This is a genomic window from Pseudomonas sp. TKO26 (assembly GCF_003225665.1).
Classification (GTDB): domain Bacteria; phylum Pseudomonadota; class Gammaproteobacteria; order Pseudomonadales; family Pseudomonadaceae; genus Aquipseudomonas; species Aquipseudomonas saponiphila.
Map to the genome: position 1 here is coordinate 221,679 of NZ_QKLN01000001.1, position 55,646 is coordinate 277,324.

At 60.9% G+C, this 55,646-nt stretch carries 58 protein-coding genes and 1 tRNA gene (2 of these 59 cut by a window edge); 42 read left to right on the forward strand and 17 right to left on the reverse strand.

What is annotated here, in order from left to right:
• From DNK59_RS01130 to gcvA, 3 genes are all read right to left on the reverse strand, one after another.
• Nucleotides 1-1,436, reverse strand: partial view of an alkaline phosphatase D family protein gene (locus DNK59_RS01130; protein ID WP_110722239.1) — the 5' portion only. The gene continues 493 nt to the left of window position 1, outside the view; only the first 1,436 of its 1,929 coding nucleotides appear in the window; it begins with the start codon at nucleotides 1,434-1,436; the stop codon falls past the left edge of the window.
• Nucleotides 1,437-1,539: 103 nt separating this feature from the next.
• A complete protein-coding gene (locus DNK59_RS01135; protein WP_110722021.1) occupies nucleotides 1,540-2,148 on the reverse strand; it encodes a LysE family translocator in 609 nt (202 codons plus the stop codon).
• A gap of 87 nt (nucleotides 2,149-2,235) precedes the next feature.
• Nucleotides 2,236-3,183 (reverse strand): transcriptional regulator GcvA, encoded by a 948-nt coding sequence (gene gcvA / locus DNK59_RS01140; RefSeq protein WP_110722022.1) that lies wholly within the window; start codon nucleotides 3,181-3,183, stop codon nucleotides 2,236-2,238.
• A 538-nt stretch (nucleotides 3,184-3,721) separates the two neighbouring features.
• Between gcvA and DNK59_RS01145 the strand changes: the two genes are divergently transcribed.
• The gene (locus DNK59_RS01145) at nucleotides 3,722-4,000 is read left to right on the forward strand and encodes a DUF3077 domain-containing protein (RefSeq protein ID WP_110722023.1); all 279 of its coding nucleotides are present in this window, start codon (nucleotides 3,722-3,724) and stop codon (nucleotides 3,998-4,000) included.
• Nucleotides 4,001-4,171: 171 nt separating this feature from the next.
• Here the strand turns inward: DNK59_RS01145 and DNK59_RS01150 are convergent, their stop codons facing one another.
• Nucleotides 4,172-4,444 (reverse strand): hypothetical protein, encoded by a 273-nt coding sequence (locus DNK59_RS01150; RefSeq protein WP_177431191.1) that lies wholly within the window; start codon nucleotides 4,442-4,444, stop codon nucleotides 4,172-4,174.
• Between the two features lie 224 nt (nucleotides 4,445-4,668).
• On the opposite strand from DNK59_RS01150, the gene DNK59_RS01155 reads away from it, so the two are divergent.
• The gene (locus DNK59_RS01155) at nucleotides 4,669-5,379 is read left to right on the forward strand and encodes a response regulator (RefSeq protein ID WP_110722024.1); all 711 of its coding nucleotides are present in this window, start codon (nucleotides 4,669-4,671) and stop codon (nucleotides 5,377-5,379) included.
• On the forward strand, nucleotides 5,376-6,716 hold the full coding sequence (locus DNK59_RS01160; RefSeq protein WP_092310691.1) for an ATP-binding protein: 1,341 nt from the start codon (nucleotides 5,376-5,378) through the stop codon (nucleotides 6,714-6,716). The genes DNK59_RS01155 and DNK59_RS01160 overlap by 4 nt, the downstream gene beginning before the upstream one ends.
• Before the next feature lie 85 nt (nucleotides 6,717-6,801).
• Here DNK59_RS01160 and DNK59_RS01165 read toward each other — a convergent pair whose 3' ends face one another.
• Entirely contained in the window at nucleotides 6,802-7,530 is a 729-nt protein-coding gene (locus tag DNK59_RS01165) for a hypothetical protein (protein WP_110722025.1), read from the reverse strand.
• A gap of 49 nt (nucleotides 7,531-7,579) precedes the next feature.
• Entirely contained in the window at nucleotides 7,580-8,422 is an 843-nt protein-coding gene (locus tag DNK59_RS01170) for an AraC family transcriptional regulator (protein ID WP_110722026.1), read from the reverse strand.
• Nucleotides 8,423-8,502: 80 nt separating this feature from the next.
• On the opposite strand from DNK59_RS01170, the gene DNK59_RS01175 reads away from it, so the two are divergent.
• Nucleotides 8,503-9,129, forward strand: a complete 627-nt coding sequence (locus tag DNK59_RS01175; protein ID WP_110722027.1) for a glutathione S-transferase family protein — start codon at nucleotides 8,503-8,505, stop codon at nucleotides 9,127-9,129.
• A 49-nt stretch (nucleotides 9,130-9,178) separates the two neighbouring features.
• Nucleotides 9,179-10,078 (forward strand): DMT family transporter, encoded by a 900-nt coding sequence (locus DNK59_RS01180; protein WP_110722028.1) that lies wholly within the window; start codon nucleotides 9,179-9,181, stop codon nucleotides 10,076-10,078.
• Between the two features lie 96 nt (nucleotides 10,079-10,174).
• Here DNK59_RS01180 and ppk2 read toward each other — a convergent pair whose 3' ends face one another.
• A complete protein-coding gene (ppk2, locus tag DNK59_RS01185) occupies nucleotides 10,175-11,071 on the reverse strand; it encodes a polyphosphate kinase 2 (protein ID WP_167365684.1) in 897 nt (298 codons plus the stop codon).
• A gap of 311 nt (nucleotides 11,072-11,382) precedes the next feature.
• Between ppk2 and DNK59_RS01190 the strand changes: the two genes are divergently transcribed.
• Together DNK59_RS01190 and DNK59_RS01195 are read left to right on the forward strand one after the other, a co-directional pair.
• The gene (locus DNK59_RS01190) at nucleotides 11,383-11,571 is read left to right on the forward strand and encodes a hypothetical protein (protein WP_256596279.1); all 189 of its coding nucleotides are present in this window, start codon (nucleotides 11,383-11,385) and stop codon (nucleotides 11,569-11,571) included.
• Between the two features lie 130 nt (nucleotides 11,572-11,701).
• Entirely contained in the window at nucleotides 11,702-12,670 is a 969-nt protein-coding gene (locus tag DNK59_RS01195) for an NAD-dependent epimerase/dehydratase family protein (protein WP_110722029.1), read from the forward strand.
• 270 nt (nucleotides 12,671-12,940) lie between these two features.
• Here the strand turns inward: DNK59_RS01195 and DNK59_RS01200 are convergent, their stop codons facing one another.
• On the reverse strand, nucleotides 12,941-13,114 hold the full coding sequence (locus DNK59_RS01200; protein WP_158288736.1) for a hypothetical protein: 174 nt from the start codon (nucleotides 13,112-13,114) through the stop codon (nucleotides 12,941-12,943).
• A 16-nt stretch (nucleotides 13,115-13,130) separates the two neighbouring features.
• On the opposite strand from DNK59_RS01200, the gene DNK59_RS01205 reads away from it, so the two are divergent.
• On the forward strand, nucleotides 13,131-13,436 hold the full coding sequence (locus DNK59_RS01205; protein ID WP_256596285.1) for a helix-turn-helix transcriptional regulator: 306 nt from the start codon (nucleotides 13,131-13,133) through the stop codon (nucleotides 13,434-13,436).
• On the opposite strand, the gene DNK59_RS01210 is transcribed toward DNK59_RS01205, so the two are convergent.
• Entirely contained in the window at nucleotides 13,366-14,313 is a 948-nt protein-coding gene (locus DNK59_RS01210; protein WP_110722032.1) for a LysR family transcriptional regulator, read from the reverse strand. The two genes, DNK59_RS01205 and DNK59_RS01210, sit on opposite strands and share 71 nt — an antisense overlap.
• A gap of 112 nt (nucleotides 14,314-14,425) precedes the next feature.
• Between DNK59_RS01210 and DNK59_RS01215 the strand changes: the two genes are divergently transcribed.
• Nucleotides 14,426-15,166, forward strand: coding sequence for an SDR family oxidoreductase (locus DNK59_RS01215; protein ID WP_092310725.1), 741 nt, complete (start codon nucleotides 14,426-14,428; stop codon nucleotides 15,164-15,166).
• A gap of 328 nt (nucleotides 15,167-15,494) precedes the next feature.
• Here the strand turns inward: DNK59_RS01215 and DNK59_RS01220 are convergent.
• A tRNA-Leu gene (locus tag DNK59_RS01220) sits at nucleotides 15,495-15,579 on the reverse strand.
• Nucleotides 15,580-15,687: 108 nt separating this feature from the next.
• On the opposite strand from DNK59_RS01220, the gene queA reads away from it, so the two are divergent.
• The 6 genes from queA to DNK59_RS01250 all read left to right on the forward strand — a co-directional run bounded on the left by queA (nucleotide 15,688) and on the right by DNK59_RS01250 (nucleotide 21,800).
• Entirely contained in the window at nucleotides 15,688-16,752 is a 1,065-nt protein-coding gene (gene queA / locus DNK59_RS01225) for a tRNA preQ1(34) S-adenosylmethionine ribosyltransferase-isomerase QueA (protein WP_060840889.1), read from the forward strand.
• Between the two features lie 14 nt (nucleotides 16,753-16,766).
• The gene (gene tgt, locus DNK59_RS01230) at nucleotides 16,767-17,882 is read left to right on the forward strand and encodes a tRNA guanosine(34) transglycosylase Tgt (RefSeq protein WP_162470478.1); all 1,116 of its coding nucleotides are present in this window, start codon (nucleotides 16,767-16,769) and stop codon (nucleotides 17,880-17,882) included.
• 47 nt (nucleotides 17,883-17,929) lie between these two features.
• Complete coding sequence (gene yajC, locus DNK59_RS01235) at nucleotides 17,930-18,268, forward strand: preprotein translocase subunit YajC (protein WP_060840888.1); 339 nt, start codon at nucleotides 17,930-17,932, stop codon at nucleotides 18,266-18,268.
• Nucleotides 18,269-18,330: 62 nt separating this feature from the next.
• Entirely contained in the window at nucleotides 18,331-20,199 is a 1,869-nt protein-coding gene (gene secD / locus DNK59_RS01240; protein ID WP_092310756.1) for a protein translocase subunit SecD, read from the forward strand.
• A gap of 9 nt (nucleotides 20,200-20,208) precedes the next feature.
• Nucleotides 20,209-21,123, forward strand: coding sequence for a protein translocase subunit SecF (secF, locus tag DNK59_RS01245; RefSeq protein WP_110722033.1), 915 nt, complete (start codon nucleotides 20,209-20,211; stop codon nucleotides 21,121-21,123).
• Nucleotides 21,124-21,245: 122 nt separating this feature from the next.
• Nucleotides 21,246-21,800 carry a glycine zipper 2TM domain-containing protein gene (locus DNK59_RS01250; RefSeq protein ID WP_092310759.1) on the forward strand — a complete coding sequence of 185 codons (555 nt, stop codon included), beginning with the start codon at nucleotides 21,246-21,248 and terminating at the stop codon, nucleotides 21,798-21,800.
• 132 nt (nucleotides 21,801-21,932) lie between these two features.
• Here the strand turns inward: DNK59_RS01250 and suhB are convergent, their stop codons facing one another.
• Nucleotides 21,933-22,748 carry an inositol-phosphate phosphatase gene (gene suhB, locus DNK59_RS01255; RefSeq protein ID WP_011063220.1) on the reverse strand — a complete coding sequence of 272 codons (816 nt, stop codon included), beginning with the start codon at nucleotides 22,746-22,748 and terminating at the stop codon, nucleotides 21,933-21,935.
• 246 nt (nucleotides 22,749-22,994) lie between these two features.
• Between suhB and trmJ the strand changes: the two genes are divergently transcribed.
• The 22 genes from trmJ (at nucleotide 22,995) to DNK59_RS01365 (ending at nucleotide 42,337) form a co-directional block, all read left to right on the forward strand.
• A complete protein-coding gene (gene trmJ, locus DNK59_RS01260) occupies nucleotides 22,995-23,768 on the forward strand; it encodes a tRNA (cytosine(32)/uridine(32)-2'-O)-methyltransferase TrmJ (RefSeq protein WP_092310762.1) in 774 nt (257 codons plus the stop codon).
• Entirely contained in the window at nucleotides 23,768-24,544 is a 777-nt protein-coding gene (cysE, locus tag DNK59_RS01265) for a serine O-acetyltransferase (protein ID WP_110722034.1), read from the forward strand. Before trmJ ends, cysE begins: the two co-directional genes overlap by 1 nt.
• A 239-nt stretch (nucleotides 24,545-24,783) precedes the next feature.
• Nucleotides 24,784-25,275, forward strand: a complete 492-nt coding sequence (gene iscR, locus DNK59_RS01270; protein WP_011063217.1) for a Fe-S cluster assembly transcriptional regulator IscR — start codon at nucleotides 24,784-24,786, stop codon at nucleotides 25,273-25,275.
• A gap of 50 nt (nucleotides 25,276-25,325) precedes the next feature.
• Nucleotides 25,326-26,540, forward strand: a complete 1,215-nt coding sequence (locus DNK59_RS01275) for an IscS subfamily cysteine desulfurase (protein ID WP_060840883.1) — start codon at nucleotides 25,326-25,328, stop codon at nucleotides 26,538-26,540.
• A 94-nt stretch (nucleotides 26,541-26,634) separates the two neighbouring features.
• The gene (gene iscU, locus DNK59_RS01280; protein WP_003443374.1) at nucleotides 26,635-27,021 is read left to right on the forward strand and encodes a Fe-S cluster assembly scaffold IscU; all 387 of its coding nucleotides are present in this window, start codon (nucleotides 26,635-26,637) and stop codon (nucleotides 27,019-27,021) included.
• A gap of 42 nt (nucleotides 27,022-27,063) precedes the next feature.
• A complete protein-coding gene (gene iscA, locus DNK59_RS01285; RefSeq protein ID WP_007929524.1) occupies nucleotides 27,064-27,387 on the forward strand; it encodes an iron-sulfur cluster assembly protein IscA in 324 nt (107 codons plus the stop codon).
• Nucleotides 27,388-27,395: 8 nt separating this feature from the next.
• On the forward strand, nucleotides 27,396-27,917 hold the full coding sequence (gene hscB, locus DNK59_RS01290) for a co-chaperone HscB (protein ID WP_110722035.1): 522 nt from the start codon (nucleotides 27,396-27,398) through the stop codon (nucleotides 27,915-27,917).
• Nucleotides 27,918-27,968: 51 nt separating this feature from the next.
• Complete coding sequence (gene hscA, locus DNK59_RS01295; RefSeq protein WP_060844529.1) at nucleotides 27,969-29,831, forward strand: Fe-S protein assembly chaperone HscA; 1,863 nt, start codon at nucleotides 27,969-27,971, stop codon at nucleotides 29,829-29,831.
• Nucleotides 29,832-29,834: 3 nt separating this feature from the next.
• On the forward strand, nucleotides 29,835-30,176 hold the full coding sequence (fdx, locus tag DNK59_RS01300) for an ISC system 2Fe-2S type ferredoxin (protein WP_092310772.1): 342 nt from the start codon (nucleotides 29,835-29,837) through the stop codon (nucleotides 30,174-30,176).
• 14 nt (nucleotides 30,177-30,190) lie between these two features.
• Entirely contained in the window at nucleotides 30,191-30,391 is a 201-nt protein-coding gene (iscX, locus tag DNK59_RS01305) for a Fe-S cluster assembly protein IscX (protein ID WP_011063212.1), read from the forward strand.
• A gap of 94 nt (nucleotides 30,392-30,485) precedes the next feature.
• Nucleotides 30,486-30,911 carry a nucleoside-diphosphate kinase gene (gene ndk, locus DNK59_RS01310; protein WP_025129556.1) on the forward strand — a complete coding sequence of 142 codons (426 nt, stop codon included), beginning with the start codon at nucleotides 30,486-30,488 and terminating at the stop codon, nucleotides 30,909-30,911.
• A 28-nt stretch (nucleotides 30,912-30,939) separates the two neighbouring features.
• Nucleotides 30,940-32,088 carry a 23S rRNA (adenine(2503)-C(2))-methyltransferase RlmN gene (gene rlmN, locus DNK59_RS01315; RefSeq protein WP_060840879.1) on the forward strand — a complete coding sequence of 383 codons (1,149 nt, stop codon included), beginning with the start codon at nucleotides 30,940-30,942 and terminating at the stop codon, nucleotides 32,086-32,088.
• A 12-nt stretch (nucleotides 32,089-32,100) separates the two neighbouring features.
• Nucleotides 32,101-32,859: a type IV pilus biogenesis/stability protein PilW gene (pilW, locus tag DNK59_RS01320; protein ID WP_110722036.1), complete on the forward strand. Its 759-nt coding sequence runs from the start codon at nucleotides 32,101-32,103 to the stop codon at nucleotides 32,857-32,859.
• The gene (locus DNK59_RS01325; protein WP_110722037.1) at nucleotides 32,859-33,872 is read left to right on the forward strand and encodes a RodZ family helix-turn-helix domain-containing protein; all 1,014 of its coding nucleotides are present in this window, start codon (nucleotides 32,859-32,861) and stop codon (nucleotides 33,870-33,872) included. Before pilW ends, DNK59_RS01325 begins: the two co-directional genes overlap by 1 nt.
• Nucleotides 33,873-33,875: 3 nt before the next feature.
• Nucleotides 33,876-34,985, forward strand: coding sequence for a flavodoxin-dependent (E)-4-hydroxy-3-methylbut-2-enyl-diphosphate synthase (gene ispG, locus DNK59_RS01330; protein WP_016968333.1), 1,110 nt, complete (start codon nucleotides 33,876-33,878; stop codon nucleotides 34,983-34,985).
• Between the two features lie 23 nt (nucleotides 34,986-35,008).
• On the forward strand, nucleotides 35,009-36,298 hold the full coding sequence (gene hisS, locus DNK59_RS01335) for a histidine--tRNA ligase (protein ID WP_110722038.1): 1,290 nt from the start codon (nucleotides 35,009-35,011) through the stop codon (nucleotides 36,296-36,298).
• A gap of 40 nt (nucleotides 36,299-36,338) precedes the next feature.
• Nucleotides 36,339-36,980 (forward strand): tetratricopeptide repeat protein, encoded by a 642-nt coding sequence (locus DNK59_RS01340; protein WP_016968331.1) that lies wholly within the window; start codon nucleotides 36,339-36,341, stop codon nucleotides 36,978-36,980.
• Complete coding sequence (gene bamB, locus DNK59_RS01345) at nucleotides 36,973-38,124, forward strand: outer membrane protein assembly factor BamB (RefSeq protein WP_110722039.1); 1,152 nt, start codon at nucleotides 36,973-36,975, stop codon at nucleotides 38,122-38,124. The genes DNK59_RS01340 and bamB overlap by 8 nt, the downstream gene beginning before the upstream one ends.
• 141 nt (nucleotides 38,125-38,265) lie before the next feature.
• Complete coding sequence (gene der, locus DNK59_RS01350; protein WP_016968329.1) at nucleotides 38,266-39,738, forward strand: ribosome biogenesis GTPase Der; 1,473 nt, start codon at nucleotides 38,266-38,268, stop codon at nucleotides 39,736-39,738.
• 175 nt (nucleotides 39,739-39,913) lie between these two features.
• Nucleotides 39,914-41,062, forward strand: coding sequence for a pyridoxal phosphate-dependent aminotransferase (locus DNK59_RS01355; protein ID WP_110722040.1), 1,149 nt, complete (start codon nucleotides 39,914-39,916; stop codon nucleotides 41,060-41,062).
• Nucleotides 41,050-41,841, forward strand: a complete 792-nt coding sequence (locus tag DNK59_RS01360; protein ID WP_092317052.1) for an amidohydrolase — start codon at nucleotides 41,050-41,052, stop codon at nucleotides 41,839-41,841. The genes DNK59_RS01355 and DNK59_RS01360 overlap by 13 nt, the downstream gene beginning before the upstream one ends.
• 94 nt (nucleotides 41,842-41,935) lie before the next feature.
• A complete protein-coding gene (locus DNK59_RS01365; RefSeq protein WP_110722041.1) occupies nucleotides 41,936-42,337 on the forward strand; it encodes a hypothetical protein in 402 nt (133 codons plus the stop codon).
• Between the two features lie 94 nt (nucleotides 42,338-42,431).
• On the opposite strand, the gene leuA is transcribed toward DNK59_RS01365, so the two are convergent.
• From leuA to DNK59_RS01390, 4 genes are all read right to left on the reverse strand, one after another.
• Complete coding sequence (gene leuA, locus DNK59_RS01370) at nucleotides 42,432-44,111, reverse strand: 2-isopropylmalate synthase (RefSeq protein ID WP_110722042.1); 1,680 nt, start codon at nucleotides 44,109-44,111, stop codon at nucleotides 42,432-42,434.
• Nucleotides 44,112-44,467: 356 nt separating this feature from the next.
• A complete protein-coding gene (locus DNK59_RS01380; RefSeq protein WP_110722043.1) occupies nucleotides 44,468-45,289 on the reverse strand; it encodes a peptidoglycan DD-metalloendopeptidase family protein in 822 nt (273 codons plus the stop codon).
• Between the two features lie 3 nt (nucleotides 45,290-45,292).
• Nucleotides 45,293-46,672 carry an exodeoxyribonuclease VII large subunit gene (gene xseA / locus DNK59_RS01385; RefSeq protein WP_092310801.1) on the reverse strand — a complete coding sequence of 460 codons (1,380 nt, stop codon included), beginning with the start codon at nucleotides 46,670-46,672 and terminating at the stop codon, nucleotides 45,293-45,295.
• Nucleotides 46,669-47,616 carry a LysR family transcriptional regulator gene (locus DNK59_RS01390; protein WP_110722044.1) on the reverse strand — a complete coding sequence of 316 codons (948 nt, stop codon included), beginning with the start codon at nucleotides 47,614-47,616 and terminating at the stop codon, nucleotides 46,669-46,671. The genes xseA and DNK59_RS01390 overlap by 4 nt, the downstream gene beginning before the upstream one ends.
• 102 nt (nucleotides 47,617-47,718) lie before the next feature.
• Between DNK59_RS01390 and DNK59_RS01395 the strand changes: the two genes are divergently transcribed.
• From DNK59_RS01395 to guaA, 4 genes are all read left to right on the forward strand, one after another.
• Complete coding sequence (locus DNK59_RS01395) at nucleotides 47,719-48,489, forward strand: sulfite exporter TauE/SafE family protein (protein WP_110722045.1); 771 nt, start codon at nucleotides 47,719-47,721, stop codon at nucleotides 48,487-48,489.
• A 132-nt stretch (nucleotides 48,490-48,621) separates the two neighbouring features.
• The gene (locus DNK59_RS01400; RefSeq protein ID WP_092310809.1) at nucleotides 48,622-49,170 is read left to right on the forward strand and encodes a sugar ABC transporter ATPase; all 549 of its coding nucleotides are present in this window, start codon (nucleotides 48,622-48,624) and stop codon (nucleotides 49,168-49,170) included.
• 116 nt (nucleotides 49,171-49,286) lie between these two features.
• Nucleotides 49,287-50,756 carry an IMP dehydrogenase gene (gene guaB / locus DNK59_RS01405; protein ID WP_092310812.1) on the forward strand — a complete coding sequence of 490 codons (1,470 nt, stop codon included), beginning with the start codon at nucleotides 49,287-49,289 and terminating at the stop codon, nucleotides 50,754-50,756.
• A gap of 104 nt (nucleotides 50,757-50,860) precedes the next feature.
• Nucleotides 50,861-52,438 (forward strand): glutamine-hydrolyzing GMP synthase, encoded by a 1,578-nt coding sequence (gene guaA, locus DNK59_RS01410; RefSeq protein WP_092310815.1) that lies wholly within the window; start codon nucleotides 50,861-50,863, stop codon nucleotides 52,436-52,438.
• A 290-nt stretch (nucleotides 52,439-52,728) separates the two neighbouring features.
• On the opposite strand, the gene DNK59_RS01415 is transcribed toward guaA, so the two are convergent.
• Entirely contained in the window at nucleotides 52,729-53,442 is a 714-nt protein-coding gene (locus tag DNK59_RS01415; protein WP_110722046.1) for a YafY family protein, read from the reverse strand.
• A 260-nt stretch (nucleotides 53,443-53,702) separates the two neighbouring features.
• On the opposite strand from DNK59_RS01415, the gene DNK59_RS01420 reads away from it, so the two are divergent.
• On the forward strand, nucleotides 53,703-54,326 hold the full coding sequence (locus DNK59_RS01420; protein WP_110722047.1) for a glutathione S-transferase family protein: 624 nt from the start codon (nucleotides 53,703-53,705) through the stop codon (nucleotides 54,324-54,326).
• 323 nt (nucleotides 54,327-54,649) lie between these two features.
• Here the strand turns inward: DNK59_RS01420 and DNK59_RS01425 are convergent, their stop codons facing one another.
• Nucleotides 54,650-55,646, reverse strand: partial view of an autotransporter outer membrane beta-barrel domain-containing protein gene (locus DNK59_RS01425; protein WP_110722048.1) — the 3' portion only. Its footprint extends 1,301 nt past the window's final position; 997 of the gene's 2,298 nt are visible here — the last part of the coding sequence; the start codon falls outside the window, past its right edge — the gene reads right to left on this strand; it ends in the stop codon at nucleotides 54,650-54,652.

The window sequence follows — 55,646 nt, forward strand, 5'->3', positions numbered from 1 at the left end:
ACCGTCTCGATCAGCTTGACGCCGAAGATCGGCGCCGGTGAAACGATGATTGCCGAGGGGTGATCCAGCAGTTCCTGTTGCAGTTCGCACAGGGCCTCCCAGTCCAATAGGCCCGAAGGCTGGCCCAGGTTGGACTCGCTGCGCCAGCGTCGGGTGCGGGTGTCCAGCACCACCAGGGGCGGGGTGCTGGGCAAGACGTACTGCCACTGTTCAAAGCGCAGCAGCCGGTCGATCAGGGCGTCCTGGGCCCGAGGTTCCAGCAGCTGCTCCGGGCCTTGTGGCGTGGCGCTCAAGGCGCGCACCTGTTCCAGCAGTGGCACGAACGCATCCGGGTTGTTGCCCCAGCCCTGGCACAGCATGTATGCCAGCAGGGCGTTGCCGATGATGCGCTTGGAGAATGGATGGCCGTAGGCGGTTGCTTCCCACTGGGCGCTGAGGTTCCAGTCATCGGTGATGTCGTGGTCGTCGAAGATCATCAGGCACGACAGGTGGGCGAAGACCCGCGCGGCCCCCTTCAGGCCCTGGACAAAATCCTCGATGCGCTGCTGTTCCCGGTTGTAGCGCTGCTGTTGCTCCGGCGGCAGTCGTGGCGGCTTGGGCGCGATCAGGGTCCAGGGCAGTGGCGACCAGACCAGCAAGTACATGGCCAGCACCTCGGCGAAGGTCACCAGGTGGTTGTCGGCATTGCTGCTGGTGAAGATCGGTTTTTTCACTCCGCCGAAAAACCGTTCGCGCAGGGTTTCATTGCTCTTCAACGCTGGGAGCAGTTCGGCCCGTTGGTAGTAGCTGGCGCCATGGCGGTACAGCGCCTGACTGTCGGCCACCACCGCGCCGTCCAGTTGTTCATCGAACAGCCCGAGGCGCTCGATCAGTGCATGGATGGCCCGCAACATGGGCCCGGCCACATCGTCGGCGTAGATCTGGTCGCCACTCATCATCAGCAAGGCCGGGCGCTGTGCGGGCTCGGGTCGTTGCGCCAGCAGGCGATCGACACACAGCAGACCATCGCTGGACGGGTGATGGGGCTTGCGGCAGGAGCCGTGCAGCAGGTTGTCGATGCGGCTGTGGAGCACGAACTCCGCAGTCCTGGCGTCGCCATACAGCAGGTGCGGCGCCCAGTCGGCAATGGATCGGGCGCCGTCCTCGGCGTCGTTGATCAACAGGTCATAGGCAATCGCCACGTCCTCGGGCAGGGCGCTGTCCAGGGGCACATCGATCAGATGGATAAAGGCCTGGCGCCCGACGGGGATGACCTGGCATTGCTGCTGATTGAGGGCCAGCTCCAGGGCCGGTCCGCCCGTGGGCTGCAGGCGCAGGGTCAGCGGCAATGCCCTTGAACCCACCAGCCACAGCACCAGCCGCGTCGGCTCCAGGCGGCGCAGCAGCGGGCCGGCGAGAACAGGGGGCAGGGCAGGATTGGGCGCGGACGGGGACATGTGCAGCATGGGCTCTGGCGGTTGCAAAGGGGGCGAAATACTAGCGCAGCCGATGTCGAAGAAATGTCGGCTGCGGGCGCTGGAGCCAGGCTTTTGTATCCGATTATTTACTGGCGCTGGCCAGCATCACGCCGAATCCGAGAAAGGTCATCCCCGACAGCTTGCCGACGATCCGCGCGCCCCGGCGGCTCGACAGCCAGCCCCTGGCGCTGTTGGCCATCAGCGCATAGCCGCTGTGCAGCGCAATCACCAACAGGCTGTAGCTGGTCACCAGCGGCAAGAACTGGCTGTAGTAATTGCCGTGCGGCTGGATGAATTGGGGGAACACCGCGAGAAAGAAGAAACCGGCCTTGGGGTTGAGCAACTGGATCGACAGGGCTTCGACAAAGCGCCGTCCCGGTCTGGCCTCACTGTCTTTGAGGGTTGGAACAAAGCTTTGAGTGCGCCACATTTTTATCCCCAGATACAGCAGGTACAGGGCTCCGATGTACTTGAGCAAGGTAAAGGCGGTGGTCGAGGCCGCCAGCAGCAAACCGAGGCTGCTGGCGGAGATGCCCGCTACCACCAAGGCACCCAGAGCGATGCCGAAAATCCCCGGCAGCGCTCCGGCCCAACCGTGGCGCAGGGCGTTGGACAGGGTCAGTACCACCCCGGGGCCAGGGCTGAGGATGGTCAGGGTAGCCAGCAGTAAAAACAGTCCGTAACTCGCCATGGGGCACTCCGCAATTGGACATCGAGGAGCGCAGCGTGCGCTGCGGTTGGCGGCCTGACAAACGCTTTAATTGCACGGCGGCTGTGCCTAAATCAGACCCATGCCCGAGTGCGGCGCGCGGTGTGCCGGCAACGGCGCCAGGTTATCCACAGCGTCCTGGCGAATCTGCGCCAGCATCCACTCGATAAACACTTGGGCTTCGGGCGCGGCATCGGCGACGAGCGCGTAATAGTAGCGGGTCAGCGGCTGGCGCAACGCCGGCAAGGGGCAGACCAGCCGGCCGCTGGTCAGGTCCTTGGCCAGCAGTGACGCAGGACACAGCGCCAGCCCCAAACCGTCGACACAGGCCTGGAGCACGAAGTGCATATGGTCGAAATGCAGGGTCGGCGACTGGCGCAGCGGCTTCAAGGCGCAATGCTCCAGCCACTTTTGCCAGTCGTTGGCGCGGGTACGACTGACCAGCAGGGTATGGCGCTTCAGGTCCTTGGGGCTGTTGAGCGCCGTGGTCTGCAACAGTGAAGGCGCCGCCACCAGCACAACTTCATCCTCCAGTAAGCGTTGGGGTTGCAGCGCTGGCGCCCAGCCCGAACGCCCGCGGCGAATCACCAGATCGAAGGTTTCCCTGGCCGGATCGGGGAGCAGGGTGCTGGTCACCACCTCCGGCTGGATCTCTGGATACAGCGCCATGAACTGCGGCAAGCGCGGAATCAGCCAGCGCACCGCGAAGGACGGTCGCACGTTGATGATCACCTTGCGCAGGGCCGCGCCACGGCGCAGCGAGACAGCAGCGGTGGCGATCTGGGTCAGGGCCATGCTGACCTGTTCATAGAAGGCTTGCCCGGCAGGGGTGAGCACCGACTGGCGGATGCGCCGCTCGAACAGCAGCACACCCAGGTGCTCTTCCAGCAACTTGATATGGCGGCTCACCGCGCTGTGGCTCACGTGCAGTTCTTCAGCGGCGCGGCTGAAACTCTCATGGCGAGCGGCGGCGGCAAAGGCGCGGACGGCGTTCAGGGGCGGCAGGTCAGTGATCATGCGTCTAATTTAGTCACCTATGCGGCGCAATAAAAGCGTTTGTCAGTGCCACATCGTTAACGTCCATCGCGAGCAAGCTCGCTCCTACAGCAGTCACTGACATCCAGCATGGTTGGAGATAGTGATGGTCATAGCCTTGGCAAAGGCACCAGGCAATTCCCCAATAGAATCCACGAAACATCTCGCGCCAAAGCCTTGGTTGAACACTTCGGGTATCTCGCTAGGCTTGGACTGTCGCTGCCAATTCAGCGACCGGGCCTGGAAATCCGAGGAAACAATAGGCGCACAGGCGCCACCATGCATTAGACTGCTGGCGCTTTTTTGCACACGCATTTCTTTTCATGGCGGCTGTGCGCGGGAGGCCTTCGGGCCTGCCGGGTTTCCTATTGTCCCGGTTTCCAGCCTGCGCACAGCTGCCACCCTTTCGCCTGGAAACGAACGTGGCAGCACTTCAAATAGGAGTGAGTTCCATGGACGTTGCGACTCAGTATCTTCCCTCTATCACCCCTCGCACCCAGGCCCACGCCGGAGGTGCGCAATGACCATCAAGACCCTCGGCCATGTCACTTTCGCCGCCAGTGGTGAAGCCCAGCATCCGCTGTTTCGGGTCAACCCGGACGTGCCGCTGCGCGAAGCCCTGGAGCAGGTGTCGCAATTGCTGTTTCACGCCAAGCATCTGGCTCGGGACGCGGCATTGGAGCGGGATGACCGCTATGCCTGGGCCGCTCATTACTTCAGCGAGATGGGCAAGGCGATTGTCGATGATTTGTGTCTGGGAAGCTGGCCGGCTGCCGGGGAGGGGCTGCGCGCGGGTTGAAGTGACGCTATAGAGGTCTGTGCAGGCGCAGGGGAGCCTGGAGGTGAGTTGTTCCCCGCCTGTGATTCTGTAGGAGCGAGCTTGCTCGCGATGATGCTGAGAGCGCCGCCTTCATCCCGGCGAACCTGCGTCATCGTTGACGTCCATCGCGAGCAAGCTCGCTCCTACAGGTCAGGCCGAGGCTTTGTGTTCTTCGCCGCGTTCAATGCTTTGCGGCTGGCCTTGCTCGATCACCCAGCGCAATAGTTCGGTCACAGATACCCGATGCTTGCGCTCCACCCATTCCATGCCTGCGGGGCTGTAGTGCTCGCTGTAGCGGGTCAGGATCAAATGGTGCTGGTCGTCGGACAGGCGCAGGCTGACTTCGCGGCAATGCAGGCTGGCGTTGTCGAGCTTGGTCACCCGTTGCAGCAGCATCAGGGCGTGTTGTTCGCAGGTGGACATGGGCAGCTCCTTCGCGGCAAGAGGGGCTGGGGCCGGGGCGGGGTTGATCAGGCGCATGGTCGTAGTTCTCCAGCAAGGGGAAGCCGATGCTGGCAGGCAAACCTTGCGCAAAGATGTCTGCTTTATTGCGCGAGTGAAGGTTTGTTACTGCGTTGAAATATATGACGCCGGGCGGCGAATGGTTTTAGATAACGGCTCATTCCGACTTGAAGTGATGTCCGCCGGTGAGCCGTCTCTTGATCGTGGACGACGACATTGAAGTCCTCGCGCTGCTGAAGAAATTCTTTGTCCAACAGGGCTATCAGGTGGCCGTGGCCACCGATGGTGCATCGCTGTGGGCGGCCCTGGAGCGGGAGGTGCCGGACCTGATCATCCTCGACCTGATGCTCCCCGGCGACAACGGCCTGACCCTGTGCCAGCGCCTGCGCCAGTTGCATGCCACGCCAGTGATCATGCTCACCGCCATGGGCGAGTTGAGCGACCGGGTGGTGGGCCTGGAGATGGGCGCCGACGATTATTTGAGCAAGCCCTTCGATGCCCGTGAGCTGCTGGCCCGGGTGCGGGCGGTGCTGCGTCGGGCCGGGGAGAGCCGCCCGGTGAGTGGCGAGGTGCCGCGGCCGTTGATCAAGTTCGCCGACTGGCAGCTGGACCTGACCCGCCGCGAACTGCGTTCGCCGGACCAGGTGATGATTCCGTTGTCGGCGGGGGAGTTCGACCTGCTGCTGGTGTTTGTCGAGCATCCGCAGCGCATCCTCACTCGCGAGCAGTTGCTGGACCTGGCCCGAGGCCAGGCCCATGACGCCTTCGATCGCAGCATCGACGTCCGGGTCAGCCGTCTGCGGCGCAAGCTGGAGTTCGACCCCAAGCGCCCGGCGATGTTTCGTCCCGTGCGCACCGGCGGTTATCTGTCCCCCCCCAGCGTGACCCGCCAGTGAAGTTGATCAAGCCCCTGTGGCGCTATCGCCTGCGCGATACCGTGGCGCGCTGGATCGCCTTGACCATCATCATGGCCATGCTCACCGCCCTGGCCTTCAATGCGCTGTTCGTGCAACTGGCCGGGGTCTGGGCCTATCCACCGCTGGCGGAAACCGGATTGCTGGAAAAATCCGCGGCCATCGTGCGCATGATCGAAGCTTCGGAGCCCAGTCAGCGCCCGCGACTGGCGGAGGCGGTCAGCAGTGATCACCTGAGCATCGCCTGGCGGCCGACGCGTCAAGGATTTGCCCTGCCAGAGGTAGACGATCCGGAGTATCGGGTCGGCTCGGAAGGCATTCGCGCCATGCTGCAACCGCCCCAGCGACGTATCGAGGCTTACCAGCCCAGCGACTGGCCGGGCCCGGACGGGCGTTATGCGCTGCTGGTGCAGTTGACCGATCAAAGCTGGCTGATGTTTTCCTCGGCGTCGCGCAGTTGGGGGCTGGAGGAGGGCACCCGCAACCTGATCGTGATCGCCCTGGTGCTGATCTCCACGGGGTTGGTGGCGCTGATCGCCACTCGCCGCCTGGCCAAGCCGTTGCAGCAGTTCGCTCAGGGCGCGCGGCGCTTTGCCGTGGATTTTCGCGCGCCGCCCATCGATCCGGTGGGGCCTCACGAGATACGTCAGGCGATCCTCGCCTTCAACGCCATGCAGGCGCAGTTGCAGCACTTCATCAAGGACCGCACGCAGATGCTCGCGGCCATCTCCCATGATCTGCGCACGCCCCTGACTCGCATGCGCCTGCGTGGCGAGTTCATCGAGGATGAGGATCAGCAGCAACGGCTGTTCCGTGATGTCGACGAAATGCAGGCGATGATCAACTCGGCCCTGGAGTTCTTTCGCGACGATGCCAGGCTGGAGCAGGCCACCCAGTTCGATCTGGCGGAGTTGCTGCAGACCCTGGTGGACGACTATCGCGACCAGTCGATCCCAATCGCCTTCAGCGGGCCGTCGCGCCTGGTGTATTGCGGCCGGCCCCTGGGGCTCAAGCGGGTGATGACCAACCTGCTGGATAACGCGATCAAGTACGCAGGTGAGCCGGCCATTGTGCTGGAGCAGGGCGCCGATCATTTGCGGGTGCGGGTGCTGGATCGCGGCCCGGGAATCCCGCCTGAGGCACTGGAGCAGGTATTTGCGCCGTTCTACCGGCTGGAGAGCTCGCGCAACAAGAGTACCGGCGGCGTGGGCCTTGGGCTGTCGGCGGCGCGAGCCATCGTTCGCGAGCATGGCGGCGAGTTGCGTCTGTTCAACCGTGAGGGCGCTGGGTTGGAGGCGCGGGTGGAGTTGCCGCTGTAGCCGCTGCCTGCGACAAGGCCCAAGGCGCCTGCCGGGTCTCGTCCAGGCCGGTTGATTCCGGCCTGGAATGGATGCCGGCTGCCGATCAGGACCAGTCGAAGCTGAACAGCACCAGGCCTTCCACCGGTTCGTAGAGCATCACCACCCGGTCGGCGCCGCTGATGCCGTAATGGTAGGCGGGCACGCTGAGCACATGCTGAAAGCGCCGGCCCGCCGGGCTCAGGGGCCAGATATCGCAGTTGTCGTCGGACTCTTCGACGTCCATGGGGAACTCCACGGTTTCCACCCAGTTGCCGTAGCCCTCGGCTACACCGCCCATTTCCTCGATATAGGTCAGGCGCTGCCTGTCGTCCTTGGGCCAGGTCAGGTAGCCCAGTTCCTGATAGCGCTGGCGCGCGGTGAGGTAGGCGGCGTGCTGCTTGCGATAGTGATGTTGCAGGTTGGCGCGCTGGTTGCGCCGGGATTCGGGCAACTCGGCGTTGTCGCCGTGGAGGAAGAAATAGCGTGGGCTGCCGCACAGGCGATAGCGGCCGTTTTCGATCTTGAAGCCGATCCAGTTGGTTTTCAGTAGCTCGCTGCCGAACTCGTAATCGTCGGTCAACTCGCCCACCAGCCCCTCGTCGGGCTCGATAGGGCTCAGCAGATGCAGGCGGCCGGACCACTGGGGATTGATCAGGCTGGCATCGAAGGACAGCAGCGGTAGCAGGTGTTCGGCCAGCTCCTGCTGGTCGGCGACGAACAGTTCGCTGGCGTCCGGATAGGCGACGGCGCCGGCAGGCAGTTGAGTGAGTTCCGGGGTCTGGATGGTGGGCATGCAACGGGTCCTTGATGGGGCAAAGGTCAGGTGCGCGCGCTAGCGCGATTCAGGCGTGGCAATTGCGAAAGCTGCCGGGGGTGATGCCGACGACTTTTTTGAAAGCGCGGGTCATGTGGCTTTGATCGAAGAATCCACAGTGGAACGAGGCTTCGGTGATACTCGCGCCGCTGCGCAACAGGTGCTGGACCCGGGCGATGCGGCGTTGGATCTGGTAGCTGTGGGGCGAGATGCCCAGGCTGTTCTTGAACACCCGGATCATGTACAGCGGCTCCAGGTTCACCTGGGCCGCCAGTTCTTCCAGGCGGATACTCTGTTCGAAGTCGTCGTCCAGTCGCTGTCTGATGCGTTTCACTGCCTCGCGCTCCTGGCGATCAGTGGCTGGCTGGTGGACGCCGTTTCTCTGGAACAACTGCGCCAGCAGTTCCAGCAGAATACTTTCGCGCTCAAGGCTAGAGTCGGCGTGTTCGATCAGTAGATGCTGTTGCAGGAACCAGTGGGCGAAGGTCGGATCTTCGCTCAGCACTTCGCGAAACAGGTGGATGTGATCCGCAGGGAAGCGCTGGCCGAGAATGGCCCGGTTCAGCCACTGCGGGTCCAGGTACAGCATGCGATAGACCCAGCCCTGGTCGCAGGCCTGGACGCCGTCGTGGATTTCGCCGGGGCTGATGGTGACCACGCAGCCCTGGGTCGCCAGGTGGTGGCTGCCGCGATAGAAGAGTTTTTCCACGCCGCCGCTGATGACGCCTACGGCATAGCGGTCATGGCTGTGGCGGCCAAACGACTGCTTTCTGTAGCGGGCCGCCAGCAGCTCGCAGTCGCCTTCCGGGATGCGCCAGAAGCGGGAGAAATCCCCTGGCGGTGCTGGTGGGCGGTTCTGGTGGGCATCCATTCCATGTCCAGTTTTGTGCAATACGCAGAGATTGCCGGCCGATAAATTTAGCACTCCTTGAACCCTGCGAGCTAGACGCGATGAGTGTGATGAAACTGGTGATCGGCGACTACAAGAAGTCTTCCTGGTCGTTGCGGGCCTGGTTGGTCCTGGTCACTGCGGATGTGCCTTTTGAGGTCATCCAGATCAAGTTGGGGGAGCCGCAGACCGGCGAGCGAATCCTCGCCTATTCAGCGTCGGGCAAGGTGCCGGTGCTGCTGCAGGACGATCTGTCGATCAACGACAGCCTGGCGATCTGTGAATACGTTGCTGAACACTGGCCCCAGGCTCAGCTCTGGCCTGTGGATGCCGGGCTCAAGGCTCTGGCCCGCTCGGCCTGCGCCGAAATGCATGCCGGTTTCACTCAGTTGCGCACGCAACTGCCGTTCGGGGTCAACCGTGGCGAGCCCGCCCAGGTGTTGAGCCCGGCGACCGAGGCCGAGATCCAACGGGTGTTTGCAATCTGGCGCCAGTTGCTGGCCAGGAGCCAATCCGAGGCGTTTCTGTGTGGAACCTTTGGGGTGGTGGATGCCATGTTCGCGCCGGTGCTGTTGCGCTTGATGCGCTATGGCATCGCCATTCCCGGGGATCTGAAACCCTATGCCGATGCGGTGTTGCTGCACCCTCCGGTGTTGCTGTGGTTAAAACTGGCGATGCAGGAAATTTGAATGTCCGGCGCGCAAGGCAACAACAAGGTCAATCGCAGTGGGGGAATCCATGTCGAGCAATAGAGCGTTAGTGGAGCTGACCCTGGGAGGGCTGATGCTCAGCCTGTCGGCCCTGGCAGTGGCCTTTGCCCATATCGGCGCGGGTGGAGCGGGTTTCTATCGCATGCTGTTCGCCTCGCTCCTGTTCTTGCTGCTACTCAAGGCGCGCCGCATCCCGGTGTTGCTCAAGAGTGCCAAGGCCCGGCGGTATACGGCCCTGGCCGGGGTGTTCCTGGCCATCGACCTGGCGCTCTGGCATCAGAGCATCTACATCGTCGGCCCGGGGATCGGCTCGATTCTGACCAACTGCCAGGTGTTTTTCATGACCCTGCTGGGCCTTTATCTGCTCAAGGAAAAGCCTTCGCTCTATTTCCTGATCTCCATCAGCCTGGCGTTTGTCGGACTGTATCTGTTGCTGTTGCCGGAAATGAGCAGCGCCCTGGGCATCAAGGGCGTGGTGTATGGCGTGCTGTCGGGCCTGGCTTACGCCGTCTGTGTGTATTTCCTAAAGGTCAACACCCAGTTGCCTGACGGCGGTGGCGACAAGATCGCGCAGATGCTCAACCTGAGCCTGTGGGCCGCGCTGGTGTTGCTGGTGTATGCCCTGGCCATGGGGGAAAGCCTGGCCATCGTCGATGGGCAGACTTTAGTGATGCTGATCATCTACGGGGTGATGGTGCAGTTCGTGGGCTGGCTATTGGTCAACCGCTCCATCGGCGCCATCAGCCTGGGGTTGGCAGGGCTGATCCTGCTGCTGGAACCGGTGATTACCTACTTCGTCGACGTGGCGTTTCTCGGCAAGTCCAGCTCGGCGCTGCAGATCGCCGGGGCATTGCTGACGATCGTTGCCGTATACATCGGTTCGATCAAACCGCCGGTCAAGGTGACGCCGGGGACCGAGGCCGCTTGAGGCCTCGATCGGATGCAGCGTCGTGATTCAGCGTCGTGCTGGATTTTTACTGCGCCCAGACCCGCCTGTCTGTGCGCAGTTTTTTTTGCCGGTCATTCAGGCCGACAGGGCCTGGCGCGTAGCACCGGCATCCGCCGCGGCCTGGGCCTGGGTGCGTTCGTCCTCTTCCAGTACCCGCGAGGCCCGACCCACCAGCAACGGGTCGGGGGCGTGGGCGACTTTCAGGTTCTTGCCCGGGTAGTCCAGTTCATGCAGGAAATGGCGGATGCAGTTGATCCGCGCGCGTTTCTTGTCGTCTGACTTGATCACCGTCCAGGGGGCGTCGGCGGTGTCGGTGTGGAAGAACATCGCTTGCTTGGCGGCGGTGTATTCGTCCCACTTGTCCAGGGACTTGATGTCGATGGGCGAGAGCTTCCAGTGCTTGAGCGGGTCATCCCGGCGCGAGATGAAGCGGCGCAGTTGTTCTTCGCGGTTCACCGAGAACCAGAACTTGAACATCAGGATGCCGCTGTTGCACAGCATGCGTTCCAGCTCTGGAGTCTGGCGCATGAACTCCAGGTATTGCAGCGGCGAGCAGAACTCCATGACCCGTTCGACGCCGGCGCGGTTGTACCAGGAGCGGTCGAAGAAGACCATTTCCCCGGCGGTGGGCAAATGCTGGATATAGCGCTGGAAGTACCACTGGCCCTTTTCCTGTTCCGAGGGCTTTTCCAGGGCCACGATCCGCGCGCCACGGGGGTTGAGGTGTTCCATGAAGCGCTTGATGGTGCCGCCCTTGCCCGCCGCGTCGCGGCCTTCGAACAGCACGACGATGCGCTGCCCGGTTTCCTTGACCCAGCTCTGCACCTTGAGCAGTTCGATCTGCAGCTCGCTCTTGGCCTTCTCGTACTCGGCGCGGCGCATGCGGTTGCGATAGGGGTAGTTGCCCGGCAGTGCGGCGGACACGCTGTCTTCATTGGAGCCGCGTGGCGCGCTGGCCACTTGCAAGGCCATGGGCTTCTGGCTGATGGCGCCGATTTCGGCTTCAGAGGCCAGGCTTGCCACGCTTTTGCTGGCAACGCGTGGGCGCCGCGGGCGGGGTGTTGCGGCTTTGCGCGGGGCAGTGCTGGCGACCTTGGCAATTGGTTTGGGTGTTGGCAGGGGCAGGGCGCTGGATTCTTCACTCATTGGGGGGGCCTTGGGGTCGTGTACGAATGTTCATTGGTCAGTGTATGGAGGCCATCCCCACGCTCTTTGATTTCCATCAAGGTTGTGCGTGACACAAGCCTGTAGCGCAAGGCGCGCTACGGAAGCTGTTCCTGCTGATGCGCCGTACCAACCCGGCCTCGCCCTGTGATGGTGGCGGCGATATTGCCGCCTATATCAATGCCCGGGGCGATATCGAGGCCTGGTTCTGCATCGCGTTCTTCGCCCTGCCGCCGCGGGTTGGCTTCGACACCCAGGCCGATAGCGGGGAGGCGCCGGGCCCGCTACCCTGGCGGACGGGCGTTTGATAAACCTCTGGCGGGTGCTTCATACTTTCGACGCTGGCAATTTCTCATGGTGTCTGTCACTTGTGCCAAATCCACCGGGCAATCCGGCCAAGCAGTTTTCCGGTGTTCCAACACTTCGCAGAGACGGTACATGACATCCAGCTTTAATATATTGGTCACGGGCGCAACGGGTTTTATCGGGCAAGCCCTGGTAAAGGAACTGGGTGCCAGAGGCGGTTTCAACGTTCGTTCGCTGTCATTGAAGAATGCCTCCAAGGCTGTCTTTGCCCCTGCGCCGGACGCTAGCGGGCAGGCTCCTGCGGCTAGCCATCTAGCCGATGATATCGATGTGGTCGTTCATCTGGCGGGGCGTGCGCATATCCTCAAGGAGACTGCCAGCGACCCGATGCAGCTCTATCGGGCCGACAACGTCGACAAGACCCTGGAACTGGCCAAGTGGGCCATGCGGAGTGGGGTCAAGCGTTTCGTCTTTGTCAGCTCCATCGGCGTCAATGGTTCCACCACCCAGGCCGGGCCTTTTAGCGAAGACTCCGCGCCGGCGCCAAAGGCGGACTATGCAATCTCCAAGCTGGAGGCCGAGATTGCTCTGCAGGCATTGCTGCAAGGCTCGGCGATGGAACTGGTGATCATCCGCCCGCCGCTGGTGTACGCCGGCCATGCTCCGGGAAACTTCAGGCGCCTGATGCAGTTGGTGAATACCGGCCTGCCGCTGCCTTTCGCCCGGGTCGAGAACTCGCGCAGCATGGTCGCTCTGGAAAACCTGGTGGACTTTATTATCTGCTGTACCCGCCACCCGTTGGCGGCCAACGAAACCTTCCTGATTGCCGATGGCGTCGATCTCTCCATCAGCCAAATTGCCCAGTACCTTGCACAAGGCCTGGGTCGTCCCTCGAGACTCTGGCCGGTGCCGCTTTCCATAATGGCCCTGGGGGCCAGGCTGCTGGGTGTCAAAGGCATGTTCGAGCAACTGTTCCAGTCCTTGACCATCGACTCGAGCAAAGCCAGGAAACTGCTGCACTGGCAGCCGCCGCTGACGCCGCAGCAGGCCTTGCCCAAGGCCGGCGCGGATTACCTGGACGCCTCGCGGAAACAGGTTTGAAGGCTGACATCGGGCAACCATGACGCAGCGTCCGGAACGGCTTGCTCAAGCGATGCCCGAGCAACACCTGAGTTTGCGCTTGCCTGCCTCGGGAGGCCGTTTCAGGCAGGCGGCTCTCTGGTGGCAGTCTGATCAATGATGGCTCATGGCGGGTAGGGCTAGTATTGCGCTCAAGGGGTCGGGTAGTTGCAGCTCGAAACAGCGTGCCGTCGATGGCAATGCAAACCATTCGGCCAATGGCAGTAGCAGGGTCGCAGTGCCCCCCCGGCGTCAATCCTGTAGTGGCGAGCGCTCCTTGGCCTGGTACTCGATCATCCATCCCGGGTATTCGATCTCGGGGGCGCTGATGGCGCCCAGTCTGGCGATATCCTCGGGACTCAGGCGTACTTGCGTGGCTTGCAGGTTGTCCTCTAGCTGATCAAGGCTCTCGGACCCAAAGATCAATGCCGCCATTCAAGCCATACACGCCGAGCCCGAGCAACGCTGGACGGTCAATCTGCTGGCCAGGCGGGTGGGGATGTCGCGTTCGACGCTGGCGCTGCGCTTCAAGCAGAAGGTCGGCATGGGGCCACTGGCCTACGTGCTGCGTTGGCGCATGCAACTGGCCTCTCGGGAACTGCGCAGGCATCAGGGCAGTATTTCCTCGATCGCACAGGCGCTGGGCTATGACTCCGACAGCGCTTTCAGCAATGCCTTCAAGCGGGTGATGGCCTGTTCTCCCCGCGAGTACCGGCTGCGCCAGGCTGCGGTTGCGAGCGTTGCATGACGAAGTCGATGAAGGCTCGCAGTGACGGCGCCATTTGCCGTTGGCTGGGGTAATACAGGTAGAACCCGGGGAAAGCCGGTGTCCATTCCTTGAGCAGGTGGATCAGTTGGCCGCTTTCCACCTGGGCGGCCACCTGATGGCGGAACAGATAGGCGATGCCGACTCCGTCGAGGACCACGCGGGTGAGCATTTCCGGCTCGGTAACCACCAGAGGGCCCTTGACCTCGATCTCCAGCAGCTCGCCGTTGCGCTCGAATTCCCAGCGATACAGGCTGCCGTCCGTGGGCCAGCGGTAAGTCAGGCACTGGTGGTGTATCAGCTCCTGCGGTGTGCGTGGTATTCCGCAGCGTTCCAGATAAGCGGCGGAGGCGACCACCATCATTTCCTGATCACCGTCCAGCCCTTGGGCGACCATGTCCTTGTCGAGTTTCTTGCCGAGCCGGACCCCGGCATCGAAACCGCCGGCGACTATATCCACCAGGCGCTCGTCGGTGACTACATCGAACTGAATGCCGGGGTAGGCCTGGAGAAAAGGGCCGATCAACGGGGCCAGGTAGTGAATGGCCGCCACTCGGGTGGTATTGATGCGCAGCAGCCCGTGAGGGCCTTCGCTGGAGGTCTTGAGCCTGGCCAGCGCTGCATCCAGGGATGCCAGTGCAGGCAGCAGGTCTGCTAGAAGCCTGGCGCCCATTTCGGTGGGCGAGACGCTGCGCGTGGTGCGATTGAGCAGGCGCACGTCCAGACGTTCTTCCATGTTGCGGATGGTTTGGCTGAGAGCGGATGCGGACATGCCCAGGTGGGCGGCGGCACGGACAAAACTTCCTTGTTGAATGACAGCGGCGAACGCCTGGAGTTGGGCGTATTCATTGCCTCGCATTATGTCCACTTCCTTAATGGGTCATGCGGATAATTATGCATTATCAATTGACCCCGCATACGCAATACTTCCTGCGCACTGAACACTTCAAGTTAACAGCGGAGGTTGACCTGTGGGCAGATTTTCCGGAAAGCGCGTCCTGATTACCGGGGGTACCAGTGGCATGGGCCTGGCAGGAGCCAAGCGCATCGCCGATGAGGGCGGTCAGGTGGCCGTGACGGGCTACAGCGCCGAGCATCTGGAGGAGGCTGCACGGTTGCTTCCGGCAGATGCGCTGATTTTCAAGAACGATGCGGCCGACCCTGAAGCCGTGCAGCAACTGGTGGAGCAGGTCCGGCAACTGGGCGGGCTCGACGGGCTCTGGCTCAATGCCGGTTATGCACAGGTGGGGCCGATCGAAGAGGTTGATGCCGGCTTTTTCGATCGCATGATGAACGCCAATGCCAGGGGGCCTTTGCTGCAACTGGCTGGGTTGACCGGATTGCTGCGGCCTAATGCGTCAGTGGTGCTGACGTCCTCGACCTCCGCCTATGAATCCTCGCCCTTGACCAGCGTCTATGCCGCCACCAAGGGAGCGATGATCTCCATGGCCCGTTGTTGCGCGGCGGCACTGGGTCCGCGGGGGATCAGGGTCAATGTGCTGGTGCCGGGGCCGATCGAGACCAATTTCCGCAACTTCTTGGCGCAAGACATTCGCCGCCAATTCGAGGATGGGCTCGCCACCCAGTTGCCGCTGCGGCGGGTCGGTAGCGCCGCCGAAGCGGCGGCGGTGGCGTTGTTTCTCCTGTCGGACGACGCCTCCTATGTGACCGGGAGCCAATACGCGGTCGATGGTGGTCTGACGATGCGCTGAGAGCGATCCGCTACTGCCAACAACAAAGAGTTCCCCGAGTGACGGCCGTGTGCTCAAGAGGGGCGGATACACCTGCGACACTATTGATGCCCCTCGGCTAGAAGGGCGGCGGTGAGCACATCATCGCCAACAAGCGTTGGTTGGATATTGCGTCGTATACACAATTTTCAGGCAGTCAGCTGTAGCAGTATCGCGCCCCGTTTGCGGGATACAGGGATACAACGGATAAGGGGATACAGGGGTAGATAGCCAGACACAAAAAAACCGGCTCAAGTGGCCGGTTTTCCTGGTGCTGAGAGCCTTATGGAGACTTTCAGATACTGCTATATGGTGCCCCGAGGGAGACTCGAACTCCCACTTCTTGCGAAAACGGATTTTGAATCCGCCGCGTCTACCAATTCCGCCATCAGGGCTCAATGGCGGCGAAGTATAGAGAGGCCATTACCGTTGGTCAATCGGCTTTCGTGGTCAATTTTTAGTTATTCCGCTAAACTTTCCGGCCCTGCTAGACGAACCCCATCATGCGCGTTGCTGACTTTACCTTCGAGCTTCCTGATTCGCTGATCGCCCGCCATCCACTGGCCGAGCGTCGCGGCAGCCGTCTGTTGACCCTGGATGGGCCAACCGGCGCCTTGGCCCACCGTCAATTCACCGATCTGCTGGAGCATCTGCGCCCTGGCGATCTGATGGTGTTCAACAATACCCGGGTGATTCCGGCCCGTCTGTTTGGCCAGAAGGCCTCCGGCGGCAAGCTGGAGATCCTCATCGAGCGGGTGCTGGACAGCCATCGTGTGCTGGCCCATGTGCGCTCCAGCAAGTCGCCCAAGCCGGGCTCGAAGATTCTGATCGAGGGCGGTGGCGAGGCCGAGATGCTGGCGCGGCACGACACGCTGTTCGAACTGGGTTTTGCCGAGGAGGTGCTGCCGCTGCTGGACCGAGTCGGGCACATGCCGTTGCCTCCTTATATAGACCGCCCGGACGAAGGCGCGGATCGTGAGCGCTATCAGACCGTGTACGCCCAGCGCCTGGGCGCAGTGGCTGCGCCGACCGCCGGGCTGCATTTCGACCAGCCGCTGCTGGAGGCGATTGCCGCCAAGGGTGTGGAGACGGCATTCGTGACCCTGCATGTCGGCGCCGGAACCTTCCAGCCGGTGCGGGTAGAACGCATTGAAGATCACCATATGCATCACGAGTGGCTGGAAGTCGGCCAGGATGTGGTGGATGCGGTGGCCGCGTGCCGGGCTCGCGGCGGCCGGGTGGTGGCGGTGGGCACTACCAGTGTGCGTTCCCTGGAAAGCGCCGCCCGCGATGGTGTGCTCAAGCCGTTCAGTGGTGACACCGATATCTTTATCTACCCGGGCCGGCCGTTCCATGTGGTCGATGCCCTGGTGACCAACTTCCACCTGCCGGAATCCACGCTGTTGATGCTGGTTTCGGCGTTCGCCGGTTATCCCGAGACCATGGCCGCCTATCGCGCCGCGGTGGAAAATGGGTACCGCTTTTTCAGCTACGGTGATGCGATGTTCATCACCCGTAATCCCGCGCCGACCGCTCCCAAGGATCTGGCCCCCGAGGAAACTGTATGAGTCGCACTTGTCGTATGTCCTTCGAGCTTCTGGCCACTGATGGCAAGGCTCGTCGCGGTCGCCTGACCTTCCCCCGCGGTACGGTGGAAACCCCGGCCTTCATGCCGGTGGGCACCTACGGCACGGTCAAGGGCATGTTGCCGCGGGATATCGTCGCCACCGGCGCCGAGATCATTCTCGGCAATACCTTTCACCTGTGGCTGCGCCCGGGTACGGAAGTGATCAAGGCCCACGGCGATCTGCATGATTTCATGCAGTGGAAGGGGCCGATTCTTACCGACTCCGGCGGTTTCCAGGTGTTCAGCCTGGGCGCCATGCGCAAGATCAAGGAAGAGGGCGTGACCTTCGCCTCGCCGGTGGACGGCGCCAAGGTGTTCATGGGCCCGGAAGAGTCGATGCAAGTGCAGCGCGACCTGGGGTCGGACATCGTGATGATCTTCGACGAATGCACGCCGTATCCGGCCGATGAGGACGTGGCGCGGATCTCCATGGAACTGTCCCTGCGCTGGGCTCAGCGCTCGAAGAACGCCCACGGCGACAACACGGCGGCGCTGTTCGGTATCGTCCAGGGCGGCATGCACCAGGACCTGCGCATGCGTTCCCTGGAAGGCCTGGACAAGATCGGCTTCGACGGCCTGGCCATCGGCGGCCTGTCGGTGGGCGAACCCAAGCATGAAATGATCAAGGTCCTGGACTACTTGCCGGGCCAGATGCCGGCCGACAAACCTCGTTACCTTATGGGAGTTGGCAAGCCGGAAGATCTGGTTGAGGGTGTGCGCCGCGGTGTGGACATGTTCGATTGCGTGATGCCAACCCGCAATGCCCGCAATGGGCATCTGTTCATCGACACAGGCGTGCTGAAAATCCGTAACGCGTTCCATCGCCATGATGATTCGCCGCTGGACCCAACTTGTGATTGCTACACCTGTCAGAACTTCTCCCGTGCCTATCTGCATCACTTGGACAAGTGCGGGGAAATGCTCGGGAGTATGCTCAATACCATCCATAATTTGCGCCATTACCAGCGTCTTATGGCTGGTTTGCGCGAGGCTATTCAACAAGGTACATTGGCCGCCTTTGTCGATTCCTTCTATGCCAAGCGCGGGTTACCCGTGCCGCCTTTAGAGTAAGTTCTAAAGACGTTAAGCCACCAATTCTGCAATTATCGGAGTGTTAAATGAGCTTTTTGATCCCTGCCGCGTATGCGGACGCCGCTGCACCTGCTGCTGCCGGTCCTGCCGGCACTGGTTTCGAGTGGATTTTCCTGGTCGGCTTCCTGGTTATCTTCTATCTGATGATCTGGCGTCCACAGGCCAAGCGCGCCAAAGAGCAGAAGAACCTGCTGAGCAACCTGCAGAAAGGCGACGAAGTTGTGACCACTGGCGGTATCGCCGGCAAGATCAACAAAGTGACCGACGACTTCGTGGTTCTGGAAGTGTCGGACTCCGTTGAGCTGAAGTTCCAGAAAGGCGCGATCGCTGCCACGCTGCCAAAAGGCACGCTGAAAGCGATCTAAGTTTCATCTTTTACCAATCGACGGGGCGCGCAAGGCGCCCCGCGTCATAAACGGGCGGCGTGATGCTGAACAAATATCCTCTGTGGAAGTACCTACTGATCCTGGCGGTGCTGGCGATCGGTTTTATTTATTCCGCTCCCAATCTATACCCTGATGATCCGGCCATTCAGGTCAGCGGCGCGAGCACTGCGTTGCAGGTCACTCAGGCGGATCTGGATCGTGCGAGCAAAGCGCTCACCGACGCCGGTATCAAGGTCAAGGCTTCCTCCATTGCCGCCAACGGCAAGGGTGGCCTGCTGCGCTTGATCAACAAGGAAGACCAGCTTCCGGCCAAGGATGTAGTGCGCAAGGCGCTGGGCGATGACTATGTGGTGGCGTTGAACCTGGCGCAAACCACCCCGCAATGGCTGCGCAACCTTGGTGCGCACCCGATGAAACTGGGCCTGGACTTGTCCGGTGGTGTGCACTTCCTGCTGGAAGTGGACATGGACAAAGCCCTCGACGCCCGCCTGAAAGTCTATGAAGGCGACGTCAAGAGCCTGCTGCGCAAAGAGCGTCTGCGCTATCGCAGCCTGCCGCAGCTCAATGGTGCCATCCAGCTGGGCTTCAGCGATGAAGACAGCCGTGAACAGGCCCGTTCGCTGATCCGCAAGAACTTCAATGATTTCGATATCGTACCGGCCGACCTCAATGGCCAACCGGTGCTGCGTCTGGCGATGACCCCGGCCAAGCTGGCGGAAATCCGCGAATACTCCATCAAGCAGAACTTGACCACCGTGCGTAACCGGGTCAACGAGCTGGGTGTGGCCGAGCCTCTGGTTCAGCGTCAGGGTGCCAACCGCATCGTGGTTGAGCTGCCGGGCGTGCAGGACACCGCTGAAGCCAAGCGGATCCTGGGCAAGACCGCTAACCTGGAATTCCGTCTGGCCGCTGAGCCGGGTGCTTCCAAGGCGACTTCCGAGTCCTTCGAATTCCGTGAGGGCAACCGTCCTCCTGCGCTGATCGAGCGTGGCCTGATCATTACTGGTGACCAGGTGACCGATGCTCAGGCCGGCTACGACGAGCACGGCCGTCCACAGGTGAACATCAAGCTTGATGGTCACGGTGGCGAACTGATGAACCGTTCGACCCGCAGCAATGTCGGTCGCAGCATGGCGGTGATCTTCATCGAGCAGAAGCCGATCACCACCTATACCAAGCAGGTGGTCGACGGCGTCGAGAAAGACGTGCCGGTCCAGGCGTTCAAGGAAGAGAAGAAGATCATCAGCCTGGCGACCATTCAGTCGCCACTGGGCAGCCAGTTCCGCATCACCGGCCTGAACGGCCAGGGTGAGTCCTCCGAGCTGGCGTTGCTGCTGCGCGCCGGTGGTCTGGCGGCGCCGATGTACTTCGCCGAAGAGCGCACAATCGGTCCGAGCCTGGGTGCTGACAACATCACCAAGGGTATCGATGCTTCGCTGTGGGGCATGTTGTTCGTTTCGCTGTTCATCATCGCCATCTATCGCTTCTTCGGCGTGATCGCCACGGTGGCCCTGGCGCTGAACATGGTGCTGCTGCTGGCCCTGATGTCCTTGCTGGGGGCGACGCTGACCCTGCCGGGTATCGCCGGTATCGTGCTGACCATGGGTATGGCGGTAGACGCCAACGTGCTGATCTTCTCGCGGATACGTGAAGAAATCGCTGCCGGCATGACGGTGCAGCGGGCAATCAACGAAGGCTTCGGCCGGGCATTCACCGCGATTCTCGATGCCAACCTGACCACCTTGCTGGTGGGCGGCATCCTCTTTGCCATGGGCACCGGCCCGGTCAAGGGCTTTGCGGTGACCATGTCCCTCGGGATCTTTACCTCGATGTTCACGGCCATCTGGCTGACCCGCGCGATGGTCAACCTGATCTTCGGCGGTCGTGACTTCAAGAAGTTGTGGATTTAAGGGGCTGCCATGTTACGTACTATCAACTTCATGGGCGTGCGCAACTTTGCGTTCGGCGTCACTGTGCTCCTCACCGTTCTGGCGTTGTTCAGCTGGTTCGACAGGGGGTTGAACTACGGTCTGGACTTCACCGGCGGTACGCTCATCGAGCTGACCTACGAGCGTCCGGCGGATGTGATGAAGGTGCGTTCGCAACTGAACGATGCCGGTTATCACGAAGCCATCGTGCAGAGCTTTGGTGCGACTACTGATCTTTTGGTGCGGATGCCGGGTGAAGACCCGCAACTGGGCCATCAGGTGGCCGAAGCGCTGCAGAAGGTTGGCGGTGACAACCCGGCTCAGGTCAAGCGTGTCGAGTTCGTTGGCCCGCAAGTGGGTGAAGAGCTGCGTGACCAGGGCGGCCTCGGCATGCTCATGGCGCTGGGCGGCATCCTGATCTACCTGGCTTTCCGCTTTCAGTGGAAGTTCGCCGTGGGCGCCATCGTTTCGCTGATCCACGACGTGATCGTGACCGTGGGTATCCTGTCGTTCTTCCAGATCACCTTCGACCTGACGGTGCTGGCGGCGGTGCTGGCGATCATCGGTTACTCGCTCAACGACACCATCGTGGTGTTCGACCGGGTGCGTGAGAACTTCCGGGTGCTGCGCAAGGCCAGCCTGATCGAGAACATCAACATCTCGACCACTCAGACCCTGCTGCGGACCATGGCGACCTCGATCTCCACCTTGCTGGCGATCATTGCGCTGTTGTTCTTCGGTGGTGACAACCTGCACGGCTTCTCCATCGCCCTGTTTGTCGGTGTTCTGGCGGGTACCTACTCGTCGATCTATATCGCCAACGTGGTGCTGATCTGGCTGAACCTGAACAGCGAGGACCTGATTCCTCCGGCCAACACCGAGAAGGAAGTGGACGACCGTCCTTGAGGATCTAGCCCTTTTCCGGCTGTCAGTTAAAAAGGCGCGAGTGTTGAACTCGCGCCTTTTTTGTTGCTCCAAGGCTGGGAGAAGCGCGGGCTAGGTCCCGTTTGTATGGTCAGGAGGTTCACGTGAACAAGTCGTTGCTGGTTGGTGCGGTATTGGGTGCTGTCGGTGTCACCGCCGGGGGTGCTGTTGCCACCTACAGCCTGGTTAAAAGCGGCCCTGAGTATGCGCAAGTACTGGCTGTGCAGCCGGTCAAGCAACAGATCAAGACTCCTCGCGAAGTCTGCAAGGACGTCGCGGTCACCCGTCAACGCCCGGTCAAGGACGAGCATCAGATCCTCGGTACCGTGGCCGGTGCGGTGGGCGGTGGCCTGCTGGGCAGCATGATTGGTAGTGGTAACGGCAAGAAGCTTGCCACCGTGGCCGGTGCCGTGGGTGGCGGTTATGCGGGCAACAAGGTGCAGGAAGGCATGCAGGAGCGTGACACCTACACCACCACGCAGACTCGCTGTAACACGGTCAATGACATCAGTGACAAGATCGTCGGTTACGACGTGAAATACGACCTGGGCGGCAAGCAAGGCCAGGTGCGCATGGATCGTGACCCGGGCAATCAAATCCCGGTGGATAAAGAAGGGCGTCTGATTCTCGGTCAGAACCAGAATCAGCCGGGTCAGTAATCCGAGCATGCAGGTGTCGGCTTGCCGGCGAGTGAGGTCTGAAATGGCCTTGGTCGGCAAGCTGACTCCAGCAGGAAGGGTTTTGCAGGCATAAAAAAGCACCCCGAAGGGTGCTTTTTTTGTCGCTGGCGCTTAGCGCTTCAGCGAGGCCGGCAGGTGCGGCTGGATGGCGGTCAGGACCGCTTTGAAGCATTTGGTGTTGCCGGCAACCACATGGCCTTTTTCCAGGAAGTCGTGACCGCCGGTGAAGTCGCTCACCAGGCCGCCGGCTTCTTGAATCAGCAGGGCGCCTGCTGCCATGTCCCATTCGGACAGGCCCGACTCCCAGAAGGCATCGAAACGACCTGCGGCCACGTAAGCCAGGTCCAGGCTGGCGGCGCCTGCGCGGCGAATGCCGGCGGTCTGGCCCACCAGGGCGCGGAACATGCCCAGGTAGTTGTCGAGGTTGTCCATCTGATCGTCACGGAACGGGAAGCCGGTGCCCAGCAGGGCGCCGTCGAGGCTGGTGCGACCACTGACTCGCAGGCGACGACCGTTCAGCTGGGCACCGCGGCCGCGGCTGGCGGTGAATTCTTCCTGGCGAACCGGATCGAGGACCACGGCGTGTTCCAGGCGGCCACGGTATTTGCAGGCGATGCTTACGGCGAAGTGCGGGATGCCGCGCAGGAAGTTGGTGGTGCCGTCCAGTGGGTCGATGATCCACAGGTAGTCTTCGCCTTCGCCGCTACCGGCGTGCAGGCCGGTTTCTTCGCCGAGGATGGCGTGGGTCGGGTAGGCCTTGCGCAATGCGTCGATGATCTTCTGCTCGGCGGCACGATCAACTTCGGATACGTAGTCTTTGGCGTCTTTTTCGTCGACCTTGATGGTATCCAGGCGCTCGATGGAGCGGAAAATCAATTCACTGGCGCTGCGGGCGGCGCGCAGCGCGATATTCAGCATTGGCTGCATGGATAGGTCACCTAAGGTTGTTAAAGAAAGCCGAGCATTCTAGCAGAAAACTTTTGCAGATGAAGGTCGGTGTTCGCTTTGATTGCATCGATCCGCTGTGTGGCGCCGTTCGAGGGTGTGGGTGCGCCTCGCTGGCCGACTGCGCTTGATTGATGTGTCGTCAGTTGCAGGTGGTTATTTTTGAGGCGGGAGTCTTGCCTGTTCTGTAAGATTTGCTCCCCTTTCCCGTGTCCGAGAGCGCCTCCCTTGCTGCAGAACATTCGTGTCGTCCTGGTCAATACCAGTCATCCCGGCAATATCGGCGGGGCTGCGCGTGCCATGAAGAACATGGGCCTGTCGCGGCTGGTGCTGGTGGAACCCCGGGTGTTTCCGTCCCATGAGGCCGATGCGCGGGCTTCCGGCGCCACCGACATCCTTGAGAGCGCTCAGGTGGTTGCCACCCTTGAGGAGGCCCTGGCCGGTTGCACGCTGGTGTTCGGTACCAGTGCTCGTGATCGACGCATTCCCTGGCCGCTGCTGGATCCTCGTGAATCCGGCCTGAAAGTGGTGGAGGAGGCCGGGCAGGGCGCGCAGATCGCCCTGGTATTCGGCCGTGAAGATTCCGGCCTGACCAATGACGAGCTGCAGCGATGTCATTTCCACGTGCATATCCCGTCGGACCCGGCGTTCAGCTCGCTGAACCTGGCCACGGCGGTGCAGGTGCTGACCTATGAAGTGCGCATGTCCTGGCTGGCGGCCCAAGGCCAGCCGACCAAGATCGAGAAGGATGAAGTGGCTTCGCCGCGCAGTGAAGAGCTGGCGACCATGGATGAGCTGGAGCGGTTTTACGAGCATCTGCAGCAGACGCTGGTGGCCATCGACTTCCTCGATCCGGAAAAGCCGCGGCACTTGATGGCGCGCCTGCGTCGGTTGTACGGTCGCAGCTCGGTCAGCCGGGCGGAAATGAATATATTGCGTGGCATTCTCACGGAAACCCAGAAAGCGGCCCGTGGAGAGCTACAAAAGCGGAAGGATCAATGATGTTCGAGCGTCTGCGTGAAGATATCCAAAGCGTGTTTCATCGTGACCCGGCGGCGCGCAATGCCTTCGAGGTGCTGACCTGCTACCCGGGGATGCACGCGATCTGGATTCACCGTTTGTCCGCAGCCCTGTGGGGCATGGGCTGGAAATGGCTGGCGCGGCTGGTGTCGAACTTCGGTCGCTGGCTGACCGGGATCGAGATTCATCCGGGGGCCAAGGTGGGGCGTCGTTTCTTCATTGACCATGGCATGGGCATCGTCATTGGTGAAACTGCCGAGATCGGTGACGACGTGACGCTTTATCAGGGCGTGACCCTGGGTGGGACCAGTTGGAACAAGGGCAAGCGCCATCCGACCCTGGAGGACGGCGTGGTGGTGGGCGCGGGCGCCAAGGTGCTGGGGCCTTTCACGGTTGGTGTGGGGGCCAAGGTCGGTTCTAATGCGGTGGTGACCAAGGCGGTGCCGGCGGGTGCGACAGTGGTCGGCATTCCGGGACGGATCATCATGAAGTCCAGTGACGAGCAGGAAGCCAAGCGCAAGGCCATGGCGGAAAAGCTCGGTTTCGATGCCTATGGCGTCAGCGAAGACATGCCTGATCCGGTGGCGCGGGCCATTGGTCAGTTGCTCGACCATCTGCAGGCGGTGGACGCTCGCCTGGAGGGGGTGTGCGGCGCTCTGAAGGATCTGGGCAGTGACTACTGCGCCAAGGATCTGCCGGCCCTGCGCGAGGAGGACTTCGCAGAGGTCAAGGGCAAGAGCGACAACCAGATCGGCTAATGGCCCACCAAGCGGCTCCTAATGTAGGAGCCGGCTTGCCGGCGAAAGGGGGCTGATGCCACCTGAGTGACCCGCGGGTCAGTTGCTGGCAACCCGCTGTGCCATTACGTCGCAGACTTTGCTATGATTCGCGCGCTCTTTTGCGGGTAAACCCGACTAAAGTAGTTGGTCTTATAGTTGACCTGATTACTCGGGTATTGCATACTCGCCTCCATTCCGAAACTCCGTGGTACTTGTCCATGCGACTGACTACTAAAGGCCGATACGCGGTGACCGCCATGCTTGATCTGGCGTTGCACGCGCAACATGGCCCGGTCTCCCTGGCCGATATCTCTGAGCGCCAAGGCATTTCCTTGTCCTACCTCGAACAGCTTTTCGCCAAACTGCGCCGCAGTAACCTGGTGTCCAGCGTCCGTGGCCCGGGTGGCGGCTATCAGCTGTCCCGTGACATGCAGGGTATCCAGGTGGCCCAGGTGATTGATGCCGTGAACGAATCGGTCGATGCCACCAAATGCCAGGGGCTGGGTGATTGCCATGCCGGTGACACCTGCCTGACCCACCACCTGTGGTGCGACCTGAGTCTGCAGATCCACGAATTTCTGAGCGGTATCAGCTTGGCAGACCTTGTCACTCGCCGTGAGGTACAAGAAGTTGCCCAGCGTCAGGATCAGCGCCGTTGTAATGGCAAGGCGCCGCGCCTGGACAAGATTGAAGCGTCAGCCGTCGAATGACAGCCAAAGAGCTAGCGGCACGCCAGCCAGCCTGATTTAGGAGAGAGTCCATGAAATTGCCGATTTACCTTGATTACTCTGCAACCACCCCGGTTGATCCACGCGTGGCGCAGAAGATGAGTGAATGCCTGCTGGTCGACGGAAACTTCGGCAACCCGGCGTCCCGCTCCCACGTGTTTGGCTGGAAGGCCGAAGAGTCGGTGGAAAATGCCCGTCGCCAAGTGGCTGACCTGGTCAACGCCGATCCGCGTGAAATCGTCTGGACTTCCGGTGCCACCGAGTCCGACAACCTGGCAATCAAGGGTGTCGCGCATTTCTATCACACCAAGGGCAAGCACCTGATCACCTCGAAGATCGAGCACAAGGCTGTCCTGGACACCATGCGCCAGCTTGAGCGTGAAGGCTTCGAGGTGACCTACATCGAGCCGGGCGAAGACGGTCTGATCACTCCGGCCATGGTTGAAGCGGCCCTGCGTGACGACACCATCCTGGTTTCGATCATGCATGTGAACAACGAAATCGGCACCATCAACGACATCGCCGCCATCGGCGAGTTGACCCGCTCCAAAGGCGTCCTGTTCCACGTCGACGGTGCTCAGTCCACCGGCAAGGTCGAGATCGATCTGCAGGCTCTGAAAGTCGACCTGATGTCCTTCTCGGCCCACAAGACCTACGGCCCTAAAGGCATCGGCGCGTTGTACGTCAGCCGCAAGCCGCGGGTGCGCCTGGAAGCCACCATGCACGGCGGCGGTCACGAGCGCGGCATGCGCTCCGGCACCCTGGCGACTCACCAGATCGTCGGTATGGGCGAAGCCTTCCGCGTCGCCAAGGAAGACATGGCTGCTGAAAATGCTCGCATCAAGGCCCTGAGCGAGCGCTTCTACAAGCAGGTCGAGCACCTGGAAGAGCTGTACATCAACGGCAGCATGACGGCCCGCGTGCCGCACAACCTGAACCTGAGCTTCAACTACGTTGAAGGCGAGTCGCTGATCATGGCCCTCAAGGACCTGGCAGTGTCTTCCGGTTCGGCTTGTACTTCGGCTTCGCTTGAGCCTTCGTACGTGCTGCGCGCCCTGGGCCGCAACGACGAGTTGGCCCACAGCTCGATCCGCTTCACCTTCGGCCGCTTCACCACCGAAGAAGAAATCGATTACGCGGCGCAGAAAGTCTGCGAAGCCGTCACCAAGCTGCGCGCTCTGTCGCCGCTGTGGGACATGTACAAAGATGGCGTCGATATCTCGAAGATCGAGTGGGCGGCGCACTGAATTTAAGTCGCCGCACAGGGTTTCGTAGAGCGTGCCGATAACGGCGATTTGCGGAACCCGAGAGCGACTCTCTGATGAGTGAGGATTAAGAATCATGGCTTACAGCGAAAAGGTCATCGACCACTACGAGAACCCGCGTAACGTCGGCAAGATGGACGCGGAAGATCCGGATGTCGGCACCGGCATGGTCGGCGCTCCCGCCTGCGGCGACGTGATGCGTCTGCAGATCAAGGTCAACGAGCAGGGCATCATCGAGGACGCCAAGTTCAAGACTTATGGCTGCGGTTCCGCCATTGCCTCCAGTTCCCTGGCCACTGAGTGGATGAAGGGCAAGACCCTGGATGAAGCCGAAACCATCAAGAACACCCAGCTGGCAGAAGAGCTAGCCCTGCCTCCAGTGAAGATTCACTGCTCCGTGCTCGCCGAAGACGCCATCAAGGCCGCCGTTCGCGACTACAAGCAGAAGAAAGGCCTGATCTGATCGATCGGCTTTCACAGATTTGGCGACAAGTAAGGAGTCACGATGGCTATCAGCATGACAGAAGCGGCTGCTCAACACGTGCGACGCTCCCTCAACGGGCGCGGCAAGGGTGATGGGATTCGTCTGGGTGTTCGCACCACGGGCTGTTCCGGCCTTGCCTATGTGCTGGAGTTCGTCGACGAGATCGGCGAGGACGATCAGGTGTTCGAGAGTCACGGCGAGAAAGTGATCATCGACCCGAAAAGCCTGACCTATCTGGACGGCACCGAGCTTGATTTCGTCAAGGAAGGGTTGAACGAAGGCTTCAAGTTCAACAACCCCAACGTGCGCGGTGAATGTGGCTGCGGCGAAAGCTTCAACATCTGAGGCTTCCAGTGGGCACTCCTTGTCATTTCGCTTTATTTGAGCTGCAACCGAGCTTCCGCCTGGATCTCGAACAGCTGGCCGCGCGCTACCGTGAGTTGGCGCGTGGGGTTCATCCTGACCGTTTTGCCGATGCGTCCGAACGTGAGCAGCGCCTGGCCCTGGAACAGTCGGCAAGCCTCAACGAGGCTTATCAGACGCTCAAGAGTCCGCCCAAGCGTGCCCGTTATCTGTTGGCGCTGAAGGGCGGCGAGTTGCCGCTGGAAGTCACGGTGCATGATCCCGAGTTTCTTCTGCAGCAGATGCAGTGGCGCGAAGAGCTCGAAGACTTGCAGGACAGCGCCGACCTGTCCGGTGTGGCGGCCTTCAAGCGTCGGTTGAAGATTGCCCAGGATGAGCTGAACGAAAGCTTCGCAGCCTGTTGGGATGATGCAGCGCAGCGCGAGCAGGCCGAACGCCTGATGCGGCGCATGCAGTTCCTCGACAAGCTCACCTACGAAGTGCGCCAGTTAGAAGAGCGCCTCGACGATTAACCCAGTGCAGCTCCGGTCGCACGCCTGATATACAGATAAGTCCAGATAAGCATGGCCCTACTGCAGATCGCCGAACCCGGCCAAAGTCCTCAACCGCACCAGCGTCGCCTGGCTGTGGGGATCGACTTGGGCACTACCAATTCGCTGGTCGCTGCCTTGCGCAGTGGTCTTTCCGAGCCTCTGGCCGACGCGCAGGGTCAGGTGATTCTGCCGTCCGCCGTGCGTTATCACGCCGATCGCGTCGAAGTGGGCGAATCCGCCCGCCTGGCCGCGCCCACCGATCCCTTGAACACCGTGCTGTCGGTCAAGCGCCTGATGGGGCGCGGCCTGGCCGACGTCAAGCAGCTGGGCGAGCAACTGCCTTATCGCTTCGTTGACGGCGAGTCGCACATGCCGTTCATCGAGACCATCCAGGGGCCGAAAAGCCCGGTGGAAGTCTCCGCTGAAGTGCTCAAGGTATTGCGTCAGCGTGCTGAAGCGACCCTGGGTGGCGAGCTGGTGGGGGCGGTGATTACTGTTCCGGCCTATTTCGACGATGCCCAGCGTCAAGCCACCAAGGATGCGGCCAAGCTGGCCGGTCTGAATGTGCTGCGCTTGCTCAACGAGCCGACCGCGGCTGCCGTGGCCTACGGTCTGGACCAGCACGCCGAGGGTGTGGTGGCGATCTATGACCTGGGCGGCGGTACCTTCGATATTTCCATCCTGCGCCTGACCGGCGGTGTCTTCGAGGTGCTGGCCACTGGCGGCGATACCGCCCTGGGTGGCGATGACTTCGATCACGCCATTGCCGGCTGGATCATCGAGGGTGCGGGTTTGTCCGCGGATCTGGATCCGGGGACTCAGCGCAACCTGTTGCAAACCGCCTGTGCGGCCAAGGAAGCCCTGACCCACGCCGCCTCGGTGGAAGTGGTTTACGGCGACTGGCGCGCGGCGTTGACCCGCGAAACCTTCGATGCCCTGATCGAGCCCATGGTGGCTCGCAGCCTCAAGGCCTGCCGGCGTGCCGTTCGTGACTCCAATGTCGAACTGGACGAAGTTCAGGCGGTGGTCATGGTCGGCGGTTCGACCCGGGTGCCGCGAGTGCGTGAAGCGGTCGCCGAAATGTTCGGTCGCCAGCCGTTGACCGAAATCGATCCGGATCAAGTGGTGGCCATTGGTGCTGCGATCCAGGCCGATACCCTGGCCGGCAACAAGCGCGAAGGTGGCGAATTGCTGCTGCTGGACGTGATTCCGCTGTCCCTGGGGCTGGAAACCATGGGTGGGCTGATGGAGAAAGTGATCCCGCGCAACACCACCATCCCGGTTGCCCGTGCCCAGGACTTCACCACCTACAAGGATGGCCAGACGGCCATGATGATTCATGTGCTGCAGGGCGAGCGTGAGCTGATCAGCGATTGCCGCTCCCTGGCGCGCTTCGAATTGCGCGGCATTCCGCCCATGGTGGCGGGTGCGGCGAAGATCCGCGTGACCTTCCAGGTCGATGCCGATGGTCTGCTCAGTGTCTCTGCTCGGGAGCTGGGTTCGGGCGTGGAGGCCAGCATCCAGGTCAAGCCGTCCTACGGCCTGACCGACGGTGAAATTGCCAAGATGCTCAAGGACTCCTTCCAGTACGCCGGCGACGACAAGGTGGCCCGCGTGCTGCGCGAGCAGCAGGTCGATGCCCAGCGGCTGATCGAGGCCGTGCAAGGCGCGCTGGATGCGGACGGTGATCGCCTGCTGGACGCTGAAGAGCGCATGGTCATCGAACTGCAGATGCAGGAACTGAGTGAATTGATGCGTGGCACCGATGGTTACGCCATCGAGCAGCAGACCAAGCGTCTGTCGCAAGTGACCGATGCCTTTGCTGCCCGCCGCCTGGATTCGACGGTGAAAGCCGCTCTGGCGGGGCGCAACCTGAATGAAATCGAGGAATAACTGATGCCGCAGATCATTTTTCTGCCACACGCCGTGTTCTGCCCGGACGGTCTGGTTGTCGAGGTCGAGCCCGGGGTTTCGGTGCTCGAGGTGGCCCACGACAACCACATCGAGATCGAGAGCGCCTGCGGCGGCGTCTGTGCCTGTACCACCTGCCACTGCATCATTCGTGAAGGGTTCGATTCGCTGAACGAAGCCGATGAGCTGGAAGAGGATCTGCTGGACAAGGCTTGGGGCCTGGAAGCGCAATCGCGGCTGTCGTGCCAGGCCATCGTCGGCGATGAAGACCTGACCATTGAAATTCCCAAGTACTCGCTCAACCATGCTGCCGAAGCGCCGCACTGATTCAAGGAGTCGTCATGAGTCTGAAGTGGGTTGATGTACTGGAAATCGCGATCCAGCTGGCTGAGTCCAAGCCCGATGTGGATCCGCGTTATGTGAACTTTGTCGATCTGCACCAATGGGTTCTGGCATTGCCGGAGTTCAGCGACGATCCGGCTCGCGGAGGCGAGAAGGTTCTTGAAGCAATTCAGGCCGCCTGGATCGACGAAGCGGACTGAATCCGCGGGCTACGCAGTTAGGCAATCCCTATAAACCCGCGTATAATTCGCGGGTTTAATTTTTCGCTTTAATCACCGTTTCTGGAGTTACACCATGGCTGTTCAACGTACTTTCTCCATCATCAAGCCTGACGCTGTTGCAAAAAACGTTATCGGCAAGATCGTTTCCCGTTTTGAAGAAGCCGGCCTGCGCGTTGTAGCTTCGAAAATGAAGCAACTGTCCAAGGCTGAAGCTGAAGGCTTCTACGCTGAGCACAGCGAGCGTGGCTTCTTCGGCGAACTGGTTGCCTTCATGACTTCCGGTCCAGTTGTTGTTCAGGTTCTGGAAGGCGAAAACGCCATCGCTCGCAACCGTGAGCTGATGGGCGCTACCAACCCTAAAGAAGCTGCTGCCGGCACCATCCGTGCTGACTTCGCCGAGTCCATCGACGCCAATGCCGTTCACGGTTCGGACTCCGAAGCTGCCGCTGCTCGCGAAATCGCTTACTTCTTCGCAGCTACTGAAGTAACCGCTCGCTGAATAAGGCTTGCGCGTGAGGGGTGAAACCATGACTACATCGATCGGCAAAACTAACCTGTTGGGGCTGACTCAACCGGAAATGGAGAAATTCTTCGACTCAATCGGGGAGAAGCGTTTCCGTGCCGGTCAGGTAATGAAATGGATTCACCACTTTGGCGTCGATGATTTCGACGCCATGACGAATGTCGGCAAGGCCTTGCGCGAAAAGCTCAAGGCCGTTGCCGAGATTCGCGGTCCGGAAGTGGTCAGCGAGGACATCTCCAGCGACGGCACCCGTAAATGGGTGGTGCGCGTGGCGTCCGGCAGCTGCGTCGAGACCGTGTACATTCCCCAGGGCAAGCGCGGCACTCTGTGCGTTTCGTCCCAGGCAGGCTGTGCCCTGGACTGCAGTTTCTGCTCCACCGGCAAGCAAGGCTTCAATAGCAACCTCACCGCCGCCGAAGTCATCGGCCAGGTGTGGATTGCCAACAAATCCTTTGGCAGCGTCCCGGCGACCGTCGACCGTGCCATCACCAACGTGGTGATGATGGGCATGGGTGAGCCGCTGCTGAACTTCGACAACGTCATCGCCGCCATGCACCTGATGATGGACGACCTGGGCTACGGCATTTCCAAGCGCCGGGTGACTCTGTCCACCTCCGGCGTGGTGCCGATGATCGATGAGCTGGCCAAGCACATCGACGTTTCCCTGGCGTTGTCGCTGCACGCACCCAACGATGCGCTGCGCAACCAGCTGGTACCGATCAACAAGAAGTACCCACTGAAGATGCTTCTCGAGTCCTGCCAGCGCTACATGTCCGCCCTGGGCGAGAAGCGCGTGCTGACCATCGAGTACACCCTGCTCAAGGATGTCAACGACAAGCTGGAACACGCCGTTGAAATGATCGAGTTGCTCAAGGACGTTCCTTGCAAGATCAACCTGATTCCGTTCAACCCGTTCCCCCACTCCGGCTACGAACGTCCGAGCAACAACGCCATTCGCCGTTTCCAGGACCAACTGCATCACGCCGGCTTCAATGTCACCGTGCGCACCACTCGCGGTGAGGACATCGACGCCGCCTGCGGGCAACTGGTCGGGCAGGTGCTGGACCGCACCCGTCGCAGCGAACGCTATATCGCCGTGCGTGAGTTGAGCGCCGACGCCGATATGCCGCAAAGCGCTGCGACCCGTACCTGAGAGAGGAACTCCATGGCCCTGCGCTTCGCGCTGCTCCTGCTCGTTGCCAGTCTCTGTGCTGGCTGTGTTCTGTCGGGTGATTCCAATCCGCTGAACACCAGCAAGGGCCGCGATGAGGCGCGTGCGGCCTATGTGCAGTTGGGCCTGGGTTATCTGCAGCAAGGCATGAGCGAACGCGCCAAGGTTCCGTTGCGCAAGGCTCTGGAACTGGCGCCTGCCGATGCCGATGCCAATGCCGCCCTGGCGTTGGTATTCCAGGCCGAGATGGAGCCGGCCCTGGCCGACGAGCATTTTCGCCAGGCCCTGGCGGCCCGTCCTGACAGTGCGCGAATCCTCAATAACTACGGCAGTTTCCTGTTCGAAGAAAAACGTTACAAAGAGGCCTATCAGCGTTTTGAGCAAGCCGCGGCTGATACTCTGTATCCCGAACGTTCCCGGGTGTTTGAAAGCCTCGGGATGACCGCTTCGAAGCTGGGCCAGCGTGAGCTGGCCCGGTTGCAACTGGAAAAAGCCCTGCGCCTGAATCACCAACAGCCCCGCGCGTTGCTGGAAATGGCTGAGTTGTCTTACGAAGACAGGCATTATGTGCCCGCCCGCGACTATTACGATCGTTTTAGCCTGCTCGACGCGCAAAATGCACGTAGTCTATTGCTCGGCGTTCGGCTGGCAACGGTGTTCGAAGATCGCGACAAGGCCGCCAGTTACGGTCTGCAACTAAAACGACTTTATCCCGGTACGCCGGAATATCAGCAATACCTGTCGGAGCAATGATGAAAGCGGCGCATCCCGAAGTTCAAGCAGTGACTCGCGTAAACCCCGGTGAGACCCTGCGTCAGGCCCGCGAAAGCAATGGTTGGTCGCTGGCAGAAGTGGCCCACAAGCTCAACCTCACCGTGAGCTCTCTGAGCAACCTGGAAGCCGGCGCTTTCGACAAGCTGCCAGGGCATACCTTTGCCCGCGGCTATATCCGCGCCTATGCCAAGTTGCTGGGCATGGATCAGGCCATCCTGGTTCAGGAGTTCGATCAATACACCGGTACCGATTCTCAGGGCAGCAACGTTCACGCTCTGGGACGGATCGAGGAGCCGGTACGGGTTTCCCACACCATCCTGCGCATCGTCAGCTTGCTGCTGCTGGTGGCGGTAGTCGGTGGCGGGTTCGTCTGGTGGCAGGATCAATCCTCCCAGCGCGGCAAGGAGCCAGTGTCCCTGAGCCCTGAGCACGTCGAGGTCGAAGGGGCCGACGGCACCACGCAGATTCATCCGATCGACGAGCCCGAAGACCAGGCCGTTGCCGAAGGTCAGAGCGAAGCCCTGGACAACGCCGCGCAAACCCAGAGCCAGGCGAACGCTGAGGCACCGGCCAATCCGCCGGCTCCTGCGACCCCGGCTCCCGTCGCGACGCCTGCGGCACCGACCGCACCTGCGCATACCGTCCCAGCCATCGCGCCGGTTTCCAGCGCACCGGTAGCGCCGGCTCAGGTTCCGGCCGCCGTGCCGGCGAATGCTGGCAATGCCCCAGCGCCGAGCGCTGCGGTCGCAGGTTCAGGTCAAGTACAGATCCAGTTCAGCGCCGATTGCTGGGCCCAGGTCATCGATGGCAACGGCAAGATTCTGCTCAGCGCCCTCAAGCGCAAGGGCGAGAACGTCGATGTCAGTGGCAAGCCACCTTTTGCCGTGCGTCTGGGTTATGCCCGTGGCGCACAAATCACTTACAACGGTCAGGCGGTGGATATCGCCCCGTTCACCAGTGGCGAGACTGCTCGCCTGAAGTTAGGTCAATAAGTCATGCACGGCGAATCTCCAATCAAACGTCGCGAGTCCCGCAAGATCTGGGTCGGCTCGGTACCGGTCGGCGGCGATGCGCCGATCGCGGTGCAGAGCATGACCAACAGCGACACCAACGACGTGGCGGCAACCGTCGCCCAGATCAACCGCCTGGAAGCCGCCGGTGTCGACATCGTGCGGGTTTCGGTGCCGGACATGGACGCCGCCGAGGCGTTCGGCCGGATCAAGCAGCAGGTCAAGGTGCCCCTGGTGGCCGACATTCACTTCGACTACAAGATCGCTTTGCGCGTAGCCGAGCTGGGTGTCGATTGCCTGCGGATCAACCCCGGCAACATCGGTCGCGAAGACCGGGTTCGCGCCGTGGTGGACGCCGCTCGTGATCGCGGGATCCCGATCCGTATCGGGGTCAACGCCGGCTCCCTGGAAAAGGACCTGCAGAAGAAGTACGGCGAGCCGACTCCGGCTGCGCTGGTCGAGTCGGCGCTGCGTCATGTCGAACACCTCGAACGCCTGAATTTCCAGGACTTCAAGGTCAGCGTTAAGGCTTCCGACGTGTTCATGGCGGTCGAAGCCTACCGTTTGCTGGCCAAGGAAATCATTCAACCCCTGCACCTGGGTATCACTGAAGCCGGTGGATTGCGTTCAGGCACGGTGAAATCCGCGGTCGGCCTCGGTATGCTGCTGGCCGAAGGGATTGGCGATACCATTCGCATCTCGTTGGCGGCCGACCCGGTCGAGGAAGTGAAGGTCGGCTACGACATTCTCAAGTCCCTGCACCTGCGTTCCCGTGGCATCAACTTCATCGCCTGCCCGAGCTGCTCGCGGCAGAATTTCGATGTGGTGAAAACCATGAACGAGCTGGAAGGGCGCCTTGAAGACCTGCTGGTGCCGTTGGATGTTGCAGTGATCGGTTGCGTGGTCAACGGCCCGGGTGAAGCCAAAGAGGCGCACATCGGCCTGACCGGCGGTACACCGAACCTGATCTACATCGACGGCAAGCCGGCACAGAAACTGACCAATGACAATCTGGTGGACGAGCTCGAAAAGCTGATCCGGCAGAAGGCGGCCGAAAAGGTCGAAGCCGACGCAGCGCTGATCGCTCGCGGCTAACCGAACGTATTTAAGGATTTTTTGTGAGCAAGTCTCTGCAAGCCATTCGTGGCATGAATGACATCCTGCCCGAGCAGACGCCCCTGTGGCGTTATTTCGAGGGCACCGTGGCGCGTCTGCTGGATAACTACGGCTACAAGCAGATCCGCATGCCGATCGTCGAGTTCACCGAGCTGTTCAAGCGCTCCATCGGTGAAGTGACCGACATCGTCGAAAAAGAGATGTACACCTTCGAAGACCGCAACGGTGATTCCCTGACCCTGCGTCCGGAAGGCACTGCGGCGTGCGTACGCGCTGTACTCGAGCACGGCATCACTGGCGGTGGCCAGGTGCAGAAGCTCTGGTACATCGGCCCGATGTTCCGTCACGAGCGCCCGCAGAAAGGCCGTTATCGCCAGTTCCACCAGATCGGTTGCGAGGTTTTCAACCTCGACGGTCCGGACATCGATGCTGAGCTGATCGTGCTGACCTGGCGCCTGTGGGGCGAGCTGGGCATCCGTGATGCGGTCAAGCTCGAACTGAACAGCCTGGGCACTGCTGAGGCTCGCGCACGTTATCGCGACGCATTGGTGGCGTTCCTGTCGGCGCGCATGGACAAGCTGGACGAAGACAGCCTGCGTCGCCTGAAGACCAATCCGCTGCGCGTGCTCGATACCAAGAATCCGGACACTCAAGCCGTACTGGTGGACGCGCCCAAGCTGGCCGACTACTTGGACGAAGAATCCCGTGTGCACTTCGAGGGGCTCAAGGCCCGTCTGGACGCCGCGGGTATCCCTTATGTGATCAACCCGAAGCTGGTGCGCGGGCTGGATTACTACAGCAAGACCGTTTTCGAATGGGTCACCGACAAGCTCGGCGCCCAGGGCACGGTGTGTGCTGGCGGCCGTTACGACGGACTGGTCGAGCAAATGGGTGGCAAACCTACACCGGGTGTTGGCTTCGCCATGGGGATCGAACGTCTGGTGCTGCTGCTGGAAACCCTGGAGCAGATCCCGGAAGAAATCTCGCGTCAGGTCGACGTTTATCTCTGCGCCTTCGGTGAGGCGGCTGAACTGGCCGCGCTGGCGTTGAGTGAACGGGTTCGTGACCAGTTACCGAACCTGCGCCTGCAGATCAATGCCGGTGCTGGCAGCTTCAAGAGCCAATTCAAGAAGGCCGACAAGAGCGGTGCGTTGTACGCGCTGATCCTCGGTGACGACGAGCTGGCCCAGCAAGTGGTAGGTTTCAAACCCCTGCGTGGCCAGGGCGAACAACAAAGCATTGCCTGGGATGCGCTCGCGGCGCACCTGGCCACCTGCGTCGTGCAGGGTTGAAGCTGTCAAACAGCCGAATTAGCGAATAAGGAGTATTGGGGTGTCGAGTACCGAAGACGAACAGCTGGCGGAATTGAAAGACTGGTGGCAGCGCAACGGCAAACCTCTGGTGACCGGCGGTCTGCTGGCTCTGGTTATCGTGTTTGGCTGGCAGGCCTGGCACAAGTATCAGAACAATCAGTCGCAAGGCGCTTCGGTGCTCTATCAGCAATTGCTGGAAACCACCCTGACGCCGGATGGCAAGCCTGATGCCGCCCGTGTTGCGGACCTGGCCGGCAAGCTCAACAGCGAGTTCGGCGGTACCGCCTACGCGCAGTACGGCAGCCTGTTCGTCGCCAAGGTGGCGGTAGACACCGGCAAGCTGGATGATGCGGCTGCACAACTCAAGGCCATCGCCGACAAGCCGGCAAACCCGACCCTGGGTGAAGTGGCGCGTCAGCGTCTGGCCCAGGTGCTGGCGGCGCAGAACAAGGCCGACGAAGCCCTGAAACTGCTCGACGGCGATGCCGACAAGGCCTTCCTGGCCACCCGTGAAGAGCTCAAGGGCGATCTGCTGGTGCAGTTGGGCCGTGTCGACGAAGCTCATGCGGCATATCAAAAAGCCAAGGCCGCGCTCTCGGATGAAGCGGCGGTCGGTGGCTTACAAATCAAGCTGGACGACCTGGCCAAAGGGGATGCATGACGTGATCCGTTGGAAACATGCAGCATTGCTGGCTCTGGCCTTGTTGGCCGCGGGTTGCAGCAGCAACAGCAAGAAAGAACTGCCGCCGGCTGAGCTGGTCGACTTCAAAGAAGAAGTGGTCCTGCAGAAGCAGTGGAGCCGTTCGATCGGTGACGGTCAGGGCGAAACCTACAACATGCTGGTACCGGCCATCGATGGTGACACCATCTATGCCGCCGACGTCACCGGTGTGGTGGTTTCCATGGATCGCATTAACGGCGACGTCAAATGGAAGAAAGATCTCGAACTGCCTGTTTCCGGCGCCGTGGGCGTGGGTTATGGCTTGGTCATGATCGGCACCCTGAAAGGTGAAGTGGTTGCCCTGGATGCTTCCAGCGGTGAAGAGAAGTGGCGTACCCGTGTGACCAGTGAAGTACTGGCTCCGCCTGCCACCAACGGTGACGTGGTGGTGGTGCAGACTCAGGATGATCGGGTGATTGGCCTTGAAGCCAGCACCGGTCATCAGATCTGGCTGTACGACAGCACCCCGGCGGTACTGACCCTGCGGGGCACCAGTGCCCCCTTGGCAACCAACCGTCTGGCCCTGGCCGGTCTTTCCACTGGCAAGGTGGTGGCCCTGGATATCCGCAACGGCGTGCCGGTGTGGGAGCAGCGCGTCGCCATTCCACAAGGTCGTTCCGAACTGGATCGCGTAGTGGACATCGACGGCGGCCTGCTGCTGTCCGGTGGCACGCTGTATGTCGCCAGTTACCAGGGGCGTGTGGTTGCCCTGGACCTGGAGAGCGGTCGTCCGCTGTGGCAGCGTGATGCGTCCAGCTATGCCGGCGTGGCTCAAGGTTTTGGCAGCGTCTATGTCAGCCTGTCCTCGGGCACCGTGGAAGGCGTGGACGAGCGTTCGACCACGGCCCTGTGGAGCAACGACTCCCTGGCTCGTCGTCAACTGTCGGCACCGGAAGTCTTCTCCAGCTACGTGGCTGTAGGTGACCTGGAAGGTTACCTGCACCTGCTGAGCCAGGTTGACGGTCGTTTCGTCGGCCGTATGCGCATTGACAGCGATGGCCTGCGCGCCCGTCCGCTGGTGGTGGGCGACATGATTTATGTGTATGGCAACAGCGGCAAACTGGAAGCCCTGACCATCAAGTAATGGTTTGACTATGCTTGGGGTTGATTCCCCAAGCGGCCTTGTCTCGACAAGGTTCGCAGCACGTCAAGGTGCTGCCCCGAGCACCAGCCGCTGCCTCGCAGCGGCTTTTGTATTTTCGCAATTAACGCAGTGGAGAGCCGCATGGTTCCCGTAATCGCCCTGGTGGGCCGACCTAACGTCGGCAAGTCCACCTTGTTCAACCGCCTGACTCGGACTCGCGACGCCATTGTCGGCGACCTGTCCGGTCTGACCCGTGATCGCCAATACGGTGAGGCCAAGTGGCAAGGGCGTACCTATATTCTGATCGACACCGGTGGTATTTCCGGTGACGAGCATGGCATGGATGAAAAGATGGCCGAGCAGTCGCTGCTGGCCATTGAAGAAGCTGATGTGGTGCTGTTCCTGGTGGACGCCAAGGCCGGGTTTACCGCGGCCGACCAGATGATCGGCGAGCACCTGCGCAAACGTAACAAGACCTCCTATGTGATCGCCAACAAGGTCGACAACATCGACCCGGACATGGCCCGCGCCGAGTTCGCACCATTGGGCATGGGCGATGCGATCCCGATCGCCGGTGCCCATGGTCGCGGCATCACCCAGATGCTGGAAATCGCCCTGCGCGAATTCCCCAAGGATGACGCCGACGAGCCGGAGGAGGGCGAGGAAGAGATCGTCGCCGAAGGCGAGGAAGCCAAGCGCATTCCGGGTCCGAGCGAGAAGGACGGGATCAAGATCGCCATCATCGGGCGTCCCAACGTCGGCAAGTCGACCCTGGTCAACCGCATGCTCGGTGAAGATCGGGTCATCGTCTATGATCAGCCCGGCACCACCCGCGACAGCATCTACATCCCGTTCGAGCGCAACGACGAGAAGTACACGCTGATCGACACCGCCGGTGTGCGCAAGCGCGGCAAGATCCACGAGGAAGTCGAAAAATTCTCGGTGGTCAAAACCCTGCAGGCGATCAAAGACGCCAACGTGGTGATCTTCGTCATGGACGCCCGCGAAGGCGTGGTGGATCACGACCTGAACCTGCTGGGCTTTGCCCTGGAAGCCGGTCGGGCCTTGGTGATCGCCCTGAACAAGTGGGACGGCATGCAGCCGAGCGAGCGCGACTACGTGAAGACCGAGCTGCAACGCCGGTTGTTCTTCGTCGACTTCGCCGATATCCACTTCATCTCGGCACTGCACGGCACGGGCGTGGGCAACCTCTACCAGTCGGTGCAGAACTCGTTCAAGTCGGCGGTCACCCGCTGGCCGACCAGCCGCCTGACCCAGATCCTCGAAGACGCCGTTGGCGAGCACGCGCCGCCCATGGTCAACAACCGTCGGATCAAGCTGCGCTACGCCCACTTGGGCGGTGCCAACCCGCCGCTGATCGTGATTCACGGCAACCAGGTGGAGAAGGTGCCGAAGTCCTACGTTCGCTACCTGGAAAACACCTATCGCCGGGTATTGAAGCTGGTGGGCACGCCGATCCGCATCGAGTTCAAAGGTGGCGAGAACCCGTACGAAGGCAACAAGAACACGCTGACCGACCGCCAGGTCAACAAGAAGCGTCGTTTGATGTCGCACCACAAGAAGGCTGACAAGAAGCGCCGCGACAAGCGCTAAAAGAGCAGTTGCGAGCGGCAAGTGGCGAGCTTCAAGCGAGGCTGGCGAAGTCTTGCAGCTTGCAGCGGCGACTGAAGAAGGGGACCTTGGGTCCCCTTTTTTAATCGCCGCGCTTTGGGCTATTCTCGGGACCTCCCGCGCCGCCGTAGAGCCGGGTGTTCAGCAGGGAACCCTCATGATCACCAGTAAGCTGCCGCATGTCGGCACCACCATCTTCACGCAAATGTCCCAGCTCGCGGTGGAAACCGGGGCGCTCAACCTGTCCCAGGGTTTTCCTGATTTCGACGGCCCCCAGGCCTTGCGCGACGCGGTAGGCCGGCATATTGCCAATGGCCACAACCAATACGCCCCCATGACCGGTTTGCCGGCTCTGCGCCAACAGGTGGCGGCGAAAATCGCTCGCAGCTATGGCGTCGAGGTCAATGCCGACAGCGAAGTGACCATCACTCCAGGCGCTACCCAGGCCATTTTCTGTGCCATCCAGGCGGTGATTCAGCGTGGCGACGAAGTCATCGTTTTCGATCCTTGCTACGACAGTTATGAGCCGGCGGTGGAGCTGGCCGGCGGTCGCTGTGTGCATGTGCAACTGGGGCTCGAGGACTTTGCCATCGACTGGCAGCGGCTTGCTGAAGCCTTGAGTCCGCGTACGCGGATGATCATCCTCAACACCCCGCACAACCCCAGTGGTGCCTTGATCAGCCGTGCCGAGCTGGATCAGCTGGCGGCCCTGATCCGTGATCGCGACATCTATCTGGTCAGCGATGAGGTGTATGAGCATCTGGTGTTTGACGGTGTGCCCCATGTCAGCGTGTTGGCCCACGAGGAGCTGTATAAACGTGCCTTCGTTGTGAGTTCCTTCGGCAAGACCTATCACGTGACCGGCTGGAAGACCGGTTATGTCGTGGCGCCACCGGCCTTGAGCGCCGAGCTGCGCAAGGTGCATCAATATGTCAGCTTCTGCGGCGTGACCCCTTTGCAGTACGCTCTGGCGGATTTCATGGCCCAGTGCCCGGAACATGTCGAGGAACTGCCAGCCTTCTATCAGGCCAAGCGTGATCTGTTCTGCGACTTGCTGAGCGCTTCGCGTTTCAGCTTCACCCGGGTGGCCGGTACTTACTTTCAACTGGTGGACTATGCGCAGATTCGTCCGGACTTGAATGACGTCGACATGGCGAAATGGATGACCCGCGAACATGGCGTGGCCGCCATTCCGGTGTCGGTGTTCTATCAGCAGCCGCCCCAGGGGCAGCGTCTGGTACGACTGTGTTTCGCCAAACGCGAGGAGACGCTGCGTCAGGCAGCGGAGAAGCTATGCGTGATCTGAGTGCATTACCCAATCTGAATCTGGCGTTGATTCAGACCACCCTGGCCTGGCATGACCGCCAGGCCAACTTCGAACACTTTGAGCAGTTGCTGGAGCAGGCCCGCGGTGCTGACCTGATCATCCTGCCGGAGATGTTCACCACCGGATTTTCCATGGAGTCCGCGACCCTTGCGGAAGCGGAGAATGGACCGACCAGCAAATGGTTGCGTATCCAGGCGAAAAAACTGGATGCGGTGATTACTGGCAGCGTGATCATCCAGGCTGCGGATGGCAGCCACCGGAATCGCTTGCTCTGGGCGCGCCCTGACGGTGAGGTCTGGCACTACGACAAGCGTCATCTCTTTCGCATGGCCGGCGAGCACAACCACTACACGCCGGGCGAGCGGCAGGTGCAGTTCGAGCTCAAGGGATGGCGTATTCGCCCATTGATCTGCTATGACCTGCGTTTCCCGGTGTGGAGCCGAGACGCGCAGGACACCGATCTGCTGCTCTACACCGCCAACTGGCCTGGGGCCCGGCGCCTGCACTGGAACCGCCTGCTGCCGGCCCGGGCCATTGAAAACCTCTGCTACGTCGCGGCGGTGAACCGGGTGGGCACCGACGGCAAAGGCTTTGTCTATACCGGGGACAGTCAGGTACTGGACTACCAGGGCGAAACCCTGCTCAGCGCCGGGGAGGCCGATGGGGTGTTCCAGGTGTGCTTGAGCGCAGGGGAGCTGGCCGCCTATCGTGCACGTTTCCCGGCGAATCTCGACGCTGATACCTTCACGTTCACCTAGGATCGCTTCAGTACTGCACAATTTTTTACATATTGCGCATATCAAGCGTCAAGGATGAAGGCCGATAGCCGGATCAGTCCAGGAGGAATCAATCATGACTACCATTACCGCCAGCATCGCCAATCCTTATCCCTTGTCTGCTCCCAAAACCGCATCGGCTGAAGCTGAAGGTTCCAGCCCTTTGGCACCAGCGAAAGAAAGCCAGGACGGCCAGGGCAAGGAGCTGCGGGTCGACGCTGGCGATGCCAACATCGATGCGGTCACGGCGGGTGGTGATCCGGTCAAGGCTCTGCAGAAACAGATCGAGCAGACCCAGAAAACCCTGACCGAACAGCAGGCACAACTGGCCAATGTGCAGAAAGGGCAGGCCAGTGACCAACAGAAAGCCCAGCAGATGATGGAAGTCCAGGCGCAGATTGCCGTGACCAATAGCACCTTGCAGGTACTGCAAGCCGCTTTGGTGCAGGCCATGTTCAGCGTTGATGTGCATGCCTGAGCTGATGGCAAGTCCACAGTCTCTGGCTTGTGACGCTGAAAACAAAAAGGCCCCGAGGAAGTGAGCTCCTCGGGGCCTTTTTGTATTGCTGCTGTTAAGCCGCCTTGGCTTCCTGCTCGCTCAGGGAGCGATTCAGAGCACTGAACAGCGCCTTGAAGCTGGCCGTGGTGATGTTTTCGTCGATGCCCACACCGTGCACCGCACGCTCACCGTTGACCCGCAGTTCGATGTAGGCCGCCGCCTTGGCATTGGTTCCCGCACCGATGGCGTGTTCGTTGTAGTCCATGATCTCCACTGGCACCGGCAAGCCGGCCACCAGCGCTTCGAGGGCGCCGTTGCCCTTGCCGCGCCAGTGCAGGTTGGTTTCGCCCTGGCCCTTGCTCGACACTTCCACTTCCACGGCGCTGTGGCCGTTCTCTTCCTGCAGGCGATGGCTGACCAGCGCGTACGGGGTGTTGGCCTGCAAGTACTCGCTGTGCAACAGCGCGTGAATCTGCTGGGCGGTCATTTCCAGGCCCAGGCGGTCGGTTTCCCGCTGGACCACCTGGCTGAATTCGATCTGCATGCGGCGCGGCAAGCTGATGCCGTATTCCTGCTCCAGCAGGTAGGCGATACCACCTTTGCCCGACTGGCTGTTGACGCGGATGACCGCCTCGTAGCTGCGACCGATATCGGCCGGGTCAATCGGCAAGTACGGCACTTCCCACAAAGCGTCGGCTTGCTGTTGGGCGAAGCCCTTGCGAATCGCGTCCTGGTGGGAGCCGGAGAAGGCGGTGTGGACCAGGTCACCGACATAGGGGTGACGTGGGTGCACGGCAATCTGGTTGCACTCTTCCACCACTTTGCGCACGCCGTCGATATCGGAAAAGTCCAGCTCCGGGTCGACGCCCTGGGTATAGAGGTTCAAGGCCACGGTGACCAGGTCGACGTTGCCGGTACGTTCGCCGTTGCCGAACAGGCAGCCTTCGACACGGTCGGCGCCGGCCATCAGGCCCAACTCGGTGGCGGCCACGCCGGTACCACGGTCGTTGTGGGTGTGCAGGCTGATGAGCACGCTGTCGCGACGGTTGATGTGGCGGCAGAACCACTCGATCTGGTCGGCGTAGATGTTTGGTGTCGCCACTTCAACGGTGGCCGGCAGGTTGAGGATCACCTTGTTGCTCGGGGTGGCGTTCCAGACTTCCACCACGGCGTCGCAGACTTCCTTGGCGAACTCCAGCTCAGTGGCGCTGAAAGTCTCTGGCGAGTACTCGAATTGCCACTGGGTTTCCGGCTGCTGAGCGGCGTATTTGACGAACAGCTTGGCGGCATTGACCGCGATTTCCTTCACCCCGGCCTTGTCCTGGTTGAAGACGATGCGGCGGAACGACGGGCTGGTGGCGTTGTACAGGTGGACGATGGCTTTCTTCGCCCCACGCAAGGATTCGAAGGTACGGGCAATCAGGTCTTCACGGGCCTGGGTCAGCACCTGGATGCTGGTGTCGTCCGGGATGTGGCCGCCTTCGATCAGGGTACGCACGAAGTCGAAGTCGGTTTGTGAAGCGGCAGGGAACGAAGCCTCGATTTCCTTCACGCCCACGGCCACCAGGGTTTTCCAGAAGCGCAGCTTCTTGACCGCATCCATCGGCTCGATCAGCGACTGGTTGCCATCACGCAGGTCCGAGCTGCACCAGATCGGCGCGCGGGTGATGGTCTTCGACGGCCAGGTGCGGTCCGGCAAGTTGATGGTCGGGAACGCGCGGTATTTGGAGGATGGGTCTTTGAGCATGGTCATGGAGAAATCCTTATGGTCCGGGCCGAAAAGAGGCGGCCTGCCGGTGAGTCAAGAGTGCAGTGTTGACGCAGGGGGATGAGGCACCGCGATTCAGCCTGGCAGTCGTGCGCTGACGAGGCAGAGGCTCCGGTGTTGACGACGCTGAATGAGGGTGTGAGAGGTTTTCATGCGCTCAACCCTAACCACTGGGATGAGAGATGGCAAGCAGTCGAAAAAAATTGAGAGGAATACTCGAAATGGAAGCTATATCGAGATTTTATGCTGCCTATTCTTTAAAAGAATACTAAGGATTGCGCGGTCATTCTGGCCTGCGCAATCCTCGTTGTGGCCGGTCTGTCGGCGGTAAAGGCTTGGAATCAGGGCTGAAACGCCCCGATAAAGATTGCCGGATCGACCCGCGCATCGTTCAGGCTGACGTTCCAGTGCATATGTGGACCCGTGGCGCGTCCGGTCGATCCGACCTTGCCCACTACTGCCCCGCGAGCCAGCGACTGGCCGGCCTTCACATCGATTTTCGACATGTGGCAGAACATGCTGATAAAGCCCTGGCCGTGGTCGACGAACACCGTATTGCCGTTGAAAAAGTAGTTGCCGATCAGGATCACCTTGCCCGCCGCCGGGGTCTTGATCGGCGTGCCTGCCGGTACGGCGAAGTCCAGCCCGGCGTGAGGATTGCGCTCTTCGCCGTTGAAGAAACGCCGCACGCCGAACTTGCTCGACAGCGGTCCGTTAACCGGCTTGTCCAGCAGCAGGTTGCTCGGGGTGTTGGGGCTGAAGCTGCGGTAGGCGCGGATCTGCTCCGCCAGTTCGCCATCGATGCGTTTCAAGTCTGCGGGGTTCGGATTGACCTGACGCTGGTTCTTCAAGGTGATGTGCTGCTCGGGGTATTTCTTGCTGCCCACCAGGAAATTCAGGCTGCGGTTACCGGCGTTGATTTGCTGAGGACCGGGCTTGACCGTCAGCGGGATGCCGACGATCGCCAGCCAGTCGTTCTGTTCCTTGACCACCAGCACCGGCTTGCCCTGGTAGCTGGCCTTGGGCGCCTGGGCGGCATTACCCAGGTTGACCACCGCGACGCCACCGGGCACAGGTTTGTTCAACAGGCGGGTGATGTAGCTGTCGGCGTGAGCGTTGAAGGCCAGGCACAGCAGCAACAGGGAGCAGAGAAAACGCGGCATGGATCAATCCAGTAGAGAAAGGGTGACAGGCGTCAGGTGGTTGTCTTCGACCCGCACTTGCAACTCGCCTTCGCCCAGGCGGGCGGTGAGGCGCTGGCCATTGCGGGTCTGGGCGGCATTGCGAATGGCCTGGCCACGATCGTCCAGCAGGATGCTGTAGCCGCGGCCCAAGGTGGCCAGGGGGCTGACCACATGCAGGGTCTGCATCTGGCTGTGCAATTGCAGGCGGCGAGCCTTGAGGCCTTCGCGCATGGCGCGGGGCAGCCGTGTGGCCAGGCTGTCCAGACGCTGGCGCAGCAGCGCCAATTGTCGACCTGGGTGCTGGGCACCGAGACGGGTTTCCAGGCGGATCAAGCGTTCGCGACGGGTGTTGAGGCTGCGTTCGAAGGCCCGGCGCAGGCGCATGTCCAGGTCGTCCAGGCGTTGTGCTTGCTGGCGCAGGCGTTCGCCGGGATGGCGCAGACGCCTGGCCAGGCCATCCAGGCGCAAGCGGTCGCGCATCAGGCGGTCGCGCATGCGCATCACCAGGCGCCGCTGCAGGCTCTCGACCCGGCGTTGCAGGTCGCTGGAGTCCGGGGCCAGCAATTCGGCGGCGGCGGAAGGCGTGGGCGCGCGGACATCGGCCACGAAATCACTGATGGAGACGTCGGTTTCATGGCCGACGGCGCTGACGATCGGCGTCACGCAGGCATCCACTGCCCGGGCCACGGCTTCTTCGTTGAAGCACCAGAGGTCTTCCAGCGAGCCGCCACCACGGGCCAGGATCAGCGCGTCGAAGCCCCGGGCATCGGCCAGTTGCAGGGCGCGGACGATCTGCGCTGTGGCCTCGCGGCCCTGCACGGCCGTGGGGATCAGTGTCAGTACAACCTGCGGTGCCCGGCGGCGGAACACGCTGATGATGTCGCGAATCACCGCGCCGGTAGGCGAGCTGATGATGCCGATGCGTTGCGGATGAGCTGGCAGCGGCACCTTGCGTTCGGCGCTGAACAGGCCTTCGGCGCTGAGCTTTTCCTTGAGTGCATCGAAGGCCAGGCGCAGGGCGCCGTCACCGGCTGGCTCCACGGTGTCGAGGATCAGCTGATAGTCGCCGCGCCCTTCGAACAGCGAAACCTTGCCCCGGACCTTGACCGCCAGGCCGTCCTTCAGCGCCTGGCGGACCCGCGCGGCATTCTGCCGGAACAGCGCGCAACGCACCTGGGCGCCGCTGTCCTTGAGGGTGAAGTAGACATGGCCGGAAGCCGGGCGAGCGAGGTTGGAGATCTCGCCTTCGACCCAGATGTTGCTGAACACGTCTTCGAGCAGCACCCGGGCGCGGCCGTTGAGCTGGGTGACAGTGAGGACCTCGCGGTCCAGGCCGAGTCGTGCAAAGGGATCTTTAATCATGGGGCGCAGTTTAAGGGGCTGTCAGTCCATGGAACAACGCAATTCGATTGCCAATGATTGCGCAGTTGTTCGACAAACTGCGCCACCAGCGGCGTAGGGTCTTGCCGAAAGGCGAGGGCGACGCAGCTCTGGCAATCGCTATCGGCCAGAGGCAGGAAACGCACACTGGACGGGGCGATGTCCTGCATCGATTCGGGCAGCAGGGCAACGCCGAAACCGGCCTGGATCAACTGCAACTGGGTGGTCTTGCGTGACATCACCCGCGCAGCCTTGGGAAAGAAGCCCTGGCGCATGCACAGCTCGGCCGACAGATAGCTCAAGCCCCCACGCTGGGGATGGGGGATGGAGATAAAGGCTTCATCGCGCAGTTGCGCCAGCGCCACCCCCTGGGCCGGTGGATCAAGGGCCAGGGGATGCTGCGGCGGCACGGCCAGCAGCAGGGGTTCACTGAACAAGGGCACGATTTGCACTCCCTCCCGTTGGCGCAGTACCGGCAGGCGTAGCAGGCCGGCATCCAGGCGGCCTTCGGCGAGTTCTTGCAACTGCGCCTCGGATGACAGCTTGACGATGTCCATCGAAGCTCCGGGGCACGCTTGCAGATACTGGCTGATGCCCCGCAGCAGACGACCGCTCATGGGCACGGTGCTTGAATGACTGAGGCGCAGCGTACCCAGTTGCCCCTGGCCGACCTGGCTGGCCAGTTCCGCGGCCTTGTGCAGTTCGCTCAGCAAGTTGCGGGCCTTGGGCAGGAAGGCTTCACCAGCGGCGGTCAGCCGAGGCTGGCGGGCGGTACGTTGGAACAGTGGGGTTTGCAGCTGGCCTTCCAGTTCCTTGATCTGTCGGCTGAGGGCTGACTGGGCAACGAACAGGCGTTCTGCTGCAGCGCTGAAGCTACCGCTCTCGGCAATTTCCACGAAGTAGCGCAGTTGACGAGTTGAAATCACAAGGCATGCCTTTTTGCGATGGGTTGTAGGCATTGACGATATTAGTCGCAAGGCTCGCCGCTGGCTAAAGTCTTTGCTGATCTAGTTGGGGAAGTCGCAGTGATGAGCGTGATCATCGAGGGGTTGAATCAGTGGTCGTTTGGCCCGGGTGCCTGGTTGGCGGTCGGCCTGGGCATCGCGCTGGCGTACATCGTGTTTGGCATTGCCGGTTTCGGCACGGCGCTGGTGGCGGGACCGGTGCTGATCCTGTTCATGCCGTTGTCGAAGATTGTGCCGCTGTTGGTGCTGCTCGATTTTGTCGCGGCTTTCGGCAACCTGTTGCCGTCGCGAAAGGACGTGGCCAGGCCGGAGCTGTTGCGCCTGCTGCCCTGCATGGCGTTGGGCTGCACCTTGGGGGTGATTTTCCTGCTCAACCTCAAGTCCGATCTGCTGCTTCTATTAATGGGGCTGTTTATCAGTGCCTACGCCATATACAGCTTGTGGGTGAAGTTGCGTCCGACTCAACTGGCGGCCGGCTGGGCAGTGCCGATGGGAGTCGTGGGGGGAATGTTTGGCGCATTGTTCGGCAGTGGCGGCTTTCTATATGCCATTTACCTGAACAGCCGTTTGCCCAAGGACCCGGCACGGGCTACCCAGAGTGCCTTGATCAGTTGCAGCACCGTGGTGCGTCTGAGCCTGTTCGCCCTGGCCGGGGTGTATGCCGAGTTGCCGCTGTTGCTGTTGGCTGGGTGTTTGTTGCCGTCGATGGCGTTGGGCTTGTGGGTGGGCCGGCGCTTGACCATGAGGTTGTCTCGGGAGGCTTTTGTACGTTTGGTGACCTGGCTGGTGCTGGCCAGTGGCGTGGCCTTGATCGGGCGCTACCTGAGTACTTGACCTGCGGGGTTCAGGGATTAAGCTGCGGGCCTGCATATTCATTCGCCGGCAAGCCGGCTCCTACAATTGACGGTAGGAGCCGGCTTGCCGGCGAACGCGTTCGTACTGTCCCAGCACGTTTCAGGCTTATCCATGAACTCGCAAAGCATCCTCGTCCCGAAAATTTCCACCCTGCCGGTGCATGAACCCCGGGCCCGGGCCATCGTGCGCTGGCTGGTGCGCAAGAACATTGTCGAGGAAACCCTGAGCACTTGCGGGCGCACCGGCAACCGCATGGGCCATGCGATTGCGCCGGGGGCACGGGAGGTGGTGCTGCGTCCGGAGGCGCTGCCTTTTGGCGAGCCGATCAACGGCCTGGAGATCATTACCAAGCGCTGCATCTATACCCCGGCCAAGGGCTTTCTCGAAGAAGCCGGCTGCGCCGAATGCCGACAGGAAATCGGCGAGGCGCTGTTCGAAAGCCTGGAAGAGTGGATGCCCGGTCGTACCGATAACTTCATTTGCCCTGAATGCGGTCATGAAGATGACATCAACGGTTTCCTGTTCCTTCAGGAGTGTGGTTTTTCCAACTTGGGTTTTATCTTCAATAACTGGGCCGAGGCGGGGTTCAAACAGAGTTTTATCGACGAGTTCGCCGACTGGCTGGATCAGCCGGTGAGTTGGGTGAAGGTCGAGTTGTAGGGGGAGGATGTCCCCATCTATCACTCCGGCGATATTAGCCAGAGTTTTACATTGAGCCCGGGTAGGTGTCTGAGTATAATGGCGCGCTTCCATTTTCCCGCCCGGGAGCCCCCGCGATGCTGCGTATCAGCCAAGAAGCCCTCACCTTCGACGACATTCTCCTAGTGCCCGGTTATTCCGAAGTACTGCCGAATGAAGTCAGTCTAAAGACCCGTTTGACCCGTGGCATCGAGCTGAATATTCCACTGGTTTCCGCCGCCATGGACACCGTCACTGAAGCCCGTCTGGCAATCGCCATGGCTCAGGAAGGTGGTATCGGCATCATCCACAAGAACATGACCATCGAGCAGCAAGCTGCCGAAGTGCGCAAGGTCAAGCGTTTCGAAGCCGGTGTGGTCAAAGACCCCATCACCATCGAAGCCGACGCCACCGTGCGTGACCTGCTCGATCTGACCAACATGCACAACATCTCCGGCGTGCCCGTGCTGCACAACGGCGATCTGGTGGGCATCGTGACTTCCCGCGACGTGCGTTTCGAAAGCCGCCTGGAAGTCAGCGTCCGTGAAGTGATGACGCCTAAAGAGCGTCTGGTCACCGTCAAGGAAGGCGCCGACAAGACCGCCGTCCGTGAACTGCTGCACAAGCACCGCATCGAGCGCGTACTGATCGTCGACGACGCCTTCACCCTCAAGGGCATGATGACCGTCAACGACATCGAGAAAGCCAAGGCTTACCCACTGGCCAGCAAGGACGACCAGGGGCGCCTGCGTGTCGGCGCTGCGGTCGGTACGGGTAAAGACACTGGCGATCGCGTTGCTGCGCTGGTCAACGCGGGTGTCGACGTGGTGGTGGTGGACACCGCCCACGGTCACTCCAAAGGTGTGATCGACCGCGTTCGCTGGGTCAAGGAGAACTTCCCAGAAGTGCAGGTGATCGGCGGCAACATCGCCACCGGCGCTGCCGCCAAGGCTCTGGTCGAAGCCGGTGCCGACGCCGTCAAGGTCGGTATCGGCCCTGGCTCGATCTGCACCACCCGTATCGTTGCCGGTGTGGGCGTGCCGCAAATCAGCGCGATCGCCAATGTTGCAGCGGCGCTGGTCGGTACTGGCGTTCCGCTGATCGCCGACGGCGGCATCCGCTTCTCCGGTGACCTGTCCAAGGCCATCGTGGCCGGTGCGTCTTGCGTGATGATGGGTTCGATGTTCGCCGGTACCGAAGAGGCTCCGGGCGAGATCGAACTGTTCCAGGGCCGTTCCTACAAGGCCTACCGTGGCATGGGTTCCCTGGGCGCCATGTCCCAGGCTCAGGGCTCTTCCGACCGCTACTTTCAGGACTCCTCCGCAGGTGCCGAGAAGCTGGTGCCGGAAGGCATCGAAGGTCGCGTGCCGTACAAGGGCACCCTGACCGCGATCATCCATCAACTGATGGGTGGCCTGCGTTCTTCCATGGGCTACACCGGTAGCGCCAACATCGAAGAAATGCGCACCAAGCCGGAGTTTGTCCGCATCACCGGCGCCGGCATGGCTGAATCCCACGTCCACGACGTGCAGATCACCAAGGAAGCGCCAAACTATCGCGTAGGTTGATAGTGATCGCCTCCAGGTCCAGGCCTGGGGGCGATTGACGAATTTAGTAACCGGGGCTGTGTTTTTCAGCCCCGTGTCGTTTCTGAAATTAGACGAGACTGACCATGGCCCTCGACATTCACGCCCACCGTATCCTGATCCTCGACTTCGGTTCCCAGTACACCCAACTGATCGCCCGCCGCGTGCGCGAGATCGGGGTTTACTGCGAACTGCATCCGTTCGACATGGACGACGCAGCGATCCGCGAATTCGCGCCCAAGGGCGTCATCCTCGCCGGCGGTCCCGAGTCCGTGCACGAAGCCAACAGCCCTCGCTGCCCGCAAGCAGTGTTCGACCTGGGTGTTCCGGTCTTCGGCATCTGCTATGGCATGCAGACCATGGCCGAGCAAATGGGCGGCAAGGTCGAAGGTTCCGACCTGCGCGAATTCGGTTACGCCCGGGTTGACGTGGTGGGCAAGAGCCGCCTGCTGGACGGCATCGAAGATCACGTCGACGCCGATGGCCTGTTCGGTCTTGATGTGTGGATGAGCCACGGTGACAAGGTCACCAAGATGCCCAAGGACTTCCACATCCTGGCCAGCACCCCGAGCTGCCCGATTGCCGGCATGTTCAACGACGACCTGCGCTACTACGGCGTGCAGTTCCACCCGGAAGTGACCCACACCAAGCAGGGCGGTCGCATCCTGTCGCGCTTCATCCTCGACATCTGCGGCTGCGAAGCGCTGTGGACCCCGTCGAAGATCGCCGAAGACGCCATTGCCCAGATCCGCGCCCAGGTCGGCACCGACAACGTTCTGTTGGGCCTGTCCGGTGGGGTCGACTCCTCGGTGGTGGCGGCCCTGCTGCACAAGGCCATCGGCGACCAGCTGACCTGCGTCTTCGTCGACAACGGCCTGCTGCGCCTGCACGAAGGCGAGCAAGTGATGGCCATGTTCGCCGAGAACATGGGCGTCAAGGTGATCCGTGCCAATGCCGAGGAGCAGTTCCTCAGCAACCTGGCCGGTGAGTCCGACCCGGAGAAGAAGCGCAAGATCATCGGCCGCACCTTCATCGACGTGTTCGATGCCGAGTCCTGCAAGCTGGAAAACATCAAGTACCTGGCCCAGGGCACCATCTACCCGGACGTGATCGAGTCGGCTGGCGCGAAAAGCGGCAAGGCCCACGTGATCAAGTCGCACCACAACGTGGGCGGCCTGCCGGAAGAAATGAACCTCAAGCTGGTCGAGCCGCTGCGCGAGCTGTTCAAGGACGAAGTCCGCCGTCTGGGCTTGGAGCTGGGCCTGCCGTACGACATGGTCTACCGTCACCCGTTCCCGGGCCCGGGCCTAGGCGTGCGCATCCTCGGTGAGGTTAAGAAGGAATACGCCGACCTGCTGCGTCGCGCCGACCACATCTTCATCGAAGAACTGCGCAAGGCCGACTGGTACCACAAGGTCAGCCAGGCATTCGTGGTGTTCCAGCCGGTGAAATCGGTGGGCGTGGTGGGCGACGGTCGTCGTTACGCCTGGGTCGTGGCCCTGCGCGCCGTGGAAACCATCGACTTCATGACCGCGCGTTGGGCGCACCTGCCTTACGAGCTGCTGGAAACCGTCAGCGGCCGGATCATCAACGAAATCGAAGGCATCTCCCGCGTCACCTACGACGTGTCGAGCAAGCCGCCGGCAACGATTGAGTGGGAATGATTGGGCGTCCGGTATTGACCGGTACTCTCTAGCAAGAAACACCCTGAAGCCCGCGTAATTGCGGGCTTTTGGCTTTCTGGGGCTGGTCAATCCTGGCAGCGTCGCGCATCGCCAGGCGCCTTATTGATGTGGCAAGCGGTCGCCATGACAGTAAGCGTCCGCCCAATGCACCTTGCGTGGCTTTTTCCCAGGTCACTTAACACTATCGTCACTGAATACCACGAAGCTTTCACATCGATTCGACAGAGGTCAGACAATTGGATGCCTCATAAAACGCCAAGTAGCGCGGGCTAAGACAAGTGCTGGGGTGGGCTTCGATGTCGCTGAAAAATGTCCGCCTCGCGCCATTCTTTAAGCAAAACCTGCCGGCGACGCGGATAGCGCACGAGACTGATTGTCAAAGCAGAAATGCGGTCTGTTCTAAAGTGACGGAACTCTTGTCTGAGTTCACACCATCCGGCGAGCATTCGAACATGGTCAAAGTAACCTAGTGCAACTGGCCAAATGGTTCTCTCGGAACGACTACCCTTCAGGTCGAGATACTGGATCTGTATCTTATGCTCAATTCGAATGGCCTTTCGAATATTAGACAGGTCGATTGCCTCTCTTTCGGCGTGGTTACTTTTTCCGACCATCAATGAATTAGTATCCAGTGACGTTCGCAAGTCTTGGGGCAAAACAGACGCTATTTTCGATAGCGCTCCCTTTGCCGCACTACTCAGTTGTAGGTCAGCACGCTCCGATACCCAGCGAGAGCCCAAGACAAGGGCTTCAATTTCTTCCTCGGTAAACATCAATGGCGGAAGCATAAAGCCAGGGCGTAAAACGTAGCCAAGCCCCGGCTCTCCTTCAATGTTGGCCCCTTGTCCTTGAAGGGTTGCAATATCTCTGTACAGCGTACGGAGGCTTACCCCCAGCTCCTTTGCCAAATGACTGCCAGCCACTGGAAAGTGATGCCCGCGTAGGGTTTGAAGCAGATCGAATAATCTTTCGGTGCGTGACATGAGCGTTTCTGAAGTGCCGTGATCTTAATAAGATGCTGTTATAAATTGACAGTAAATCAAAGAATTCGCCATCAACCGTTGGGTGAGCCTGTAGGCCAAGTTACTCGGCAATGCGGGGTGGATATTTCATGGAAAGTTTTCTCTTGGCGTCCGCGCCCATGAGAGGACAAGCGGCCGTACACCTGCATCACTACTGCCACTTTCTGTCAGCATGCAGGGCGACAATGACCGTGTTGTTCACTAACTAAGGAGTTTACGTCATGCGTCTTTATTACCATCCCATTTCGACCTGCTCGCGCCGAGTTCTGATGACGGCCCAATGCCTCGGGATCCAACTCGATCTCGTACTCGTCGATCTAGTCAAGGGCCAGCAAAACTCTCCTGAATTTTTGAAGCTAAATCCGAATCATCGGGTTCCGGTGCTAGAGCATGACGGGTTCGTACTCTGGGAGTCATATGCAATCATGCAGTACTTGGCGGATATGGTTGCTGATCAAACAATTTATCCCATCAGCCCACGGAGTCGCGCGGATATCAATCGCTGGCTTTTCTGGTGTGGGCAATATTTCATGCCGGGTGTGGCGATACTGAATTGGGAAAACTCGATCAAAAAAATGATCGGGATCGGCCCGGCGGATCCGCTTGAGGTTGCTCGTGGCGAGAGCCTTTTCCTCGATGCAGCGAAGATCCTTGATGAACACCTTGGAGATCGCGAGTGGATTTGCGACACCGGTTTGTCACTGGCCGATCTCGCGATTGCCGCCCCCTTGGCCGACCAACACAGCGCCAAACTACCAATAGAAGGTCGGCCCAACCTCCAGCGATGGCTAAAGCAGGTTCAGGCGCTCGACTCCTGGAAGAAGACGCAGGCAGATGTTCAGTAACGAAAGAGTGGAAGTTCACACGAGTCCCCCACTCGCAGCGAACTTAGCCTTTTAAAACAATTGCTCCGAATAAAAACATTGAGACGGGCTTGTTGGGAATTCCAAAACTTTTCCTAAGATGAAAATCGGAATAACTAAGGGGCGTAGTTTGGTGGCCATCTCTATTGGCACTGATTGGAAACTGGAGCGCTCTGATGAAGTCTATGGTCACAGTGGTATTCAGTTAGGCAGGTGAGATCGCCAGACGCTCAGGTGTTTCACCGTCAGCCTCAAACAACAAAACCCGCCAATGCGGGTTTTGTTGTTTGAGGCGAAGGCGTTGATCAGAAGTCGTAACGCACGTTCGCACTGAAGGTGTCGGCGTCGAAACCATTGCTGGTCAAGTAGTTGTATGTGCCTCCCACGCTCCACGCGCCCACTCGGTAGTTCGCGCCCACGCCTAGCTCGTAGCTGTCGCGCGCCGGTGTGGCGCCTCGAGTGGTGAATGGGGTGCCGCCGAGCACGAAGGTGGAGGTGGTGCCGACCTTGTCGCCGATGAAGTCATGCCATGCCATCAGCTTGGCTTCCGGTTCCAGGCTGCCCACGCCTACGTCAAACGCGGCCGCCAGGCGAGCACCCAGGCCCATTTCGCCGATTTCATAGCGCTGGCTGCCTACGTTGAGGGCGACTGAGCTACCTTTTTCACGATACGAATCCATCGATACATTGGCATAGCGCGCACCAATCTGTGGTTCCAGCAGCCACTGCTTGTCGAGCTGGAACGTGTAGCCTGCCAGTGCGTTGACGCCGAAGATCTCGCTGTCGTAGTCGGCCTTGGCCCGTGTACCGGCGATATAGCGTTTGGATTCGTTTTCGTTCCAGCCATACATCAGCGAGGTGTCGACAAAGAAGTTGTCACGGGCCCAGTTGCCGTACAGGGTCAGCGCATGGCCGCTGACGTCGGTTTTGTTGCCCAGGTCGGATTTGACGTCGCTGGTCAGGTAGCTGTAAGCCAGGCCCACGGTGGTATCGGCGTTGAGCTTGCCGTCGGCACCCACGGCTATGCCGTTGGTGTTGGCGTCGTAGCCGTCGATGCCGTGACGACTGTCCTGCTCGGCATCGCTGGACAGCGCTTGTATCCATACGCCTTTTTCTGCAAGGACGTCACCGGAGGACAGTCCGCTGCGAGCTTTGCTTGCGCGGCGATTGATGGCGCTCGTGACCAAATTTTGGCTGTTGGTGGCAGCGTTGATCACCCCACGGTGGACATCTGGGATTAGGGTTTCGGCAAGTTTGGCCAACTCTTCACGGGTGGCGGCGTTGGCGAAACGCTGGAATACC

Coding starts and splice junctions, on each gene's coding strand:
- guaA (WP_092310815.1), top strand. CDS start 50,861: ATGGCCCTCGACATTCACGCCCACCGTATCCTGATCCTCGACTTCGGT.
- DNK59_RS01420 (WP_110722047.1), top strand. CDS start 53,703: ATGCGTCTTTATTACCATCCCATTTCGACCTGCTCGCGCCGAGTTCTG.
- secD (WP_092310756.1), top strand. CDS start 18,331: ATGCTGAACAAATATCCTCTGTGGAAGTACCTACTGATCCTGGCGGTG.
- der (WP_016968329.1), top strand. CDS start 38,266: ATGGTTCCCGTAATCGCCCTGGTGGGCCGACCTAACGTCGGCAAGTCC.
- DNK59_RS01380 (WP_110722043.1), bottom strand. CDS start 45,289: ATGCCGCGTTTTCTCTGCTCCCTGTTGCTGCTGTGCCTGGCCTTCAAC.
- rlmN (WP_060840879.1), top strand. CDS start 30,940: ATGACTACATCGATCGGCAAAACTAACCTGTTGGGGCTGACTCAACCG.
- cysE (WP_110722034.1), top strand. CDS start 23,768: ATGTTCGAGCGTCTGCGTGAAGATATCCAAAGCGTGTTTCATCGTGAC.
- DNK59_RS01400 (WP_092310809.1), top strand. CDS start 48,622: ATGAACTCGCAAAGCATCCTCGTCCCGAAAATTTCCACCCTGCCGGTG.
- ispG (WP_016968333.1), top strand. CDS start 33,876: ATGCACGGCGAATCTCCAATCAAACGTCGCGAGTCCCGCAAGATCTGG.
- gcvA (WP_110722022.1), bottom strand. CDS start 3,183: ATGATCACTGACCTGCCGCCCCTGAACGCCGTCCGCGCCTTTGCCGCC.
- DNK59_RS01395 (WP_110722045.1), top strand. CDS start 47,719: ATGAGCGTGATCATCGAGGGGTTGAATCAGTGGTCGTTTGGCCCGGGT.
- DNK59_RS01355 (WP_110722040.1), top strand. CDS start 39,914: ATGATCACCAGTAAGCTGCCGCATGTCGGCACCACCATCTTCACGCAA.
- DNK59_RS01150 (WP_177431191.1), bottom strand. CDS start 4,444: ATGTCCACCTGCGAACAACACGCCCTGATGCTGCTGCAACGGGTGACC.
- yajC (WP_060840888.1), top strand. CDS start 17,930: ATGAGCTTTTTGATCCCTGCCGCGTATGCGGACGCCGCTGCACCTGCT.
- suhB (WP_011063220.1), bottom strand. CDS start 22,748: ATGCAGCCAATGCTGAATATCGCGCTGCGCGCCGCCCGCAGCGCCAGT.
- DNK59_RS01145 (WP_110722023.1), top strand. CDS start 3,722: ATGACCATCAAGACCCTCGGCCATGTCACTTTCGCCGCCAGTGGTGAA.
- secF (WP_110722033.1), top strand. CDS start 20,209: ATGTTACGTACTATCAACTTCATGGGCGTGCGCAACTTTGCGTTCGGC.
- DNK59_RS01275 (WP_060840883.1), top strand. CDS start 25,326: ATGAAATTGCCGATTTACCTTGATTACTCTGCAACCACCCCGGTTGAT.
- DNK59_RS01360 (WP_092317052.1), top strand. CDS start 41,050: ATGCGTGATCTGAGTGCATTACCCAATCTGAATCTGGCGTTGATTCAG.
- leuA (WP_110722042.1), bottom strand. CDS start 44,111: ATGACCATGCTCAAAGACCCATCCTCCAAATACCGCGCGTTCCCGACC.
- DNK59_RS01415 (WP_110722046.1), bottom strand. CDS start 53,442: ATGTCACGCACCGAAAGATTATTCGATCTGCTTCAAACCCTACGCGGG.
- DNK59_RS01180 (WP_110722028.1), top strand. CDS start 9,179: ATGTCGAGCAATAGAGCGTTAGTGGAGCTGACCCTGGGAGGGCTGATG.
- DNK59_RS01170 (WP_110722026.1), bottom strand. CDS start 8,422: ATGGATGCCCACCAGAACCGCCCACCAGCACCGCCAGGGGATTTCTCC.
- DNK59_RS01135 (WP_110722021.1), bottom strand. CDS start 2,148: ATGGCGAGTTACGGACTGTTTTTACTGCTGGCTACCCTGACCATCCTC.
- DNK59_RS01190 (WP_256596279.1), top strand. CDS start 11,383: ATGCGCCGTACCAACCCGGCCTCGCCCTGTGATGGTGGCGGCGATATT.
- iscX (WP_011063212.1), top strand. CDS start 30,191: ATGAGTCTGAAGTGGGTTGATGTACTGGAAATCGCGATCCAGCTGGCT.
- DNK59_RS01175 (WP_110722027.1), top strand. CDS start 8,503: ATGAGTGTGATGAAACTGGTGATCGGCGACTACAAGAAGTCTTCCTGG.
- ppk2 (WP_167365684.1), bottom strand. CDS start 11,071: ATGGCCTTGCAAGTGGCCAGCGCGCCACGCGGCTCCAATGAAGACAGC.
- guaB (WP_092310812.1), top strand. CDS start 49,287: ATGCTGCGTATCAGCCAAGAAGCCCTCACCTTCGACGACATTCTCCTA.
- hscA (WP_060844529.1), top strand. CDS start 27,969: ATGGCCCTACTGCAGATCGCCGAACCCGGCCAAAGTCCTCAACCGCAC.
- ndk (WP_025129556.1), top strand. CDS start 30,486: ATGGCTGTTCAACGTACTTTCTCCATCATCAAGCCTGACGCTGTTGCA.
- DNK59_RS01210 (WP_110722032.1), bottom strand. CDS start 14,313: ATGCGAGGCAATGAATACGCCCAACTCCAGGCGTTCGCCGCTGTCATT.
- pilW (WP_110722036.1), top strand. CDS start 32,101: ATGGCCCTGCGCTTCGCGCTGCTCCTGCTCGTTGCCAGTCTCTGTGCT.
- iscA (WP_007929524.1), top strand. CDS start 27,064: ATGGCTATCAGCATGACAGAAGCGGCTGCTCAACACGTGCGACGCTCC.
- iscR (WP_011063217.1), top strand. CDS start 24,784: ATGCGACTGACTACTAAAGGCCGATACGCGGTGACCGCCATGCTTGAT.
- DNK59_RS01165 (WP_110722025.1), bottom strand. CDS start 7,530: ATGCCCACCATCCAGACCCCGGAACTCACTCAACTGCCTGCCGGCGCC.
- fdx (WP_092310772.1), top strand. CDS start 29,835: ATGCCGCAGATCATTTTTCTGCCACACGCCGTGTTCTGCCCGGACGGT.
- queA (WP_060840889.1), top strand. CDS start 15,688: ATGCGCGTTGCTGACTTTACCTTCGAGCTTCCTGATTCGCTGATCGCC.
- DNK59_RS01365 (WP_110722041.1), top strand. CDS start 41,936: ATGACTACCATTACCGCCAGCATCGCCAATCCTTATCCCTTGTCTGCT.
- iscU (WP_003443374.1), top strand. CDS start 26,635: ATGGCTTACAGCGAAAAGGTCATCGACCACTACGAGAACCCGCGTAAC.
- DNK59_RS01195 (WP_110722029.1), top strand. CDS start 11,702: ATGACATCCAGCTTTAATATATTGGTCACGGGCGCAACGGGTTTTATC.
- tgt (WP_162470478.1), top strand. CDS start 16,767: ATGTCCTTCGAGCTTCTGGCCACTGATGGCAAGGCTCGTCGCGGTCGC.
- xseA (WP_092310801.1), bottom strand. CDS start 46,672: ATGATTAAAGATCCCTTTGCACGACTCGGCCTGGACCGCGAGGTCCTC.
- DNK59_RS01325 (WP_110722037.1), top strand. CDS start 32,859: ATGAAAGCGGCGCATCCCGAAGTTCAAGCAGTGACTCGCGTAAACCCC.
- bamB (WP_110722039.1), top strand. CDS start 36,973: ATGCATGACGTGATCCGTTGGAAACATGCAGCATTGCTGGCTCTGGCC.